This window comes from Rhizobium hidalgonense, from assembly GCF_002914525.1.
In the GTDB taxonomy this organism is placed as follows: domain Bacteria; phylum Pseudomonadota; class Alphaproteobacteria; order Rhizobiales; family Rhizobiaceae; genus Rhizobium; species Rhizobium hidalgonense.
In genome coordinates this window covers 225,174-269,803 of the sequence record NZ_LODW01000127.1, presented here as the reverse complement: position 1 = coordinate 269,803, position 44,630 = coordinate 225,174, and the positions used below count along the sequence as shown (strand labels likewise).

Sequence of the window (44,630 nt, the reverse complement as noted above, 5' to 3'; positions counted from 1 at the left end):
ACCAGAAAGCATGGCAAAACGCTTGACTTCCAAGACAGTCGCTCTGCCCTGCCGGGCATCTCCCCCACAGGTGGGGAGATTGGCTGGGCGCAATGGCTTGCCCTGCAACTAGCGCACGTCTACCTCGATAGGTTAGAGAGGGCGCGATGATTTAGCCTCCTGCCGATCTCCCTCCTTGTGGGGGAGATGGCCGGCAGGCCAGAGGGGGGGTGCCACACGGCACGACGAAAAAGGCTTACACCGGTGGGAAGTTTTCTGGCAGTTGTACGTTGTGTCGCGGTCGTATGTGTCATCGGGCCGGTCATGTCCTTGATTGGCGGCTGCGCTTTTCCGTATCCCGCAGTTTGGTCGAAATGTCCTCACTCTCAACATCTCGTCATTGACGGAGAGTTCCGATGCGGAGGCCCGGAGCTTCCTCCCACTCCATCGCAAGTGGCGACTCCTAAGCGGCTTCCGCGCGTGGATCCCTGAACGAGTTTCAGATCGGCGCACCGCTTTCCATGACCCGATTGCAATTCGCGCTCAAGCGCCTCGCGATCGTGAGGAAGTAGCGGCGAAGGCGCGCGAGATGCGGTTCGCGTAAGAAATCCCGTCCTCGCAGGAGATCTCGGTCAGATCTGCAGATACATTCGCTTACAAAAATGACGGTTTCCCGACACATCCCAGGTTCAATCATCGACTGAAATGGCGATGCGGCCAACGAGCCGGAACGATCAATTCAGGAAGGATGACATAATGAAAATGATCCAGGCGATAGTGCTCGCCCTTGCTCTCGGCGGCGCGGCGACGGCGCAGGCGGAACAGCCGTTGCAGCGCACCGATCTCATCAAGAATGATATCGATGTGCCCGGCCACGAGGCCGTTCAGGTGCGGGTCGATTTCGCCCCCGGTGTTCTCGCTCCCCGGCATTCTCACCCTGGCGAAGAGATCGCCTTCGTCATCGAGGGAACGCTGGAATACCAGCTCGAAGGCAGACAGCCCGTGACCCTTCAAGCCGGCCAATCCCTTTTCATCCCCTCCGGCGTCGTCCACTCGGCCAAGAATATCGGCAGCGGCAAAGCTTCGGAACTGGCAACCTACATCGTCCGCAAGGGCGAAGCGCTGGTCGTGCCCGCCAAGTAGAGCCAACTCGGATCGGGGCGCGCGGCAAGCGCCCGCCCCTTCGTTCGATTCAGGATGACGCAGAAGCGCGCAGCCTGTTACTGCTGAGGCTGTGCCGGCGGCGGGGTGCCGATCTTTTCCAGAACCTTCTTGGCGAGCGCCGGGTCGCTCTGGGCGGCCGTCAGGATCGAAGAATATTCCTCGACCGAGATGTCGTTGGAGGCTTGGACGGTGTCGACCATCTGCTTCTTGGCTTCTTCCTGCAGCCTCTGCTTCGCAGCCTGGTCCTTAGTTGCGTCGATCTTGGCCGAATATTGCTGGCGGACCTTGTCGACCTGCAGATAGGCAACGGCAAAGGCTTCCAGTTTCTGATCGCTGACCGGGGCGGCCGCACCGGTGCCGCCGCTCTGTCCCTGCATCGGCGCCTGGCCCTGAGCAGGCGGCTGGGCTTGCGCCTGGGCAAGCTCGGTCGCGGATGCCGAACTGAAGGCAAGCAGGCTGAACACCGCGGCGGTCATCGTTGCGAGGGATGTGTAACGAGTGATCATTTTCATTCCTTTTCCGGTGATTTGGACGGCAGCAAGGCCGCCTCGGTCGATCGCTCAGCCGCTAGAAAAGGCTGGCGAGGCCGCGACGATGAAGCCGGAAAAGGGCTCGGTGCGGCGGTAATGGGGCCATTTTCTGACAATTGAGCGGCGACTTTGTGACCAAAACTCAACCCTACCGCGCAAACCTGCGCGCCCCAGCCACGCAGAGAATAACGGCAATCGTGACGGCAAGCATGATCCACGTGACCGGTTCGTGCAGCAGGGTTGCGGCAAGCGCCAGGCCGAAAAACGGCTGCAGCAGCTGCAGCTGGCCGACGGCGGCGATGCCGCCTTGCGACAGGCCGCGATACCAGAAGATGAAGCCGATCAGCATCGAGAACAGCGAGACATAGGCAAGACCGATGAGCGCCGGCGGTTCGATTTCCGCCAAGCTCGCCGGCCGGTAAAGAAATGCCACCACGGCCATCACCGGCAGTGACAGCACCAGCGCCCAGGAAATCACCTGCCAGCCGCCGAGCGTGCGCGACAACCGGCCGCCTTCGGCATAACCGAGGCCGCAGACGACGATCGCCGCCAGCATCAAGATGTCACCGACCGGTGATGCCGTCAGGCCCTGCGTCAAGGCGAAGCCCGCCACCAGCGCACTACCGAGGCCGGAGAACAGCCAGAAGGCCGGCTTTGGCCGTTCTCCGCCGCGGATCACCCCGAAGATCGCCGTCGAGAGCGGCAGCAGGCCGATGAAGACGATGGAATGGGCCGACGTGACATGCTGTAGCGCCAGCGCCGTCAGCAGCGGGAAGCCGACCACGACGCCGAGTGCGACGACGACAAGGGAGATGAGATCGCGTCGGCTCGGCCGCTTCTCGCGGAAGGCGATCAGCAGGCCGAGCGCCAGAATGCCGGCGATTGCTGCCCGCGCGACGGTCAGGAAGACCGGATCGAACTGCATCACCGCCACACGCGTGGCCGGCAGCGATCCGCTGAAGATCAGCACGCCGATAAAACCATTGATCCATCCCGATGCCATGCGGTCCATGATGCGCTGCACTCCTTATTTGCTGCCCCCTTATCGGCCGATAGGACTGTTTATGACAGTGACAGTCTGATACAGTTTTGCAAAACTGTTATGGTTCAGGAAGCAGTACGGATGGATGAAAACGCCGCGGGGCGCACCCGCATCGACATGGTCGTCGCGACGATCCGCCAGCGCATCGCCGGACGCAGCCTGACGCCGGGCGCCAAGCTGCCTTCGGTCCGGGGACTGGCGGCGGCGCTGAAGCTGTCGACCTCGACCGTCGTCGACGCCTATGAGCGTCTCGTCGCCGAGGGCGCGATCCTGGCAAGGCCAGGTTCGGGATTCTACGTCGCCAACCAGGCAGCCCCCTTTGCGCTTGCCGAGACCGGGCCGAAGCTCGATCGCGCCGTCGATCCCTTCTGGATATCGCGGCAATCGCTGGAGGCAGACGAAAGCGACCTGAAGCCCGGCTGCGGCTGGCTGCCGCCCGCCTGGCTGCCCGGCGAAGGCATGCGCCGCGGGCTGAGAACGCTTGCCCGCGCCGACGCGGCAGCCCTTGCCGACTACGGTTCGACGCTCGGCCTGCCGCAACTGCGCCAGCTGATTTCCAGGCGCATGGGCGAACGCGGGATCGAAGCCTCCCCCGATCAGATCATGCTGGCCGATTCCGGCACCCAGGCAATCGATCTGCTCTGCCGTTTCCTGCTGGAACCCGGCGACACAGTGCTGGTCGACGATCCCTGCTATTTCAATTTCCACGCTTTGCTGCGTGCCCACCGAGCAAAGATCGTCAGCGTCCCCTATACGCCCTCCGGTCCCGATATCGCGCTGTTTGCTGAAGTCGTCGCCGAGCATCGGCCGCGGCTCTACATCACCAACTCAGCCATCCACAATCCGACAGGCGCAACGCTGTCCCCGGTGACGGCCCATCGGCTTCTGAAACTCGCCGAGCAGTTCGACCTCACCATCATCGAGGACGATATCTTCGCCGATTTCGAATATACGCCGGCGCCGCGCCTGGCGGCCTTCGACGGGCTCGAGCGGGTCATCCATATCGGCAGCTTTTCGAAGACGCTTTCGGCCTCGGCCCGCTGCGGCTTCGTTGCCGCAAAACCGGAATGGATCGACGGCCTGACCGACCTCAAGATCGCCACCTCCTTCGGCAGCAGTCGGCTGACGGCGGAGCTGGTGCTCAACGTCTTGAGCGACGGCGGCTACCGCAAACATGTGGAGACGCTCCGACAGCGGCTCTCCCGGGCGATGAGCGAGGTCTCGACGAGGCTGAAGGGCTTGGGGATAGTGCCGTGGCTTGAGCCGCAGGCCGGAATGTTCCTGTGGTGCCGCCTGCCCGATGGCATCGATGCGGCCGACGTGGCGCGGGCCGCGCTGGAAAAGCGGATCGTGCTGGCGCCCGGCAATGCCTTCAGCCTGTCGCAATCGGCGACCAATTTCATGCGATTCAATGTGTCGCAGACGCTGGATACGCGGGTATTCGAGGTGCTGGGGGATGTGTTGAAGGTCGCACGATAAGGCTTGCAGCACCACCACCCATCAAAACGACCGATTGACCGCCTTGTCGTTTTCGAGGCGGGTCACGCAGCCTTCGAGCTTGGCGAGCAGCAGATCGAAATCGAGCGGCTTGGTCAGATAGTCCGCCGCGCCGCCACGCAGGCCGGCGAGCGTATTTTCCCGATCGGTCAGCGCCGTCAGCAGGATGAAGGGGATGTTGGAGAACTCGGGGTGGTTGATCTGAATTTCGGCCAGCAGCTGGTGGCCATCCATAACAGGCATGGAAACATCGCTGATGACGATGTCGGGCCATTTCGAAAGGATCATTTCCAGCCCTTCGGCACCGTTCGAGGCCTCGAGCGTCTTGTAGCCGGCTTCGCCCAACTCTTCGACGAGGAGGTTCCGGATCTCGACTTCATCTTCTATGCACAGGACTGTAACCATAAGCTTTTCCCTAAGCTGCGACGTGTTGATCCGACAATAGAGAGCCTATTGGCAGACGAATGGTGAATGTTGTGCCCTTGCCGAGCGCGCTCGTCACCTCGACGGTGCCGCCATGCAGTTCGATGACCTGCTTGACGACATTGAGGCCGATGCCGGTTCCGGCAATGCCCGTCGCGCTGCGGGCGCGATAATAGGGCTGGAACAGTTTCGGCAGATCCTCCGCATCCATGCCGATGCCGCTGTCGGAGATGGCGATCTCCAGCGACTTCTCGTCGGCCCGGGCGCGAACGTGAATGTCGGGCGCGTTGGGCGAATATTTGACGGCGTTCGACATCAGGTTGGTGAACACCTGTTCCATCGCGCTGCGGTCGAACGTCAAGCTCTCGGGTATGGGCTCGAGATCGAGGTGGAACAGATGCGCACGACTGAGCTGGCGCTGTCTGTCGCAGCAGGTGACGAGCAAGGCTTTCAGATCGCCTTCGCTGCGCTTCAGGGTAATCCCGGTTTCGAGCCTGCCGCTGGCGAGGATGCTTTCCATCAGGTCGACCATGCGCACCACCGCGCTGCGGATCACGCCGGCTTTTTCGTGAACGTAATCGCCGCTGACATTGGTGGTCGAGCGGCAGAGCCGCTGGGCGGCGGCGTCGATGATGGCGAGCGGCGTGCGAAACTCGTGCGAGGCCATGGCAACGAACTGGCGCTGGAGCGCATTCACCTGGCGTTCGTGCACCAGCAGCCGATCCAGCTCCTCTCTCTGCCGTTCGATCTCGGCCGTTCGATCGGCCACCATTTCTTCCAGGTGGTTGCGGTGGTGGGTGAGTTCGGTCTGGCTGTCCAGCAGGGTCAGCGAGGTGCGATGCAGACCGCGTCCGAGCCAGAAGACGACAGCGATCAGCAGCGCCAGGCAGCCAAGCCCAGCCGGCGCGATTTGTTGAAGCAGCATGAATCCGGGCAGGATCGGCGGCCAGACGAGATAGCCGATCGTGCCGCCGTCATGGGACGAGACCGGCACTTCGGCCCGCTCGCCGTTACTTTTCAGCGCGAAATGCAAGCCTTCGAGGCGCGCATAATGGGCGATGCTTTCGACGGCTTTTCCATCGATGAACTTGACCGAGACGGCAATGAACTCCTGGCCTGCGTCGATCTGCATTCTGGCCGAGCTCGGCAGAATGGGCCGCGCGCTTGCGATCGCCGGCCGATTGCCGATCATGATCGTGCGAACCGTCGCCAGTTGACCAAGCGGTTTGGTGCCGGGCTTTGCAGCCTGCTCGACAAGAACTGCGCGCATCGCTCCGGCGAGCGCGGTCATTTCCTGGCTGTCGTCGCTGCCAAGCCGCGGCGGCACGGCGTCCGCGCCGTCGCGGAACGCAAACATCAGGCGATTGGTATCGTCAAAGATATAGGTCCTGTCGTGCCCGAAATACCGGCTCGTCCACAGGCCGACATTGTCGAGCAGCCATTCATGGTTCCGCTGCTTGGCATAAAGAAAGGCGTCGTCCCATTTGGCAATGCTCTCCTGTTCGCGGGGAAGCGCCGCGATCTGCTCTTCCAATCCTTGGCCGACAAAATCGGCCTGCCGGCGCAGCGAGAGATCATCGACCTTTATGGCGGCGAGCCACGCAAATCCGCAGAGCAATACAGCCGCCGCGCAGGTGAGTGTCACCAAGACGAAGGTAATGTGGGATGTTAGCCTGACCTTCAATTCTGCAACCTTTTGATGGCGCCCGCTGCCGAGAAATTGACACGCAAAGGTTGACGGAGCGTGAATTATACGCTCCCCTGAAGTCCGCGGCAGGCCTTCGAAGGCAGTCGCGACTCGTCGAAGGAGAAGCGCATGGACGCCGCCGCATCGTCAGATACGTCAGGCATCAGGATCGAACCAATCGCTGCTGCCCATATCGACAGCTTTCATCGTGCGCTCGACGTCGTTGCGCGGGAGAAAAAATACCTGTCCATGCTGGAAGCAACGCCGCTGCCGGAGACACGCGCATTCGTGATGGGCATGATTGCAAAAGGCAATCCGCAATTCGTGGCTATCGCGCAAGACGAGGTCGTCGGCTGGTGCGACATCGACCGGCATTTCTTCCCGTCGCACGCCCATCGCGGCAAGCTCGGAATGGGGATCCTTCCCGCCTATCGCGGCCAGGGTCTTGGACGAAAGCTCATCGAGACGACGTTGAGAGCCGCGCAGGAGGCCGGCTTTATCAGGGTCGAACTCGATGTTTACCAGGACAATCTCCGGGCGCTCGCCCTCTATGAAAAAACGGGGTTCGTGCGCGAGGGCATAATCCGCCGCGCCGCGCGTATCGACGGCCGGTTCATCGATGCGATCGGGATGGCGCTTTTGTTCGAAGAGGATGGGCCGGCATAAATCGGAGTATCGTCAGCGTTTTTGGACAATAGCGCGGCAATCAATTGGATCGGCGCAGCGCTCATAACCTATCCTTAGGGGTCAGCGAACGGGCTTCTGATCGAGTGAATCGCGAACCTGGCAGCAGGCACGAACACTTTCGTCGTTTTAACGATCGGGCATTTGGCCGGTCCCACGGCATCCTCGGTGAGCTCCGCTCGGCGGAGCCGAGATGTGCGCAATCGGTTAAAGGGATTTCGAGCAAGCCGTGGGCACCGTTTAGGACGCCCCGCTCACGAAGTGATCATCGCGCTTCTTAGGAAACACGTCATGCCGTCAGGCTTCTTTCACCCGGCCTGCTCCTATCGGGCGAAAGCCTCGAACGGATTGTCGTGGGTCAGGCGCATCAGGGTCCCGTCGTCCACGCCTCGCCGTCTTAACTCGGGCAGCAGGACCGTGGAAAGATGGGTGTAGGGCTTGGGTGTCCCGCCCATCGGCAGCGCCGGATCGTACCAGCCCCGGTCATGGCTCAACAACAGGCGGTCGCCGCAACCAGCCTCCAGCGCCCTGATCACCAGCTCGGCCACCTCGTCGTCCCCGGCCCGGCCGACATGGTCATACTCGATCCAGGCACCTCGCTGGGCAACGGCAAGATTATAGGCGAAGTCTTTTTCTTCCTGCGTGTGAATGGAGATGAACCTGTCGGCCCGATAGCCTTCCGCCTCGATGACATCGAGCTGATCCATGACGACCCGTCCCCTGATCGTATGACTGCCGATGACGGCGTCCGTCTGCGCCGCGGCGCGCGCCGCTGCCCGCAGGATTTTCGTCTCGAGCGCCGTCATGCCGTCATCACCGGCGCTGAGCTTGATCCAGCCTGCCTGGAACCCGATCTCGTCGATCTGCTCCGTCAGCTCGCGCAGCATCCACGCCTCCAGCTCCCGCTCGGACGCATGGCGGACCCATTCGGGAATCCAGGGTTCACGGTAATTGCCGGTGGGAACGACGATCGGAAAATCCGTCGCCAGTGATACGGCAAGATCGATATCCGCACGGCGTCCGACGCCGCCCGTCGAACATTCGACCAGTGCCGTGACCCCGAGCTTCTTGATGCGCTCGATTTCAGGCGCCATCAACCGAACCACGTCTTCGGTTTCTGCTTCCGCATAACCGGGCTGGTCGGGTGTCCTGAGGTCGACGAAGACGTGCTCGTGCGGCAGGATCATTCCAAGTTCGGGTTTGCTCTTGGGCCCGAGCGTCGTGCGCAGATATTTCAAAGTCTTCCCCCGGTCACGCCAGCTTTGCGTCCAGGCCGACACCGAAGCCTCGACACTGCCGCCAAACTAGATTGTCAGGTCAGGAAATCAATCGCTCACCCGATCGAAATTCTGACAACTGGGACATAGATGCCAACGATTTGGGAGCCGGTTTCTTGGCGCGCTGACTATCGCATGGGAGAGTTATGCCGCATCGGCCGCATCTACTTCGGCCGGCTGATGGCGCGGATCTTGCCGCTGCCGCCGCCACCGCAGAAGAAGCAGTCGCCGCCGTCGGATTCGAGGCCCGAGACGCCGGTGCCTTCGGGCATGTCGAGCCGCTCCAGCACTTCTCCGGTTTCGGGGTCGATGCGCCTGACGTCGCTGTCGTCGCCCTCCCAGGTGCCGTGCCAGAGCTGGCCGTCGACCCAGGTGACGCCCGTCACGACGCGGTTGGATTCGATGGTGCGCAGGATCTTGCCGGTCTCCGGATCGATCTGATGGATCCTGCGGCCGCGGTGCTGGCCGACCCAGAGCGTGCCTTCGGCCCAGGCAAGGCCGGAATCGCCGCCATTGCCGGGCGCCGGGATCGTGGCCAGGATGCGGCCGGTCTTCGGGTCGACCTTGTGAATGACATCCTCGGCGATCTGGTAGAGAAACTCGCCGTCGAAGGCAGTTCCGGCATGAGACGCGACCTCAACCGAGCGCACCACCTCACCGCTTTCGGGATCAAGCGCGTTCAGCCTGTCACCCGAGGCAAACCAAATGTGCTCGCCGTCGAAGGTAACGCCATTGACGCGGTCAGTGCCAGGAAAAGGCCCATATTCACGCAGGATATTCGCAGCTGATTTTTTCATCTTTTCCTTCCCTATTACAATTCGGGCCATCCTAATCGCTCGGTAGCGGTCCGGGGAGTAACAAGATCGTCGGGAAACCCGACAGCGGCGGGCTCATCCAACGCCGTGCCCGCCCACGCCCCAGCGATTGCACCTTGCCGGCACCGGCCAGCGAATCCAGCGCGCGCTGCACGGTGCGGGAGCTGGCCCCGAGCGCGATCGCCAAAGCCGAACTCGACCATGCCTCTCCGTCGGCCAGAAACGCCAGCACCGCTCCATGAGACCCCTCGACGAGTGGCGCCAGAACGGCAATTTCCCCGGCGCCGCACGGCGAAAGCGCAAAACCGCGCTTCGTCGCCGAAACCTCCGCCAGTCCCCGCAGTTCAGCGCGCAGCCGGCCGATCTCGACCCGCAGCCGCGCGCGATGCGATTCATCGGCATGTTTGCCGCGGAAGGCGCGCGTTATTAGCGTGCCTCTTGCCGCATCCCCGGGCCAGGCTTCGGCCAGCGTGCGGGCAAGTGCAAACAGCACTGGCCGCGTCGCCAGCGAAACGGCGGCGCCCGCACTCCACATCACATGGCGGCAGGCATCGACGACAAGCGTGCCGGAGGAAAGCAGCGCCTCCACCTCGGCGAGCAGCAGCGGGTGTTCCTCTCCGTGCGACATCAGCCGTGCCGCCGGGGTGTCGAGCACCAGCGCGGCAGTTTCGACCTCCGCCGTCAAAGCGGGGATAGCGGCCGCGCGCGCCGCGAGCCTTGCCCGATCGAGGGCGCTGCGAGCTGCCTGCGTCTGCAGGCGCCGGACGGCGATGCCGGCCGTCACCAGCTCGTGGGCGGCCCGCAGCGCCGGCGGCAACGGTGTCGGATCGAGGGCTGCGAGCGCGCGCTCGGCCTCGTCGAGGCGGCCGATCAGCACCAGCCTGCGAATGGCGACGTTGCCCGCATGGGCGGCATTGATCCTGTCGCCATGCGCTTCCAGCACCCTGCGCGCCGCTTCCAACGCCTTCGGCGGCCAGATGAGATCACGCGAGACGAGTGCGATCTCGGCCTCGGCGACCACGCAACGCGCCCGCGCCACCGCCTCCCGCGGCCCGAAGGCGCGCGCCGCACTCTTCAACAGGGCCTTGGCGCGCGCGAGGTCGCCAAGCTGCGCCATCGCAATACCGCGCAGCGCAAGCGCCGGCGCATCGTCGCGCAGCGCCACCCGCTTCAGCGCGCCGAGCGCGTCACCCGTTGCCAGCGCCCGCGCCGCTGCTGTGATCAGCGAGTCCATTCAAATCCCGTCACACTTGTCACTCCCGCCATTTCGCTACCCGGCCGTAGTCTTCGTTCAACGGCCGCAACCGAGCCGGATGCTACGACGAGAGACAGGCAAAGGAGAAGACCCATGACGGCAATACCGAATGCGACGCGCCAGCCGTGGCTGGCAGCAAGGCTCGATCTGCTTAAGGAAGAAAAGGAACTGACACGGCGGAGCGACGCGCTGGCGGTCAAACGCCAGCAACTGCCCCGCGTCAGGATCGACAAGCAATACCGTTTCGACACCGAAGGCGGCGGTGCCTCGCTGAAGGATCTCTTCGGCGGGCGCTCGCAGCTTCTGATCTATCACTTCATGTTCGGGCCGGATTACAGTGCGGGATGCCCCTCCTGCTCCTCGATCGCCGACGGCTTCAACGGCGTCTTCGTCCATCTGGAAAACCACGACGTCGCCTTCTGGGCGGTCTCGCGGGCGCCGCTTGAAAAACTTGAGGCCTTCAAGCGGCGCATGGACTGGAGCTTTCCCTGGGCCTCCTCGGACGGCAGCGATTTCAACGCCGATTTCAGCGTCTGGTTCAGCGCCGAAGACCAGCGTCAGGGCGGTATAGAATATAACTATCGCCGCGAACCGCCCGCCCCCGAACCGGTCGCCGGCCAAATCGTGCAGCAATGGCAGCAGCCTGAGGGAGAAGGCCCGGTCGCCCAAATCGCCGCCATGACCGGCACCGATATCATGACCTACACCCGCGACCGCCCGGGCGTCAGCGCCTTCGAACTCATCGACGGCGCCGTCTACCACAGTTATTCCAGCTATGCGCGCGGGTTGGACGGCCTCTGGGGCATGTACCAATGGCTCGACCGCGCACCGAAGGGCCGCAACGAAACCGGAATCTGGTGGCGCCATCACGACCGGTACGGCAAGGAGTGATGCCGATGTTGCTTCAAACCCCTGAGAGAGGCGACGGCAAGGCTGCCCTCAACGCCGCCGAATGGCTGTCGCTGGCCGCCGCCGACGACGGATCCGCCGGTAGATCGAGCGGGAGCATGGCTAGCCCGACCGGCCGGATCGCCGCCCGCGCTGCCGACCGGCTGGCGCTCGCCGCCGCCCCGACGTTCGCGCTCATGGCGCTGCTGACGGTTGCGACCGGCAGCGCTGACATGATCTGCACCACGACGCCGGATAACTTCCCGATCGGCGGAATGGTGCCGATGTATCTGCTGATGAGCGGCTTCCATCTGACGCCCTGGCTGCGGCTCGCCGCCGGCTGGCGGGCCTGAGTCTTCGATAATGACGCCGCCACATCTCTCCGTCATTCCGGTGGCCTCAGGGCTTTGCCCGAGGGATGTCACAGGAATGACGGAGATTGGGATGGCGTTCTCGCCGAACTTTCTGCTGAAGAGTCATGGCGGGGCGATAGGCTTGCCCGCTCAGCAGCACCGCCCCTCAGCCGTCTCCGGCATTATCTCCCTGCAGGCGGACCCAAGTTCACGCCCTCACCTCGATAAACCCGATCGGCCCGCCGGCAACATCATCATCGAAGACCGCGCACGAGAGCTTGCCGCCGAAGACGCAGGCGCTGTCGATGTTGGTGCGGTTTCCTGTCGTCACCGGGTTGGACAGTGACGGTGTATGGCCGTGGACGAGGTGTTTGCCCCAATAGTCTTCAGACAAACCGGGAGGAAACCGGATCCAAAGAAGATCGCCCGCACTCTGCTGTTCCAATGGAAATGCCGGGTCGACACCGGCATGGACGAAGATGCGATGCTGATCGACATGCAGCAACGGACGATCGGCCGCCCATCGCAGATGCTCGTGCGGAACCCTGCCGCCATAGGATATTTCGGTTTCCAGCCCGCCATTGCCGAGCCATTGGGCTCTGTTGTCGCTGTCGGCATAGGCAGCGGCCATCATATCTTCATGATTGCCTTTGAGGCAGATCCACGACCACTGGCCCCAGGGGCCGGCAATGATCCGGTCGAGGACACTTTTGCTGTCAGGCCCGCGATCGACATAGTCGCCAAGGAAGACGACCGTGCCTTCAGACGCATAAGCCTCGATCTGATCGATCATCCTGTTCAGCGGATCGACGCAGCCGTGAATATCGCCTATGGCGAATGTGTAGCGCATATCTCCCTTTTAGCGCCTGTCGTAAGCAAGGTGAAGTCAGGACCACCGCGGCGGATCTGAGAGAAATCTGACTCATTTCCCGGCACTTACAGCGATTGCCTCGCCTTTGGCTTGAGTTCGCATATGGACCGTCGCGAACGTCCGCCCGCCCACCCTCTCCTGTGACTGTCACAGAAAATGGCGTTGGGATGTTCACGCGATACGTTCACGGCTGGGCGGCAAGATAGCGCCTAAATGCCGGATAAGTGATACGCTACACCCACCCGCTTCCGATTGTCTTCCTGCCCAAAACTATGCCATGACCCATCCACCATAAGATGCAACGGAAAAGGCGCGACATGAAGAAGATCGGTTTCCTCTCGTTCGGGCACTGGACGCCCTCGCCTCAGTCGCAGACGCGCTCGGCGGCCGATGCGCTGCTGCAATCGATCGACCTTGCGGTCGCGGCCGAGGAGCTCGGAGCCGACGGGGCGTATTTCCGGGTGCATCATTTCGCCCGTCAGCTGGCCGCACCCTTCCCGCTGCTATCGGCCGTCGGCGCAAGAACCAGCCGGATCGAGATCGGCACCGCGGTCATCGACATGCGCTACGAGAACCCGCTTTATATGGCCGAGGATGCCGGTGCCGCCGATCTTATCGCCGGCGGCCGGTTGCAGCTCGGCATCAGCCGCGGCTCGCCGGAACAGGTGATCGATGGCTGGCGCCATTTCGGCTACGCTCCGCCCGAAGGCCAGAGCGAGGCAGACATGGCCCGCCACCACGCCGAAGTCTTTCTCGAGATCCTGCGCGGCGACGGTTTTGCCAAGCCAAACCCGCGGCCGATGTTTCCGAACCCGCCCGGCCTGCTGCGTCTCGAGCCGCATTCGGAGGGGCTGCGCGAGCGGATCTGGTGGGGCGCAAGCTCCAATGCCACCGCTGTCTGGGCGGCCAAGCTCGGCATGAACCTGCAGAGTTCGACGCTGAAGGACGACGAGACGGGAGAGCCGTTCCACGTCCAGCAGGCCGAGCAGATCCGCGCTTATCGCGAGGCGTGGAAGGCAGCCGGTCACACGCGACAGCCGCGCGTTTCGGTCAGCCGCAGCATCTTCGCACTGGTCGACGACCGCGATCGCGCCTATTTCGGCTATGGCAACGACGAGGACGACAAGATCGGTTTCATCGACGAGAAGACCCGGGCAATCTTCGGCCGCAGCTATGCCGCCGAACCCGACGTTCTGATCCGGCAGCTTGCCGAAGACGAGGCGATCGCCGAGGCCGACACGCTGCTGCTCACCGTCCCCAACCAGCTCGGCGTCGCCTACAACGCCCATGTCATCGAGGCAATTCTGACCCACGTCGCCCCGGCGCTTGGCTGGCGCTGACGCGCCGGCCGGTGGCACCGGGCGCTCACATCCGCCTGTATCGAGCGCGGAATTCGCGAGGACTGCAGCCCTCACGCTCGTGGAAGGCCCGTGAAAAATAGAATGGGTCATCCAGACCGATCATGGCGGCAACCGTTTCGATTTTTTCGTCGGTGGTTGCCAACAGCTGTTTGGCATGGTCCATGCGCGCCCGAAGCTGAAATGCCTTGGGCGGCAGCCCCGTTTCAAGCGTGAACCGCCGGCGCAATGTTGCCGGAGACATCCCGTGCTCGGCGGCAAAGGCGGAAAGGTCGAGCGGTTGCATCGCCCGCCGCCGTAGCGTTTCCACGATGCCGGCCATGTCGGGCCTTTCCCGGCGTTGATCCGCCACTCCAATTGCCTGTCTGGCGGCTGATATGACGATGCGATGCAGCATTAAAGCGGCCGACGCCTGCCCCAGGTGGGTATCGTCAAGCAGATCGGCGTGGAGCGTCCCGAAGAGCCGCGCCACCTCATCGAGGCGATGCAAGGCGACGACCGGATGTCGCTCGGCAATCATCCTCAGCCTGACGAAATCCCGCGTGAATGATCCTTCGAAAAGCGCCCAGCGCTCGTCCCAGCCGCCTTGGTCGGGAGCGTAGGAATGCGCGCGGTTGGGAAACAGCCAGAACAGGGCAGGCCCGGTCAGGCTGAGGCGACCGCTGGCGGCGGTTTCCAGCCAGCCCTGCCCGCGCTCCACCAACACGACGGCGAAACTCGGAAGTTTTCGGTCGGTCACCGCATGGCGGGCATGCTGCCTGCCGCTTCCGGTGACCGCCAGTCCGCCGGCTGCGCCAAGCGGCGTTCTGTAGATGGCTTCGGCGTCTCTCATGATGAGCGAAAAGTCCAGAGAGCTATTTCCTCTATGTCGGTTATCCCTGCAGATCAGCTATTTCTTGGCAAATCAATTCAAGCTGGAGAAGGCTGAAATGTCGATTACCGCCAAAGCCATGCAGAGCCGAACGCCGGAATTTCCCCTTGCCGCCCACGGCAAGACCTTGGCTGCGCAGCGGATGGGCTGGCTCACACCGACCGATCCCGCCATCGGCGTCGACGCCATCCGCCACCGCTACCAGAATGACGGCTATGTCTGGCTGAAAGGTCTTCTGCGGCGAGCCGATGTCATCGATTTCCGTGGCTGGGTCTTCGAACGCCTCGCGGTGACGGGACTGGTCGAGCCCGGCAGCGATTTTTCGCAAGGCATTGCGTCGGCCGCCAGCTTCGACTGGAGCTTGGCGGACCGGCGCCTGATGTCGCTTGTCCGCTCCGCCGCCTATGAAGGTTTTTGCGCGCAGCCACCGCTCACCCGCTTCATGGATGATTTCCTGCAAGGCATCTCCTATCTGCACAAGCGCAAGCTCATGCGTTTCACCCAGCCGGGATCGCCGACCGCCACACCCGCTCACTACGATCTCGTCTATCTCCGCGGCGGCACCAGCCGCCTGGTGACGGCCTGGATCCCGATCGGCGATATCCCTGCCGAGATGGGCGGCCTCGTCTACCTCGAAGGTTCGCACGCGCTGGGCGTCAAGATGGAGGCGGAGTTTCAGGCCGCAAGCGGCGATCTTTCCCCTGAGGAGCGGATCAGTGCCTATAACAGCCACATGAAGGAAGGCGGCTGGGTCTCGAAGGACCTCCCCGATATGGCGGAGCGCTTCGACACCCGCTGGCTCGCCGCCGATTATGAGGCCGGCGACGTTGTGCTCCACTCGCCCTACATGATCCACGCCTCAACCACCAACCAGGACAGCAGCCGGCGGCTGCGCCTCTCCACCGACATAAGATATCAGAATGTCGACGACGAGATCGACGCCCGATGGAACAACCATTGGAGCCTCGGCGATATGCTGTAGCCTGGTTCCAGCGCCCCGATCGGCCGAATTCCGCCGCAGTGAATGCCAGCGCCGGCTGCGCATCAGGCTCGCTCTCCGGAGATCGGACCGGCTGCTGCCAACAGAACAGCGAAGCATCGGGACCTTACTGCCGCCGTGAGCGTTGATGGTCCGAGCCTTGAATCGGTTGCATGACTGACCGACTTATGGCTGGGACCGAACCGCTCGAGTTGCCTGATGCCGCGCACGAACCTGAACGACATCCTGATCTTCATGGCCGTCGTCGATGCCGGAAGTTTTATTGCCGGCGGCCAGGCCATGGGCCTGTCCCGCTCGGCGGCGGGAAAGGCCGTCATCCGCTTGGAAGACCGGCTCGGCACACGTCTGCTCAACCGCACGACGAGAACGCTGAGCCTGACCGATGAAGGGCGGGTATTCTACGAACGCGGCTTGCAGATCCTCGCCGCGGTCGACGAGGCGGAAGTGAGTGTGGGAGGCCGGAGCGACATGCCGCGCGGCGTTCTCAGACTAACGGTACCCGATGCCTTCGGGCGGCTCGTCGTGCTGCCCCTGTTGGAAAAATATCTTCAGGCCTGGCCCGACATCCAGGTCGAAGTGAGCTTTACCAATCACCTCGCCGACATCATCGAGGAAGGCTTCGATCTGGCGATCCGGATCGGCGCCGCTGCGTCGGACTCCCGGCTGGCCTCGCGGGTGATCGCCACCTACGGTACGCGCCTCTGCGCCTCGCCGTCTTATCTCGCCGAGCGCGGCGAGCCGCGCGCAATCGACGATCTCGCAACCCACGACTGCCTGATTTTCGCCAGCCGCAATCAAAGGCAAGGCTGGCGTTTTCGCGGCAAGGGCAGTTCCTGGATCAAGGCGCAGGGACGCAGCCGCCTGAGGCTCGACAGCGCAGAGGCGATCCGCGACGCTGCCCTGGCTGGATTGGGCATCGCGCTCCTGCCCGATTTTCTCATCGCCGGCGATCTCGCCGCCGGGCGTCTTCGGCAAGTCCTGCCCGACCTTGAAGCCGATGATGCTAAGATCGTCACGCTCTATCCCGACAAGCGCCTGCTGGAACCGCGCATCAACCGGTTTATCGATCTGATGGTCGAGGCTTTGGGGCACGAGAGGTCGGGCGCGCGCTCATCGCCTTGATACGGAAGCACCGGCATCGGCAACCGCCCGGTCGAAACCGCGGAAACTTTTCAAGGCAAGGGGAAGCAGCGTTGCGACGAGATAGGCAAACCCGGTGAGCAGCAGCGCCGCGGCAAGACCGATCGTGCTGATCAGCGCGCCGCCGAGGAGACCGCCGAAGGGAATGAGGGCGAAACAGAGGGCGGTGTTCATGGCGATGACGCGGCCCGTCAGCGGCTTGGGGATGCGCTCGAAGATCACCGCCGCCAGGATCGGGTTGAGGAAGCCCGAGGCAAATCCCGCTATGGCCAGGGTTGTAAAGACAAGGCCGAGCGGCGCATCGAGCGCAGTCACGAGAAAACGCGGAAAGCCGGTCAACAGGAATGCCACGGTATAGACGATCAGGCGCGGCATCCGTTCGCCGATTACTGCGGTAATCGCCGCACCTGCGATCGATGCGCCGGCGAATGCCGCAAACATCGCTCCCAGCAGTTCCGGACCATGGCTGGATTCGCGTGTCCAGACAGGCAACAGCACGGCATGATAGGCTTGGTCCAGCAGATTGGTGATCGCCACCATGGCGACGATGCTGACGAGCACGGCATCGCCGCGCAGAAAGCGCCAGCCTTCGCCGAGATCATCGAGATAAGAAGCCCTTTCGGCCGGTCGGGCGCCGGATGCACCGGACGGCTGGGGTTTGCGCTGCATACTGGGGATGCCGACTGCAACGATCAGCGCGGCGGCAGCGAAGGTGGCGGCATTGACAAGGAGCGCCTGACCCGGGCCGACGATCAGGCCGATCAGCGCGCCGGCGCCGGCAGCGCCCGCCGTCGAGGCCAGCCGCTCGATGGCGCTGGCGACGCCGGTCACCCGTTCGAGCGGCACATTGGCGAGCCGGGCGATGTCGGGAACCATCGCCTGCTTGGCGGCGTCGGAAGGCCCACGCAGCACGCCCATGGCAAAAACAATAGGCAGCAGCGCCGGCATGCCCAGCAGGCCGAAAAAATCGAGCAGCGGCACCAGCCCTACAACGGCCACCGAGGCGGTGTCGCAGGCAATGGCGATGCGCTTGGCGCCGACACGGTCGATCAGCGGCCCGCCGAGCGCCTTTGCAACGACATAGGGCAGCATCTCCAGCATAGCCGTCAGCCCTGTCAGGACAGGGCTGCCCGTCGTGCTCAACACCAGCCAGGGAATGGCGATGGTCGACAGCCGTGTGCCGGAAAGCGAACACGTCTCGGCAGCGGCGAGCGCCAGGAACGGCCCGCCCTTCCTCACGGCTCATCCTCCTCGTTTCGATGCGGAAGTCGGCCCGGATAGGGGAAGGCGTGCAGCATGACAAAGAAGGGCACCATGTCAGATTTCCGAGACGCCGCATCGCCGAGCGGCGGGGCAGCCCGCATCGCTTCCAGGATGATGTCGCGCAGCCGTTTCGTCAGCGCCTCGGCCTGGTCAGAGGTCATCGGAATAATGACGTCATCGGCAGCAGTCGCCTTGCGCCATTCGGCCGGCAGTTCGGCATATTCCTCCAGCGCCTGCTGCATCTGGCCGACCTGCAGCGAGAGAGCCGCCTGGTTGAAGGCGATGTCGAGATCCAGCGCCTCCCCCGCCGCTTGGTTCGCCGGCACCGAGGTCAGCTCGTGGCTGGCGCGCCACCAACGGTCGCGCCGGGAAGCATGCGGCGCCTCCTCGATGAAGCCGTATTGGGCGAGCTGGCGCAGGTGATAGCTCGTCGCGCCGCTGTTCAGGCCGAGCCGACCGGCCAACTGCGTCGCCGTGGCGGGTCCGTCGATCCTCAGCATGCCGAGCATCCGCAGCCGAACGGGATGCGCCAGGGCCTTCAGCGCGGTCGGTTCGGGCACGACCCGACTGACGGTGCGGGAGGCGGCGGCGTCTGCCGGAGACTTGGAGTGTGGATCTTTCATGGCTGAAGTGTACAATCGCAAACATATCTTTGCAAAGTTTTCTTTGCAATAATATCTGAAGCTTTCGAATGCCGCTTGAAATCCGGCTACCGCCCTAGTCAAGCACCGTGACGCACCCTAAGACCGTCACCACGATCCGCATGAAATGAGGGGCAAGGATGGTTGAGGAAGCGCAAAAAAACATCGGCACGTGGTACATCGACCCCGACGCCGAAGACAGGATGGCCGATGGACATGCGCCGATCTGGCGCCACCTGATCGACCTCATGCTCGAGCGGGACCTGACCGACAAAAGCGTGCTCGATTTCGGCTGCAATCAAGGCGGCCTGCTGCGGCATCTCTATGCGATCCGCCCCTTCCGCAAGGCGCTCGGCATCGACATCGCCGACACCTCGATCGCCAAGGCCGAGAGGCTGAAGGGCAATCTGCCGATCCAGCATCAGGTCGGCAGCAGGCTGGAAGGCTGGAGCGAAGAATTCGATCTCGCCGTCAGCCACGAAGTCATCTATCTCGTCCCCGATATCGACGCCCACTCTGCCGATATAAGGCAGGCGCTGAAGCCCGGCGGCGTCTATTATGCGGTCACCGGATGCCATACCGACAACCCGCTCTGGCCGAAATGGCGCGAGCTCGTCGCCAACCGTACCAACACAGTCGTGCAGGATCGGTCGATCACCGATTACGGTCGCGCCTTCGAAAAGGCGGGCTTCGACGTCTCCGCCCGCAAACTCGAATATGACGGCTTCATCCCCTTCGTGGCGGACGGCTGGACGCCCGACTTTGCCGATGCGCTGGATTATTACACCCAGACGAAAATCGTCTTCAGGCTGGTGAAGCGCTAGATACCACCGGCTGAAGCCGCATCAGCTCGACATCGAAATGCGGCGGATTGTTCGGAGCGACCTGGACGAAGCGGCCTCTGACGCGGAAGATTTCCTGGATGAGATTGCGCTCGGCCAGCTCGCGCGGCGCGCCGTCGAACCTCAGCTGCCCCTTTTCGAGCAGCGAGATTCGATCACTGACGGCGATCGCCTGGTTGATGTCATGGATCGCCATGACGATGGTCACGCTTTTTTCGCGGCTCAGCCGATGCACGAGATCGAGCACCTCGACCTGATAGCCGATATCCAGGAAGGAGGTCGGCTCGTCGAGCAGCAGGATCTCCGCTTCCTGGGCGAGAGCGGCCGAAATCCAGGCTCTCTGCCGTTCGCCGCCGGACAGTTCGCGAAGGCTGCGGTCAGCCAAATCAGACAGCCCGGTGCTTTCGAGCGCCCATTCGATCGCCTCTTCGTCGCGGCTGTCATAAGAGCGAAACAGGCCGACATGCGGGTAGCGGCCCTGCCGCACGAGCTGGGCGACGGTCATCTCGTCGGGTGCGGTCGGCTGCTGCGGCAGGAAGGCGAGCCTTTTGGCCAGCATCCGACGCGACATGGAGGCGACGGCAACGCCGTCGAGCGATGCCCTGCCTTCGGCTGGCCGGATCAGACCCGCCAGCGCATGCAGCGCCGTGCTCTTGCCTGAGCCATTCGGGCCGATCAGCGCCCGGATCTCGCCCTTTTCGAGCGACAGGCTGAAGCTCTCGAGGGCCTTTCGCTTGTTGTACATCACCGAGAGATCGGAACAGGACAATGGCATTTCGGCCTCACATAGTTTTGCGCAGCAGCGCGAGCAGAAGCGGCACGCCGAAAACGGCCGTAACCACGCCGATCGGGATTTCCTCGGCTTGGCCGAGCAGCCGGCCGATGAGATCGCCGAGCGTGACGATGACGGCGCCGAGCACGATTGTCAGCACAATCGACAGCATGAAATTCCGCCCCGCCAGGAACCGGGCGAGATGCGGCACGATGAGACCGACGAAGACGATCGGCCCAACTGCGCCGACGGCACTCGCCGCAAGCGCGCAGGAGACGACCAGCACGATCGAGAATTGCCTGCGATAGCCGAGCCCGAAGGAGCGCGCGACAGGCGCATCGAACTGCAGCAGCATCAGCGGCCGGGAGATGACCGGCAGCATGGCGAGCCCGACGATGGTGAAGGGCAGCAGGAAGAGCGCGTGCTCCCAAGTGCGGGCGTAAAGGCTGCCCGACAGCCATTCGAGAATGATCTCGATGCGGGCCGATCCCCATCCGGCGATGAGGCCGATCGCCACCGCATGCAGCACCGCACCGACCGCCACGCCGCAGAGCGTGATGCGCAGCGCGCTGAGCCCGAGACGGAAGGCGAGCAGATAGATGACGCCGCCGGCAAGCAGGCCGCCGGCAAGGCCTGCCGCCGGCAGCCACGCGACCGGCAGTTCGGCCAGCGTGTTCGAGCCCGGCTCGAAGATATAGACGGTAAAGAGCAGGAAGACCGTCACCGACAGCGTCGCCCCCTGCGACACGCCCATCAGCGACGGGTCGGCCAGCGGATTGCGGGTGATGGTCTGCAACAGATATCCCGCCAGCGAAAAGTGGATGCCGGCGAGAATGCCGGTGACGATGCGCGGCAGCCTGATATCGAGAATGATCAGTCGCGCTTCCGGCGAGCCGCCGCCGGTCAAGACGGCCGCGACGTCAGCCATAGGGACATCGGCGACGCCGAGGAAGATCGCGGCCGCAAGCGACAGCACCGCCAAGATGGTGAGCACGGCCGCCATGCCAAGGCTTGCCGAACCGGCCGATGTCGATGCCGGCGCGCTCATCGCGGCCCACCCGCAAGGCTCAACCGCCCGCGCTGGACGAGATAGATGAAGATCGGGCCACCAAGCAATGCGGTGACGATGCCGACCGGCAACTCGCGCGGAATGGCGATGCTGCGCGCGAAAACATCGGCGGCGGTCACGATCAGCGCGCCGAGGGCAGCGCTCAATCCGATTTCCCATCCCGTGCCGCGGGGTTTCAGCAGCCGGGCGATGTGGGGAGCGGCAAGACCGACGAAGGCGACCGGCCCCGCGATCGGCGCGACGCCCGCGACCGGAATGACGGCCAGAATGAGGATCAGCGGCTTCCACAGGCCGAGCTGCAGACCCATGCCGGCCGCAGCATGGTCACTCAGCATGAACATGCCGATGACGCGCCGGAGCAGGAGCGCACCGACGACGCCGGTAATCGTCCAAGGCAGCATGTAGAGGAGATGCGACCAGGTGCGCCCCTGGAAACCGCCGGCAAGCCAGAAGAGCAGCGATGCCGATTGCGGGCCGGTCAGCAGCAGCACATAGGTGGTGATCGCGCCCAAAAACAGCGAGACGCTGACGCCGCCAAGCGCAAGCTGCAACGGCCGCCCCTGCCCGCCGCGCGACACCCAGAACGTCACCGAAGCTGCCGCAAGTCCGCCGGCAAGGCCGATGAAAGGATAATAGGCAGGCGAAAGCCAGGGCAGGAAGACGAAACAGCAGACGATCGGTGCGACCGCCCCCGACGTGACACCGGTAATGCCGGGATCGGTCAGCGGATTGCGCGTCAGCGTCTGCAGCACATAGCCGGAAACGGCAAGGCCCGCACCGCCGGCAGCCGCCGCCAGGCTCCGCGGCAGGCGCAGCGTCCAGACGAGAATGGATTCGATCTTGCCGTCGGGCGCCAGCAGCACGCGAAGTGCGGTCTCGACCGAAAGCGTCTTGGCGCCGACCAGCAAGCCGAGCATCGCCGCCAGCATGGCGGCGACGACGATGAGCCCTATGGCCAGGAATGATTGCCGGGGGCTCATCGCAGGCCTTGTCGTTGGGCTTAGTTCTGCAGCTCGGCCGGGATCAGCTTGGCGGCTTCCGCCTTGACGTCGACCGCCGGGAACGTATCGGGATAGAGGTAGTGCGCGGCCTCGCGCAGCACGATTTCGCGAGCGATCGGGCCGTTGGTCTCGACCCACTGGTCGCCGACATAGAAGACCCGGTTGTTCTTGACCGCTGACAGCTGCGACCAGATCGGATTGCTCTCATGCGGGCGATCCGGGCCGGAATCATAAACGAAAATGACCTCGGGATCCTTTTCCAGCATGGTTTCCAGGCTGAGGTCGATGCCGAACTCGCCGCCCGGGCTCTTCGGCCCCGGAATATTGTCGCCGCCGATCGCAGCGACGATCGAGGCCGAGGTGTTTTCCGTGTGGAAGGCGAAAGGCGTCGCGCCGCCCCACATGATCAGGAAACGCGGGTGGCCCTTCGGCGCCTTGGCGGCGAACTCCGACAGATGCTTGCGAAAATCGGCGTTTAGCCGCTCGCCGCGCGCGGGCTTGCCGAGCAGCTTGGAAAGGGCAGCGGTCTCGCTGTAGCTCTCTTCGAGCAGCTCCATATTGTAGGCGACATAGGGTGCGATGTTTTGAAGCTGCGCGGCATTGCCGACCGTATAGCGGCGGATCGCGATGATCAGATCCGGCTTGGCTTCGGAGAGAAGTTCGAGATTGGGCTTGGCGCGCTGGCCGATCTGCTTCATCCCAGAGGTGAGGCCGAGCAGGAAATCGGGCTCGCGGCCTGACGTCATATAGGTGCTGGCGACCGGCTTGATGCCGAGTGCCAACGCAACATCGTCGGCGAAATAGGAAATCGAGGCAATGCGCTTCGGCAGCGCCGGGACTTCGACGGCTACGCCGCGATCATCTACGATGACGCCGCGGTCGTCGACGATCGAGATTTTACCGCCATCATCCGCTTGTGCAGCGCCGGCCGCCAACATTGCGGACAAGCCCAGGGCCGAGAAAAATCTGCGCGCGTATCGAGTCATGTCTGAAAACTCCCCTCTGATGCGCACAGGCTTTAGCCAAAAAAGCGGAGTTTCACAATCATGATTCTTTTGTGCGATTTCGGAGAAGCACCGGCTCCTGGGCTCAATCCTCCCGCAGGGTGAACACTGCGCAAGGATCGGCGATGCCGCGGAGGCTGTGCTCTCCGAGCGGCATCAAGGAAGCCGTCGTATTCGCGGCAAGCGCGCCGGAGATCAGCACGGTCCGGCCGAGCGGCTTGCAGAGCCCTTCAAGCCGACTGACCAGATTGACCGCGGGGCCGATAGCGGTAAAGTCCAGCCGGTCGGCCGCGCCGATATTACCCCAGAGGATCTCGCCGAAATGCAGCGATGCGCCGAATGGCAACGGCGCCAGCCCCTGCGCGTGGCGCACTTGGTCGAGATGGGCCATGCCGGCACGGCTGGCAGCGACGGCCCGGAGCGCCGCCTCGCACGCTTCCCGATCAGCCCGAACCTCGTCGCCGGAAACGGCCGTGACCGGAAAGATCGCCAGCACGCCGTCGCCCATGAATTTCAGCACCTCGCCGCCGAAAGCGTGCACGGCGCCGGCGACGCGGTCGAAATAGGCGTCGAGCGCTGATATCATTGCCTGCGGCTCTGTCACTTGCGAAAGCGCGGTGAAATCCCGCAAATCGGCGCAGAGAAGAGCCGCACGAATGGTTTCGCCGGTGCCGCGGGCAAGCGCGCCCGACTGAACACGGGCCGCGCTGCGCCGGCCAAGATAGGCTTCCAGCAGCGCCGCGCGCGCCTCCCGCGCCGCAAGGGCTGCAAGCGGTGCGGCGGCAAAACGCGCAACCTCCTTCAGCCGGACGGCTTCACCGGGAGCGAATTCGCCCGCCCCTGCCCCCTTGCCGATGCCCGCCCAGCCGAGCATGGCGCCGTCCTGTGAAGGCCCGATCTTTTCCTCCCAAACCGGCCCGAGCCCGGCCAGCCATTCACGCCCGGCATCGCTTTGAGGTGCGGCGGCAAAAGTGAGCGCCTCGATGACCGCGCCGGTCTCGGCCCGCCACAGCCAGGTGCGCCGCGCAATGATCGGATGCGGCACCGAAAGCGTCAGCGCGCCACCGGAAAGCGCCAAGCCATCGGCCAGCAGCCGGCGCCCGAGTTCGGCCAGAAACCGATCGGGCCCAGGCGAAGCCGCAGCCTCGTCAACCAGCCAGGCAAGGGAGGAAGGCAGATCCATGGGTTAACATCGCATCGCCCGGAAACGTTCGCAAGCCCGGGGCATCCGCCCGCTGATGCTCCCGCAGCCCGTCTCGGCTCTTGCGCCCGCCGCTTCTCCCCAAAACCCCTGTCAACCCCACCACCGAAACACCTGTGGAAAACCATTCACCACGGTGGAAAACAACCAGATGAACACTTTAAAATTGCGCGACATTGATTCGATTATGTGCCAGCTTGTCATAAGCGATTGAGGGGTTGCTATGAGCACGACATACTGGCCGAAAGACCCGCTGGACGGGAATGATATGACGCTGCTGACATCGATCCTTCGCCGGTGGTGCGCCCGTTACGGAATCGATTTTACCGCGGAAGAGAGCAAGCGGAAGGCGAAGGAACTCGTCGAGTGGTTCGAGTTCGGCGTCAAGGATCCGGCCGAGCTCGAAGAGCTGATCGACGGGAAATACTGGCTCGTCAGCAATATCTGAGCGCAGTGCTGATTTCCAAGAGAAAAGGCCGGGCGAAACATCGCACCGGCCTTCGTTTGTCTGCCCCTGTCCGAGGCTTTTAGTAGTCGTCCCGCCAGCGGCGCTCGCGATCCCAGCGCCGCTCATGGCGCCAGCGCGGGCCGTCCCAGTCGCCGTGACGCCGCTCCCAGCCCCAGCGGGGCGGGCCGCCGTAGAATGCCACCGGCGGCGGGCGTCGCCAATTGCGCCGGCATTCGCCCCAGCGGGTCAGGTGCCAGCCGCGGCCACAGGCGTAGTCGACCTTTGTGACAGTGCTCTCAACCTTGATTGTCCCCATCGGCATCGCCTCAGCTGTGCCGATCGAGAGGCTGCCAGCGAGCAAGGCAGCCGCGATAGAAAGTGCCTTCATCGAAAAACTCCAATTCATCCAGCCGCAACCACCCTAGGTTCGCCAAATTGAACTGGAGATGAACTGCGCATTCATGTTTACGGGAGAAATAGCAGCGCTTTCCGACGAATGAAGGGAGCACCGGCCGGCCGTTTTTCCCGCAACGGCAAGCGCTTGAGCAGCGCCCCGCCGCCGGCGGAAAATCGTTCATGTCCTGCCGTAAAAAGGATCCGGACCGGGATCGCGACCGGCTGCAACCTCGGTGAGCCGCCCGAGGTAATGGGCCCAGCCTTCCGCATGACCAGCGCATTGATCGGCGCTCGGCAGGCCGGTATGGGTGAGCCGCAGCAGCGTTCCGCCCCCCTGTTCGATCAGGTCGATCTCGACCAGGCTGGAGCCCGGCGGCACCACCTCGCTGCCGTCCCAGCCGAAGCTGTAGGCAAGCCGATGAACCGGCACCACCTCGCGAAACGAGCCGCGCGCAAATCGGGCGCCGGTGACGTTGACGAGATAGAGCCCGCCCGGCTCCGGCTCGACCTCGGCCTCCGTCCCCATCCAGCGCAGGATCTTCTCCGGATCGGTCATCAGCGCGAACACCGCCGCCGGAGGTGCTGCGATATGCGCCTCGCGGTGAACGACGAGGGGGTCTTGCATGTCTCTCTCCCATGGTTGTCATGGCCTGCCCTCGCCTCAGGCGGGATCAGCGGGTCATGCTGTTTTGACGTGGGTGTCCTCACCCGGAGCATGTAGGCAAACGTGTACGTTCAGCAAGGGCCACGGAGACATTCCTCACTAACGCTGACTCGTCACTGTACCCTCCGCTTACTCAGTGCACTCGCTCCTATCGTCGCTGGCCCCCTCATCTGCGTGCCGGCATAGGCATCTGACCTGGGTATGCCGGCACAACCGCCTTGCCGTTCGGGCCACTCACGCCTCGACCATCCCGCATCCGCGATGAAAGCATTTCGCCCTATTGCCAGCCCGCCGCCTTGCCCCTATTGTCCCCGCCGTTCTCAGGGCGGGGTGAAAGTCCCTACCGGCGGTATGCAGTTTCGATTGCGAGCCCGCGAGCGCCTTCTTCGGAAGGGTCAGCAGATCAGGTGAGATGCCTGAGCCGACGGTCATAGTCCGGATGAAAGAGAACGCGCGTTCCTGCCGCCCTTGCGGGCTGTCGGGGACGTTCGTGATCGCCTTGGGTGACGTGTCTGTACGCCAAAGGAGATTACCATGACACCCACCCGTTACGCCTTTATCAAAGCCGGCTGGCACGCCGATATCGTCGACCGTGCGCTCGAAGGTTTCCAACAGCTTGTTCCCGCCGAGCAAATCGACGTGTTCGATGTTCCTGGCGCCTTCGAAATGCCGCTGCTGTCGCGCGATCTTGCCGCGAGCGGGCGCTATGCCGCCGTCATCGCCGCCGCCTTCGTCGTCGATGGCGGGATCTACCGCCACGAATTCGTCGCCCAAGCCGTGGTCGATGGCCTGATGCGCGCCGGCATGGATACAGGCGTACCGGTGCTGTCGGTCTCTCTGACACCGCATCATTATCAGGAAACCGAGCATCATACCCAGATCTACCGCGCCCATTTCGTCGAGAAAGGGCGTGAAGCTGCAAAGGCGGCTCTAGTGATCGGCAAAACCCGCGCCGCTCTCGCCGCATAAGGGCATTCATCTTCCGCCGCCGGCTCGACGAGCCGCAGAATGACAACGAAGACGGCGGGAACCGGTCCCGCCGCCTCATCGGATCGACAGACCTTGCGTCATCCCGAGCGACGCCTTGCGTTACAGCGGAATCCGCAAAGCTAGCCAAGAATAATTGATTCGACGCCCCGCCCGCGCTGTGGTCCACTGACCGCCGACATGTATCGCCATTCTTAACGCATCCAAAACCTCAAGGAGCTGAAGATGAGCAATGCAATGCGCAATGAATCCCCTATCGAAAATTCGCAAACACGGCCCGTCGACACCAAGCTCGAAGTGGTCGTCATCCCCGTTGCCGACGTCGACCGCGCCAAACGTTTTTACCAGAGTCTGGGCTGGCGGCTCGACGCCGACTTCGACAATGATCCCGATTTCCGGGTGATCCAGTTTACCCCGCCCGGCTCCGGCTGTGCGATCATCTTCGGCAAGAACGTCACCGCCGCAGCCCCCGGCTCCGCCCAGGGGCTCTACCTCGTGGTCTCCGACATCGAGGGAGCTCGCCGTGATCTCATCGCCCGCGGCATCGAAGTGAGCGACGTGTTCCATGATGCTGCCGGCGTCTATGCCGGCAAAGACGAACCGTACCTCTTCGGACGGCTGCGCGTCGCCGGCCGCGATCCCGAGCACCGCAGCTATCGCTCCTTCGCCTCGTTCAAGGATCCCGACGGCAACGGTTGGCTGTTCCAGGAAGTCACCGCCCGCCTGCCTGGCCGCATCGACGCCGACGAGACGGCCTTCTCCACATCGAGCGACCTGGCGTCCGCCCTGCGCCGCGCGGCAATCGCCCACGGCGAACACGAGAAGCGCAACGGCGGCAAGCACGACGAGGGCTGGCCGGACTGGTACGCCGAATATATGGTCAGCGAACAGGCCGGCCGGGAGCTGCCATTGTAGGAGACGGCAGACGCTGGGAGCACCTACCTCGCTCTTGGAGTCCGACAGGGCGAGGCTTCTTTCCTTTACCGGGGTGCCGCGCGGCGCCCCCTCTGTCCTGCCGGACATCTCCCCCACAAGGAGGGGGATCGGCTGGGCGTGACGGCTTCCCAAAACAACTGAGTATTGTGATTGTCGATGCCGTTCGAGAGGGAGCGATGGTCAAGCCTCTTGCCAATCTCCACCCTTGTGGGGGAGGTGGCGGCAGGCCAGAGGGGGGTGCCACACGGCATGCCCTCTCCTCTCTCATCCCAAGACACCCTCGGCTCACCAACTCACCTGTAGAACATATCCCGCCACTGCTTCTCACCGATCAGGCAATCCGTCAGCGGCCCAGCTCCGGCGACCGTCTCCATCGTCGGCGGCGGGGACAGGCCGCTGATCTCCAGCACCAGCTTGCGGCGCACGGCGATGGCGAAATCCTCGATCTTGTGGACCGGCAGCACGAAGGCGCCGGGACCGCCGATGACGCAATCGGCGTAATATTTGTCGAGCCCGCCGGGCGCATCGGAAGGACGCAGCATGATGGCCAGCCCATTGATGATCATGCCTGATGCCACCGCCTTGTCGCGGACAGGCGTGACAGGATCACCTGAGTTGTTCGGGCCGTCGCCGGAAACGTCGATCACCTCGCGCCTGCCCTGGAAGGGACCGGTGCTGATCATGTTGGCGCCCTGGTCGATGGCGGTGGAGATCGAGGTTCGCCGCTGCGTGGCGATCGGCCGGGCGTCGAGCTTGTCGGCGAAAGCGATCGCATCCGCTTCCGTCTCGATCACCTGCCAGTCGATCATCGAATCCTGGACGACATAGCCCGCCCATTCGAAATAGCTGATGGCAATCCGGCCGGTCAGACCGCCCTTCACCGCATCGATAAATTCCTTGTGCTTGAGCGCCGCGACATAGCCCTCGCGCTGAATGCCGATCTCTTCGAAATCCATCGACCGCGAGGTGTCGACGGCAAGTACGATACTGACGTCGACCTCGTTTGCCCCTGCCTGCGCTGCCGGGACGAGGCCGGAAAGACCCATGAGCACCGCAACTGTCGTCAGCATCGGCAAATCCCCGCGCCATTCAAGCCAGCGAACTCTAACACAGCTGGATTGTCTCGGGACGCCCGCCCGCGCGCGCGGCTTCAATTTTAGGTGATGGCATCGGGAGCCTCAATGCAGGGGCAGCCACAAGGGGGTCTTCCACGCCTTCAGCGCCTCGAGAAAAACCTGCAGGCGCAAGGGCAGGAAGCGGCGTGTGGGATAGACCGCATGCACGAATATTTCCTCCGATGACCAGTCCGGCAGCAGGCGGATCAGTTCGCCTCTTCTAATCTCATCTTCGCAATAGGTGGAAGGTAGGAGCCCGATGCCGTGTCCGCGATAGGTGAAGGCGCTCACCGCCGCGAAATCCCGGCTCGAGACCGGCCCCGACACCTGCTGGCGGACCGATTTGCGGCCGCTGACGAGATGCCACTCCGCTTCGCCGTTGCGGCCGTTCAACAGCACGCACCGGTGGTCCTTCAGGTCTTCGGGCGTTGAGGGAAGCGCCCTGCCCTTCATATAGTCCGGCGTGGCGACCAGATAGCGCACGCTCTTTCCGAGCCGCTGTGCGACGATCGAGGAGTCCTTGAGCTCGCCGAAGCGGATGCCGAGATCGATATTTTCGGCGATCAGATCGAGAAACAGGTTGGTGACGAAGAGATCGATCCGGATTTCGGGATAGGTCTGCAAGAAAGCCGAAACGAATTCGTAGAAGACCTCCTGTCCGAAGATGACGGGAACGGAGATCTTCAGCAAGCCTTCCGGCTTTCTATGCGTTTCCGTCAATACCTGCTCGGCGTCCATAAGATGGGCGAGCGGCTCGCTGCACTGATCAAAATAGGCGCGGCCCTGCGCGGTCAGGCTGAGCTTGCGGGTCGTCCGCTGCAGCAGCGTCACGCCGAGTTGCTCCTCCAGCGACGTCACCTTCCGGCTGACGGTGGAGACCGGCATGCCGAGAGAATGGGCAGCGCGGCTGAAGCTGGCGTAGCGCGCCACCGTCACGAAAACCGCGATGTCGTTGAGGTCTGCCATGCCGAGATTTTTGCATTAATGCAAAAGAGAATCCAGATATTTCCACCTAATCGAGGAATGGAGTTTTCGCCATATTCACCCTGCGAAAACAACCACAAATCCGATGGAGGCGCATTCGCAGCCGCCCCATCTCGAGCGACCCGGCCTTCGCAAGCGCAAGACCTCCGTTGCCCGACCAAATTATGGAGTTCAACATGACTACCGGAAAGACTGTCATCGTTACGGGCGCCTCCCAGGGTATCGGAGCCGGGCTCGTCAACGCCTTCATCGAGCGCGGCTACAATGTTGTCGCCACCTCACGCCAGGTCAGCACCTCGGATGCCTTGCTGGCTTCGGAAAGACTGGCGCTTGTCGACGGCGACATCGGCAATGCCGAAACCGCAGCGCAGGTGGCAAAAACCGCTATCGACCGGTTCGGCTCGATCGACGGCCTCGTCAACAATGCCGGTATCTTCCTGGCCAAGCCATTCGTCGATTTCACGATGGCCGACTTCAGGACATTGTCCTCGACCAATCTCGAAGGCTTCATCCACCTGACGCAACTGGTCGTCGGGCAGATGCTCACACAGAAAACCGGCGGCAGCGTTGTCAGCATCACCACGCCATTGACCGATCATCCGATTGCCGGCTTCTCCGCCTCGGTATCGATGATGACGAAGGGCGGCATCAACGCCATCTCCAAGAACCTGGCGATGGAATATGCCAGCGAGAGAATTCGCTTCAATATCGTCGCTCCCGGCGTGGTGGACACGCCGCTGCATAAGGACAATCCGAAAGACTTCCTCAGCACGCTGTCGCCGATGGCTGGCATTTCCAACGTCGAGGAAATCGTCGATGCGGTCGTCTTCCTGACCGAAGCTCCGCGCGTAACCGGGGAGGTGCTGCACGTCGACGGCGGCGCACATCTGGGCAAATGGTAAACCAAGTGAAAGCGTTGGCAGCCGGCGCGGAACGACGGCTGCAGGAACAAGGCATTGCGCTTCCCCCGCCGCCGACACCCCTGGGTGCCTATGTCGAGGCGGTCACATCAGGCAAGCTGGTCTTCTTCAGCGGCATGTTACCGGTGATCAACCGCGAGCCGCGCTATATCGGCCGCGTCGGTGGCGCACTGACGGTTGAAGATGGCAAGAAAGCGGCCGAAACGGCGGCGCTCAGCGCACTTGCAGCCGCCAAGGACTATCTCGGCTCGCTGGACAGGATCGCAAAAGTCGTCAAGCTCGGCGTCTATATCGCCACCGAAGGCGATTTCCGCGACCATCCGAAGGTTGCCGACGGAGCGTCGGAAATGCTGCTCCAGGTCTTCGGCGAAGAAAAGCTCTCCGGCCGCGTCGTGCTCGGCGTCGCCAGCCTGCCGCTTGGCGTGCCTGTTGAACTTGAGCTCGTTCTCGAGGTTGAGGATTGAAAAAGGGCCGCCCCTCATCCGCCTGCCGGCACCTTCTCCCCGCAAACGGGGCGAAGGGGATACAACCTCTCCGTTCCCCTCCCACCTCTCGTATGGGGCACGTCCCCTCTCCCCGTCAGAGCGGGGAGAGGGTTAGGGTGAGGGGCTGACGCCGCGGCACCCTCCGGCAAAACCTCACACCGCCACCAACAGCAGCACGTAAGCAATGACACTCACCATCAAGCCTCGAAACGCAAAGGTGACGCAGCGGTATTTGTTGCGGGCGATGGTGGAGAGGATGTTGGCGTTTTCGAGATATTGGTCGAAGAGATAACGCTCGTCGCGCCGGAGTGCCGCCTCGAAGAACATGTCGCGATGACCGGGCCAGGCGCCCCAGAACAGCGAGGTCGAGCTGTTCAAGCGACGCGGCAGCACAACGAGGATGGCCGACAGGATGGAAAAGACCGAGGCTGCGGCAAGCAGGCCCGAGAACAGCATGCCGCCCGGCGTCCCGCCGATATAACGTGCCGGGCTGAAAACCGCCCTCACCTCGCTTGAACTCACCAGAAAGGCGAGCATGAAAGTAAAGATATAGGCGGCCTTCTGATCGGAAATCTTGATCTGATCGTAGAAGATGTCATTGATTTTCTTGATATGGTCAAAATATTCGACGCCGATATCCGCGCTCGACGGCTGGCTCAGCATAACCTCAGTTGCAGTTTCGAATTCGCTCACGTGAATACTCCGCCATCAAGTGTTTCCCTGATATTACACTTGGCTGCGAAAGCAAGAACACGTGTGCAACACGCTTGACTTTTCCACTCTACACAGACAAACGGGATATGGGGTATGGGGTTGAGGTCATGCGGGGGCATTCCAAACACATCTTTCGCGCAGGGGTGGCGCTAGCGCTTGCTCTGCCTGCTTTCGGGCCGCCTGCAATGGCCGATCCCGTGCAGCGCGCAACGCCGGTCGCCGGTTCCGTCATCGCCCGCAAAACCGGCGAAGAGGTCCGCTTCATCGACGTGTCGGACTGGCGTGTCGTCGACATCAATCAGGATCTCCTGACCGGCGACGTGCTGCGCACCAATGCCAACGGCCAGCTCGCCATCGTCTTTTCCGATCACACCCAGGTTCGCCTCGGCCGCAATTCCTCGCTGCAGGTCAAGAAAATGGCCGCGACCGGCGACACGACACTGGAGCTGCAATCGGGAACGATCTGGGCGCGCGCCGAGCGCGGCGGCCAGGGCCTGACGGTCGAGACCCCTGCCGCCGCAGCCGCCATTCGCGGCACGGACTGGACCATGACCGTCGAGGGCAGCAAAACCTCGATGATCGTGCTCGAAGGCCGCGTGGCACTCAGCAACCCGCAGGGCAGCGTCGAAGTGAGCGAAGGCGAAGGAGCGGTCGCCACCATTGGCCAGGCGCCGCGCAAGCTCGTCATCGTCACGCCTGACGACCGCGAGCAGATGCTGTTTTACCTGAACCTGCGCGATGGCTTCGGCCTGATGCCGACCTCGCCGCTGCCGGCAGGCCGCATGGCCGACGAACGCCGCCGGCTGCTTGCTTTACCGCCCGAGCGCCGCACTACCGAGGACTGGCTTGCGCTCGCCGAGGTGCAGAGCGCCTTCGACGGAAGGCAGGTGGCGGCAGCAACCCTTCAGGAGGTTCGCCGCCGCAAGCTGACAGTGGTCCAGAAGGCGCGCGCCGACCTGATCGACGCCACCATTGCCGGGTCCGAAAAGCGTTATGACGATGCCGCAAGGCTGTTTGCATCGGCCATGCCGCATCTCGACCCGGCCCGCCGCAGCATGGCGCAATATGGCGGCTATTTCGCCCGCTCGCTTGCCGATCCAGCCCACGTCGAGAAACCGCCGTCGGCCGCTGTCGGACCCTATGGCGCGATCATGCAAGCTTATACGGCAGGCTTCCTTGAAAATCCCCGCGCCGCCATCGACATCATCAGGCAAGCCGAGAAGCGCTTTCCCGACGATCCCACCCTGCCCGCCATCCGCGCCCAACTCGCGCAGTTGGTCGACGATCGCGAACAAATGCGGGAGGCGGTTGACCGTGCTTTGGCGCTCGACCCGAACCATCCGATCGCCCTTGCCGCGCGCGCCGCCTACAAGGCCGGATACAAGAGCGATATCGACGGCGCCCTTGCCGACCTGAACCGCGCCATCGAGCTTGCGCCTGGCGCATCCGGGTCACTGAACTCGATGGGCCTGCTGCAGGGCGCCCGCGATGCCAATGGTGAGGCAGAAGCCGCTTTCCTCAAGGCAATCGCGCTCGATCCGCAAGATCCCGTCCCCCACGCCAATCTCGCCATCCTCTATCTCGACCAATCAAGGATGAAGGATGCCAAGCGCGAGATCGATGCGGCGCTCGCCGCCGATCCGGGCTTCGACATCGCCCTTCTCGCCCGCGGCCGCTACTACCTGCAGACCGGCGAGCGCGATAAGGCACTGGACGACCTGCTGGCCGCCAGCACCGCCAATCCGGCGCATTCTCAGTCGCAGCTGATGCTCGCCGCCGCCCATTATGAAAAGGGCGACCGCATCCCTTCCGAGCAGGCGGTCGACAATGCCGACAGACTCGACAAGAACGATCCCGTCATTCCGGCCTTCCGCACCGCCGTCGACATCGACGACTATGACGCCGAGGGCGCGATCCGCAACGCGCAGGAATTTCTCCGCCGCTCCAGGGCGCGCGGCGGCGATTACAGCGCGCTCGGCGCCAACGAGGATGCCGGCTCGACGCTCAACAACGCCTTCCGCCTACAGGGCCTGGATGCCTGGGGCCGCTATTACGGCGATGCCGTCTTCAGCCCCTTCGAAGGCACCGGCTATACCGACCAGTCGATCAAGGGCAGCATCTTCCCCTTCAGCAACGCGACTGATTTCGGCGACGACAATATCAGCCAGTACCGCGCCAACACGTCGAGCTTCTCCTCGCTGTTCCAGGGCCTGCTGCTCGATCCGCACATGCTGTCGGGCCGTTCACGCTCGGCAACGCTTCTGCGCACGCCCTTCATCGAAGGCTCGCTCGGCGGCGGCATCACCAGCGTCGACGGCCATACACGCCGCGTCGGCGAGGCCGAGATACAGGGCTTCTCCAACGAGACGATCCCACTCAGCTTCTTCGGCAACCTGACCTGGGAAGAGCTTGCGCGCGACGGCGACTATACTGATTTCGGCGGGTTCTCCACCGATAACAAGATCCTCGGCGGCAACGGCTACCTGACGGCGACGATCACGCCGGACGATAGGGTCGTTGCCTATTTCAACGGCGCGAAACGCGATTATAACCTCGATACGCTGAGCGAGAATTCCCAGCTTTCGACCATTCTGAACGACGGGTTGTTCTTTCCCATATTCGGCGCCGCCGGCCCGCTGGTGCCCGACGAATTGCCGCTCTATCTGAACCGGCGCGACATCATCACGACAACCAATGCCGGCATCGGCTGGAGCCATACGTTCGGCTACGAAAACGTATTGAATGCCGCACTCCTCTATTCCGGCACGCGAACGAAGACGACTGCCGACCTGGCATTCGACTGGGAGATGGTGCCATTCCTCGGCGGTCCCGGCGCCGATATTCGTCCCTTCGGACAAACCGCCCAGGACCAGAGCTCGAAGACCTATGTCGCGGCCCTCAACCACGATATCGGGGTAGGACCGCTGACCTTCCGCTACGGCATAGAGGGCGGCTGGATCGATGCCCATAACAGCGACTTCCTTAACATCGAGGATATCATTCCGCGCCTTCTGCCCGGTGTGACGCTTGGACCCACGGAGACCGATGGCCGTGTCGACATCGGCCGCGCTTATGTCGACGTGCTGCACGAGATCACGCCAGATCTGAAGGGTGAATATGCGCTGTTCGGTACGCGCATGTCTGGCGGCAGCGTCGATGTCAGCCGGCTGGAGCCGCGATTCGGCCTTGCCTGGGCGCCTGTCCAGAACCATTGGCTACGGGCGGCCTTCATGCGCCAGAGCGTTGATACCGGCGTTCCCACCCTCGCCCCGGTCGGCATTCTCGGCCTGCAGCCGAACCAGTTCTCGGTGGGTGTCGAAGGTTATACCGATACGGCGGCGCTGCAATGGGATGCCGAATGGACCGACCGCTTCTTCACCTCGGTCGAATACCAGCACCAGGAACTGCATGATTTCTCGATCGATCTGCCGCTGATTGCGCTTCCGGCGGCCGACAGCCTGCCGCTGTCGCGCGGCAGCATCGACCGCGCCGCCGTCACTGCCAATATTGCGCTCGGCTATGGTTTCGGGCTTTCGGCCACCTATGCCTATATGGAATCGGAGAACAAGGACCCGCTGGAGCCGAATTACGGCGGCTCTCTGCCGTTCATTCCGAAGAATTCCGGCCAGATCGCGCTGACCTGGGTCAACGAGGCCAAGGTCAAGGCGACGGTGGCGGCCAACTATGTCGGCGAGCGCGACGGCGACGATCTCGGCACCAAACTCGACGACTACTGGAGCCTTGACGCTCACCTGATTTGGGAACCGCTCGACAAGCGCATGGCGCTCGAAGCGTCCGCCTACAACCTGCTCGACGAAGACTTCGAAATAACGCCCGGCGTTTCCGGCTGGGGCCGCGCCTTCAAGGGCACGCTCAAAGTCCGATTCTGATGCGGGACAAACCTCGGCGGGCCAGGCATATCACGAGCCGCCATCTCCGGCTGCTCGTGCTGTCGCTGACCACGCTGATCGCCATCTCGCTTCTGTCGCGCCTGCCCGCCTGGTCGCTGCTGGAACTCAGAAGCTTCGACTATCTCTCGACCGTCGACGACCCACGCCCGCCGCAGGGTGGGCCTGTGATCGTGGCGATCGACGAGCCCTCACTGGCCGATATCAACGCGCAATGGCCCTGGCCGCGCAGCCTGCATGCCGAGCTCATCAGCCAGCTGCGCGCAGCCGGCGCCCGTGCCATCGGCCTCGACATCATCATGGCCGAACCCTCCAATCCCGACAATGACGCGGCGATCGCCAAGGCGGTCGGCGCCGATATCGTGCTCGCCGGCGACGAAACGCTGATCGAGACGCCGCAGGCCTCGCAGCTGATCCGTGCCACACCGCTGCCGCAGTTGATCGAAGCGGGCGCGGTGACCGGCATCGCCTCGATCGATCTCAGCGGCGACGGCATCTTCCGGCGCATTCCAGGTTACGAGGACGGCTTTGCCGCGATGCTGGCGAAAACGTCGGGAGCGACACACGCATCCGTGCCGGCCGGTCAGCTCATCCAATCCTTGGGCCCGGCCCGCAGCTATCCCACCGTCTCCTATTACCAGGCGCTCGACCCTGAAAATCTGCTGCCGCCGGATTATTTCAAGGACCGCGTCGTGCTGGTCGGCCTCAGCCTGCAGAATGCGCCCGAGATCGACAAGCGCGGTGTCGATGCCTTTGCGACACCCTATACGGTCCACACCGGCAAACTCGTCTCCGGCGTCGAGATCCAGGCAACGATCTACGACAATATCCGCGATGGCCTGTCGATCGCGGAAGCCCGCCTGCCGACGGTTGCCGCCTGCATCCTATTAGCGGTGCTGCTGGCCGCCGCAACCGTCTGGCGCTCGACAGGATGGCTGACGATCGTGACCAGTGCGGCGGCCCTCCTCGCCTTCGCGGCCGTCAGCTTTGCCGGCATCCGGCTTGCCCATGTCTTCGTCTCGCCACTCGGCCCGACCGTCGCTTATATCTCTGTCGTCTTCGGCCAGGCCGCCTTCGACTATGCCGAGGAGCGCCGCAACAAGCGCCAAATCATCCGCGCCTTCGCCCAATATATCTCGCCCGATCTCGTCAAACGCCTGTCCAACGACCCCTCGCAGCTGAAGCTCGGCGGCGAGCGGCGCACGCTCTCGGTGCTATTTTCCGATGTGCGGGGATTTACCACCATTGCCGAAACGCTGAAGGACGATCCGGAGCAACTGACCGGCCTGATCAACCGGCTGCTGACGCCGCTCTCCGACGTGGTGATGGATCATGGCGGCACGATCGACAAATATATGGGCGACTGCATCATGGCCTTCTGGAATGCACCGCTCGACGATCCCGATCATGCGCTTCACGCCGTGCGCGCATCGCTCGCTATGCAGGCGGCGATTTCGAGGCTGAATAGCCAACTGGAGCGGGAGGCGGCCATATTTGGCCGTAAGCCGCACGTCTTGAAGATGGGCGTCGGCATCAACACCGGCGAATGCATCGTCGGCAACATGGGCTCGACCCGCCGCTTCGACTATTCCTGCCTCGGCGACAGCGTCAACCTCGCCTCCCGCCTCGAAGGCGCCTCGAAGAATTACGGCGTGGCGCTGCTGCTCGGCGAAGAAACCGCAAGGCTGGTCACTGAGACTTACATCGTCGTCGAACTCGACCGCATCATCGTCAAAGGCCGCACCCTGCCCTCGCCCGTTTTCACCGTCGTGCACAAGGCCGATGCCGAAGCGCTCGCCGCCCACCAGGCTTTCATCGAGACGAAATACGCCGGGACGTTGGCGCCGTCTGATCCCGTCTTCGACACGCTGGCTGCCGATATTCCCGAACTTGCCGCCTATTATGCGATCGTTCGGGATGCGCTGACAGAAGGCGGGGAATGACGGATCGGAAGGGCGGGTCAGCATTCGGTGCGAGCAGTTGCTATTTCCTTCTACGTTTATCGATCGCATAGAGGTTGGTCGGCGCGCTGTGCAGCATGACCTCGCGTTCGAAACGGAAGCCGCATTTCTCAAGAACCTGTTTTGACGCTGCGTTGGCCGAGCGAACCAACCCGATCACCCGGTCCGCATCCAAGTCGTCAAAGGCAAAGGCCAGAGTTTCTCTGACCAGTTCTGTGGCATAGCCCCGCCCCCAGCTTTCGGGCTGCAGATGATAGGAAAGATTGAGGCCATCGAAATCTCTGGAAATGGTCACGCCGCCGAAACCGATCAACGCATCCGCCGTCTCGACCGCCCAGCGCCCGAAGCCGTTCTCTTTCCAATGCTTGATATCGCGCGCAAGCCGCTCCGCACTTTCTTCCGGCGAGTCCGGCCGGGGCACGGGCCGATGCGCGACCAATTCCAGCCTTGAAAAAAGTTCGGTCAGGAAATGAATATCCGCCGGCTCAGGAATTCTGAGCCTCAACCTCGTCGTCTGCCTCGTTACCGGCGCCACATCGCCATTGAATTCTCTTTCGCGCATCTCTCATCCAGTTTCGATCAGGATTCGGCCAGAGAATTCCTCTAGCGCGCCGGGACCCGCAGCCTCGAGATCTCAGGAGCGACGACCGCAATGAACAGCCCGGGATCGCCGAGTGCCCTCGCCGAGAGCATCGCCCCATGAACCGAGGCCATCAGCATTTGCGCCTGCTCTTCCGGCCGCTTGTCCAGCCGGAACTGGCCCTGCTCGACGCCTGCCTGCAGCACCAAGGTCAGCCATGCCGCGAGGCCCTGGAAATGGGCGCGGACGCGGGAGGCGACCTCGTCGGGCAGCATCTGCATTTCGCCGGCGAGCATCGCGCAGACGCAGAAGGGCTGCGAGGCGTCGCGAATGCATGTGTGCCAATAATTGACGTAGAAATGCAGCTGATCGGCGGGGCTTGCGGCCTGCTCGCGCAGCGACTGCAGACCCGCCTGCGCCTGCTTGAAGTAGCGCTCCACCAGCACCGCCACCAGTTCGGCCTTTGTCGGAAAATGATGGTGGATGCTGGCTTTCCTGATGCCGATCGCAGCCGAGATGTCGGCATAGCTGAAGCCGTTGTAGCCTCCCGCCACGATAAGCGACTGCGCGATATCCAGGATCTTGTCGGAAGTGGAAGCTATTGATTTCATAGCGTCCCCTACCTTCTGGTAGGCGAATTGTCAAGACTCTCACTGCATCGGTGCTATCACAACAAGGTGTGCGGCCGGCGCGTTGACTCCATTTTGCTATCTACCTACTAGTAGGCAGGCAATCACAAAGGAATCTGCCGATGCAAACTCCATCTTCCCTTCAGTCCAACTGGCTGAGATCCTATTATTTTACCCGTGCCGCCTTCTCGATGGTCTGGATTTCCGCCGCCATCCTCTTTGCCGGACAGTCACGCGCCGTTGCCTTTCTGCTGGTGGTCTATCCCTTGTGGGATGCGCTCGCCAATCTGATCGACGCCAAGGTCAATGGCGGCCTGCAAGCCAACCCGTCCCAAACGCTGAATGTCGCGGTCAGCACGGTCACGGCGCTCGCCGTCATCATCGCGGTCAGCAATAGCACCTACGCCGTCCTCGCCGTGTTCGGAGCCTGGGCGATCCTCTCCGGCCTGTTGCAGCTCTATACTGGCGTGAGGCGCTGGCGTACCGACGGCGCCCAATGGGTCATGATCCTGAGCGGCGCACAGTCGGCCCTTGCCGGCGGCTTCATGATCAGCCAGTCGTTTGGCATCGACGCACCGACTATCCTTGATATCGTGCCCTATGCCGGGTTCGGCGCCTTCTATTTCCTGCTGTCCTCGATCTGGCTTGTCGTCGCAGCCCGTCGCAAGGCGCATGCATAGGCTGCCCGGTCGGCGCGGCGGCGATCAGAGGTTATCGCCGCCGCCGCTCGTTCCCCATGCTCTCGGCGGAGATTTGCGGGAGACGACCACCTTCTTTCACGCTATGAAGGGTGATCGCAGTTCCCGCCCCTAGACCCCGAGGTCACTCCCATGGCTTTGAAAGTTCTCTTCATTGGCGGCACCGGCCAGATCTCCCATCCATGCGTCGAACGCGCCGTTGCCGAGGGTCACCATGTCAGCGTCTTCAATCGCGGCCTGAGAAGCGCCGCCTTGCCTGCCGGGACGACCTCGATCGTCGGGGAGCTTGGATCGGATGCCTACGCCGATCTCGCCAGGGCCAATTATGATGTCGTCTGCCAGTTCATCGCCTTTACCAGGGATGAGGTGGCGCGCGACATCGAGCTGTTCTCCGGCAATTGCGGCCAGTACATCTTCATCTCCTCGGCCTCGGTCTACGAAAAACCGCCGCGTCATTACGTGATCACCGAGGAAACGCCGGCGATCAATCCCTACTGGCCCTACAGCCAGGCCAAAATCGCCTGCGAGGAACTGCTCCAGAAATCCAGTAATCTCGCCTGGACGATCATCCGCCCCAGCCACACCGTCCGCACCGGCCTGCCGATGATGATGGGCGACGCCGACATTATGGCGAGGCGCATGCTGGACGGCGAGCCTATCATCGTGGCGGGCGACGGCCACACGCCCTGGACGCTCACCCGCTCGGTCGATTTCGCCGTGCCTTTCGTCGGCCTTTTCGGCAAGCAAGCGGCGCTGCGCGAAATTTTTCACATCACCTCCGACCGTGCGCATATCTGGGACGATATCCAGAAGACCATCGCGAGATTGCTGGGCGTCGAGGCAAAGATCGTGCACGTGCCGACCGACACGCTGGTCAGATACAATCCGGAATGGATCGGCCCGCTCCTCGGCGACAAGGCCTGGACCGCAATCTTCGACAATTCGAAGGTCAAGCGCGTGGCGGGCGAATTCACCTGCGCCGAGAGCCTGGAGGAAATCCTGGCAGACTCGATCGTACACCTCAAGCAGCGCCTGGCGAAGAGCCGTCCGCCACGGGGTGAACTGGACGCGCTGATCGACAGGATTTGCACGGAGCAAGGTGCTCTCGGCTAGGCATATCTTCCACGGCAGCGCACCCGCAGATGCGCCACCGCTTCGCTTGAACGACCGATTTGAAAATTACCGGCGACTTACGTCAGTTCTTTATCACGTTGATATTGACGGTTACGTCCTTGATGGTTCCTTCGCCGTAGGACACTCTGACCTTATACATATCCTTTCCAGAGTATCCGCTGTTGGAAGTATAATATTCGGACACGCCAGGAGATTTCCTGGAATTGCACCTGATCTGCGGGGCACCTGTCGGGTAATGTGAAAAAATCTTTTCGTTAACAAATTCAACCGAACCGTGCGCCGGGGCTTGCACCAACTTTATCTTCGCCATCGTCGCAGCGGTGCAGTCTGCATTCAAATTGTAAGACTGGCCCATTTTTGTCCGCTCGCCACTCACGGCGCGACTATGATCCGCAGAAATCTGGACACCATCCTTGGTCGTGACACATCCGGAAAGACCTAAAGTTACGGAAAGTATGGGCGTGAGAATATGGTTTGCTCTGAAAAATCGCAACCCCGGCATTCTTCTTTCATCCTCTGGTTTTGATAATATTACAGTTCAGCTCTATCCAACTGGCACCGTATTGCAATGGCTTGAGCCGTTCACTCGATGTTTATCGGCCTTGCGGTGACGATGGTGGGAGTCTGGATGATCTCGCGGGGGTGAATGCCCTGTATCTTGCCGCAATGGAGATCTCGCGGGTGAAGGTAAAGCGGCATCCTCCAACCCTTCTCATTCTGAGGCGGGCAGGCCAAAGGCCGAAGCCTCGAAGGACACGCCGCAACGTTGCTCCTTGCCCCATCTCCCCCTGAGCACCCGCCTCGTCCTTCGAGGCCCCTTACGGGGGACCTCGGGATAAGGCTCTCTTGGGCCTTGCATTCTCCGATTGCACCTCTATTCCAGCCGCCGCGCCGCCAGCGGAGCGTCCTGCCTGTATCCATCAAAATAACGGCCACCGTGCAAGGCGAGCGTCCGGTCCGCCAGATCGAGAAACCGGGCTGCCTCACCTTGCGTCGCCAGGCGGAACGCCGTGTCGAATTCGCTCGCCAATTGCGGGTCGAATGCCCTGAGCAGGCGCGGCGCCCATTTTCCCCGGCCGGCCCATTGGCCATGCCCGAGCAGAATGAGATCGGCGAGTTTCTGGTAGAGATGCGCGGCGATGGCGGCGACCTCTTCGGGCGGGCGCTTGCCGCGCAGATCGTCGGCAAGGTCGGTCACATGATAGCGCAACGCGTCATAGGCCGGCCCGGCCAGCGGTTTCGGTCCTGCCGCCAGCATGCCTGCAGCCTTTTCCTGGATAGCGCGGGCACGCTCGAATTCCGGTCCCAATATGCTGCCCGTCGCAACCATATTGCCCATGATAGGATAACCGCTCTCGGCATCCTGATGAATATAATGCGCCAGCGTCTGCGGATCATGGACGAAAGCCTCGACCGGAAACTCATCCTCCGTGAACGATTCCCGCCAAGCTCTTTCCAGCGCCGGGAACACGATGACCAGATCGATATCCGAAAACTCGGTGCCTTCGCCGCGTATGATGGAGCCGGAGACATAGGCGAAGGCGGCCCCGGCATAGCGGCAGGCGACAGAGCGGCGGGCGGCGGCGAGCGCCCGCTCGGCAAGAATCTGTTTCGCGATATCGTCCATGTTCTCGTCCTCGAATGCCGGAGACGAGCGGCAACAAAAAACCCGCTCGTTTCCGGCGGGTTGGTGTCTTCTGCAATGAACGGAATTCGGTTCACGCGTCTGCCACCCACCGCCAAACGGTGGTCGTAGACATCGTAGAAACTGTGAAAATCCTGCTCATGAATGTAAGTTATCGATCGTGGGCAACAGCGTCAATCTGTCAAGCACGCTTCCCCGCCGCATTGTTTTCCGTTTAAGATCAACGAAAGACTCGTTGAACAGGAAGACCCGCCATGCCCCATCCCGCCACCGTCATTCCGCGTCCCGCACCGGTTCTGCTGCCGGTCGACGGCACCGATGAGCGCTTTCCGGTGCGACGCGTCTATTGCGTCGGACGCAACTATGCCGACCATGCGATCGAGATGGGCCATGATCCCTCCCGCGAGCCGCCCTTCTTCTTCCAGAAGAACGCCGACAATCTGCTGCCGGCGGGAAATGCTTTTCCCTATCCGCCGCTGTCGAACGACGTCCATTACGAGGTCGAATGCGTGCTGGCGCTGAAATCGGGCGGCGCTGACATTGAGGCCGCAGACGCGCTCGACTGCATCTACGGCTACGCCGTCGGCATCGATTTCACCCGCCGCGATCTGCAGGGCGAAGCCAAGAAGCTCGGCCGCCCCTGGGAGCTCGCCAAGGCCTTCGAACATTCCGCCCCCGTCTCGGCGATCGTGCCGGCAAGCCGGCTCGGCCATCCCGCCGATGGCCGGATCTGGCTGGAGCAGAACGGCAGGCGCGTCCAGGACGGCGACCTCAACCAGATGATCTGGAAGGCGCCCGAGATCATCGCCGAGCTCTCGAAGCTCTTCGTGCTGGCGCCGGGCGATGTGATCATGACCGGCACACCGGCCGGCGTCGGCGCGGTTGCGAGGGGCGACCGCATCACCTGCGGCATCGACGGCGTGGCGACGCTGTCGGTCGAAGTCGTCTGAGCGGAGGATGCCATGCCGATCTACGCCCTTGGCGGACTGACCCCGAAGCTACCGCCCGCCGGCCTTCACTGGATCGCGCCGGATGCGCATGTGATCGGCGACATCGAGGTCGGTGAGAACGTCGGCATCTGGTTCGGCTCGGTGTTGCGCGGCGACAATGAGCGGATCACCATTGGCGCCGGCACCAACATCCAGGAAGGCGTGATGGCCCATACCGACATGGGCTTCCCGCTGACCACCGGCGAAGGCTGCACCATCGGCCACCACGCCATCCTCCACGGCTGCACGCTCGGCGACAACGTGCTAATCGGCATGGGCGCCACCATTCTGAATGGCGCGAAGATCGGCAGCAACTGCCTGGTCGGGGCCAATGCGCTGGTGACCGAGGGCAAGGAATTCCCCGATAACTCTCTGATCGTCGGGGCCCCCGCCCGCGTCGTGCGCCTGCTCGACGACGCCGCAATCGAAGCCATCCGCCGCTCGGCGAAAAACTACGTCGCCAACTGGCAACGCTTCGCCCGCGATCTGAAGGTCATTGGGTGAATTGCGGCCGCCCTCGCCCTTCGAGGCCCTTTGCGGGGTACTTCAGGATGAGGCCGGAGAGAGGTGATGGGTGTGCCGTGGGACACCTGTAAAGGAAGGGGTAAAGTCTCACGCTCACCAAACACCCGGAATCCAGCGCCAGCGCACCCGCCCCATATACTCGACATATCCCTCGAGCCCCTTGCGCAATTCCGCCTCCTCCCCCAGCGTCCGGCCGAAAAGCACGACGACAAGCAGGCCGGCGGGGATCAGCGCGTAAAGCGAGCCAAGCGACAGCGCCATTCCGATGCCCAGCACGATGGCGAA

General features: G+C 62.8%; 46 protein-coding genes and 1 riboswitch (1 of these 47 only partly in view). Of the genes, 20 read left to right on the top strand and 26 right to left on the bottom strand.

Annotated features, from left to right (window positions below; all coding sequences use genetic code 11):
- Positions 1 to 735: 735 nt before the first annotated feature.
- Positions 736 to 1,122, top strand: a complete 387-nt coding sequence (locus tag ATY29_RS34800) for a cupin domain-containing protein (RefSeq protein WP_097534213.1) — start codon at positions 736 to 738, stop codon at positions 1,120 to 1,122.
- Positions 1,123 to 1,199: 77 nt separating this feature from the next.
- Here the strand turns inward: ATY29_RS34800 and ATY29_RS34795 are convergent, their stop codons facing one another.
- A complete protein-coding gene (locus ATY29_RS34795; protein ID WP_097534240.1) occupies positions 1,200 to 1,649 on the bottom strand; it encodes a DUF4168 domain-containing protein in 450 nt (149 codons plus the stop codon).
- A gap of 172 nt (positions 1,650 to 1,821) precedes the next feature.
- A complete protein-coding gene (locus tag ATY29_RS34790; RefSeq protein WP_097534238.1) occupies positions 1,822 to 2,685 on the bottom strand; it encodes a DMT family transporter in 864 nt (287 codons plus the stop codon).
- Between the two features lie 90 nt (positions 2,686 to 2,775).
- Here ATY29_RS34790 and ATY29_RS34785 point away from each other — a divergent pair, with 90 nt between their 5' ends.
- Complete coding sequence (locus ATY29_RS34785) at positions 2,776 to 4,194, top strand: aminotransferase-like domain-containing protein (protein ID WP_097534211.1); 1,419 nt, start codon at positions 2,776 to 2,778, stop codon at positions 4,192 to 4,194.
- 21 nt (positions 4,195 to 4,215) lie between these two features.
- Here the strand turns inward: ATY29_RS34785 and ATY29_RS34780 are convergent, their stop codons facing one another.
- Together ATY29_RS34780 and ATY29_RS34775 are read right to left on the bottom strand one after the other, a co-directional pair.
- Positions 4,216 to 4,617, bottom strand: a complete 402-nt coding sequence (locus ATY29_RS34780) for a response regulator (protein WP_003564594.1) — start codon at positions 4,615 to 4,617, stop codon at positions 4,216 to 4,218.
- A gap of 10 nt (positions 4,618 to 4,627) precedes the next feature.
- Positions 4,628 to 6,319, bottom strand: coding sequence for a sensor histidine kinase (locus ATY29_RS34775; RefSeq protein WP_097534209.1), 1,692 nt, complete (start codon positions 6,317 to 6,319; stop codon positions 4,628 to 4,630).
- A gap of 132 nt (positions 6,320 to 6,451) precedes the next feature.
- On the opposite strand from ATY29_RS34775, the gene ATY29_RS34770 reads away from it, so the two are divergent.
- Entirely contained in the window at positions 6,452 to 6,988 is a 537-nt protein-coding gene (locus ATY29_RS34770; RefSeq protein WP_003564598.1) for a GNAT family N-acetyltransferase, read from the top strand.
- 341 nt (positions 6,989 to 7,329) lie between these two features.
- On the opposite strand, the gene ATY29_RS34765 is transcribed toward ATY29_RS34770, so the two are convergent.
- The 3 genes from ATY29_RS34765 to ATY29_RS34755 all read right to left on the bottom strand — a co-directional run bounded on the left by ATY29_RS34765 (position 7,330) and on the right by ATY29_RS34755 (position 10,332).
- On the bottom strand, positions 7,330 to 8,244 hold the full coding sequence (locus ATY29_RS34765; protein ID WP_025416528.1) for a phosphotriesterase family protein: 915 nt from the start codon (positions 8,242 to 8,244) through the stop codon (positions 7,330 to 7,332).
- Positions 8,245 to 8,447: 203 nt separating this feature from the next.
- Entirely contained in the window at positions 8,448 to 9,080 is a 633-nt protein-coding gene (locus ATY29_RS34760) for a Vgb family protein (RefSeq protein ID WP_003564603.1), read from the bottom strand.
- A 31-nt stretch (positions 9,081 to 9,111) separates the two neighbouring features.
- Positions 9,112 to 10,332 (bottom strand): hypothetical protein, encoded by a 1,221-nt coding sequence (locus ATY29_RS34755; protein ID WP_003564605.1) that lies wholly within the window; start codon positions 10,330 to 10,332, stop codon positions 9,112 to 9,114.
- Positions 10,333 to 10,446: 114 nt separating this feature from the next.
- Between ATY29_RS34755 and ATY29_RS34750 the strand changes: the two genes are divergently transcribed.
- Positions 10,447 to 11,244 carry a DUF899 domain-containing protein gene (locus tag ATY29_RS34750; RefSeq protein ID WP_097534207.1) on the top strand — a complete coding sequence of 266 codons (798 nt, stop codon included), beginning with the start codon at positions 10,447 to 10,449 and terminating at the stop codon, positions 11,242 to 11,244.
- A gap of 5 nt (positions 11,245 to 11,249) precedes the next feature.
- On the top strand, positions 11,250 to 11,594 hold the full coding sequence (locus tag ATY29_RS34745) for a hypothetical protein (protein ID WP_097534236.1): 345 nt from the start codon (positions 11,250 to 11,252) through the stop codon (positions 11,592 to 11,594).
- A 208-nt stretch (positions 11,595 to 11,802) separates the two neighbouring features.
- On the opposite strand, the gene ATY29_RS34740 is transcribed toward ATY29_RS34745, so the two are convergent.
- A complete protein-coding gene (locus ATY29_RS34740) occupies positions 11,803 to 12,444 on the bottom strand; it encodes a metallophosphoesterase family protein (protein ID WP_025416531.1) in 642 nt (213 codons plus the stop codon).
- 338 nt (positions 12,445 to 12,782) lie between these two features.
- Here ATY29_RS34740 and ATY29_RS34735 point away from each other — a divergent pair, with 338 nt between their 5' ends.
- Entirely contained in the window at positions 12,783 to 13,805 is a 1,023-nt protein-coding gene (locus ATY29_RS34735) for an LLM class flavin-dependent oxidoreductase (RefSeq protein ID WP_003564612.1), read from the top strand.
- Positions 13,806 to 13,830: 25 nt separating this feature from the next.
- Here the strand turns inward: ATY29_RS34735 and ATY29_RS34730 are convergent, their stop codons facing one another.
- Positions 13,831 to 14,655, bottom strand: a complete 825-nt coding sequence (locus tag ATY29_RS34730; protein WP_025416533.1) for a helix-turn-helix transcriptional regulator — start codon at positions 14,653 to 14,655, stop codon at positions 13,831 to 13,833.
- A gap of 97 nt (positions 14,656 to 14,752) precedes the next feature.
- On the opposite strand from ATY29_RS34730, the gene ATY29_RS34725 reads away from it, so the two are divergent.
- Together ATY29_RS34725 and ATY29_RS34720 are read left to right on the top strand one after the other, a co-directional pair.
- Positions 14,753 to 15,676 carry a phytanoyl-CoA dioxygenase family protein gene (locus tag ATY29_RS34725; RefSeq protein WP_097534205.1) on the top strand — a complete coding sequence of 308 codons (924 nt, stop codon included), beginning with the start codon at positions 14,753 to 14,755 and terminating at the stop codon, positions 15,674 to 15,676.
- A 216-nt stretch (positions 15,677 to 15,892) separates the two neighbouring features.
- Positions 15,893 to 16,816, top strand: coding sequence for a LysR family transcriptional regulator (locus ATY29_RS34720; RefSeq protein ID WP_025416534.1), 924 nt, complete (start codon positions 15,893 to 15,895; stop codon positions 16,814 to 16,816).
- Here ATY29_RS34720 and ATY29_RS34715 read toward each other — a convergent pair.
- Together ATY29_RS34715 and ATY29_RS34710 are read right to left on the bottom strand one after the other, a co-directional pair.
- The gene (locus tag ATY29_RS34715) at positions 16,805 to 18,073 is read right to left on the bottom strand and encodes an MFS transporter (RefSeq protein WP_097534203.1); all 1,269 of its coding nucleotides are present in this window, start codon (positions 18,071 to 18,073) and stop codon (positions 16,805 to 16,807) included. The genes ATY29_RS34720 and ATY29_RS34715 overlap by 12 nt on opposite strands.
- Entirely contained in the window at positions 18,070 to 18,720 is a 651-nt protein-coding gene (locus ATY29_RS34710) for an ArsR/SmtB family transcription factor (protein ID WP_097534201.1), read from the bottom strand. Before ATY29_RS34710 ends, ATY29_RS34715 begins: the two co-directional genes overlap by 4 nt.
- 158 nt (positions 18,721 to 18,878) lie before the next feature.
- Between ATY29_RS34710 and ATY29_RS34705 the strand changes: the two genes are divergently transcribed.
- Positions 18,879 to 19,562 (top strand): class I SAM-dependent methyltransferase, encoded by a 684-nt coding sequence (locus tag ATY29_RS34705; protein ID WP_003564624.1) that lies wholly within the window; start codon positions 18,879 to 18,881, stop codon positions 19,560 to 19,562.
- Here ATY29_RS34705 and ATY29_RS34700 read toward each other — a convergent pair.
- The 5 genes from ATY29_RS34700 to ATY29_RS34680 form a co-directional block, all read right to left on the bottom strand.
- On the bottom strand, positions 19,543 to 20,355 hold the full coding sequence (locus ATY29_RS34700) for an ABC transporter ATP-binding protein (protein WP_097534199.1): 813 nt from the start codon (positions 20,353 to 20,355) through the stop codon (positions 19,543 to 19,545). The genes ATY29_RS34705 and ATY29_RS34700 overlap by 20 nt on opposite strands.
- Positions 20,356 to 20,362: 7 nt before the next feature.
- Complete coding sequence (locus ATY29_RS34695; RefSeq protein ID WP_025416537.1) at positions 20,363 to 21,400, bottom strand: FecCD family ABC transporter permease; 1,038 nt, start codon at positions 21,398 to 21,400, stop codon at positions 20,363 to 20,365.
- Entirely contained in the window at positions 21,397 to 22,401 is a 1,005-nt protein-coding gene (locus ATY29_RS34690) for a FecCD family ABC transporter permease (protein ID WP_097534197.1), read from the bottom strand. The genes ATY29_RS34695 and ATY29_RS34690 overlap by 4 nt, the downstream gene beginning before the upstream one ends.
- Positions 22,402 to 22,421: 20 nt before the next feature.
- Positions 22,422 to 23,408, bottom strand: a complete 987-nt coding sequence (locus tag ATY29_RS34685; protein WP_097534195.1) for an ABC transporter substrate-binding protein — start codon at positions 23,406 to 23,408, stop codon at positions 22,422 to 22,424.
- A gap of 103 nt (positions 23,409 to 23,511) precedes the next feature.
- Positions 23,512 to 24,609: an adenylate/guanylate cyclase domain-containing protein gene (locus ATY29_RS34680; RefSeq protein ID WP_097534192.1), complete on the bottom strand. Its 1,098-nt coding sequence runs from the start codon at positions 24,607 to 24,609 to the stop codon at positions 23,512 to 23,514.
- A 241-nt stretch (positions 24,610 to 24,850) separates the two neighbouring features.
- Between ATY29_RS34680 and ATY29_RS34675 the strand changes: the two genes are divergently transcribed.
- Positions 24,851 to 25,075, top strand: coding sequence for a hypothetical protein (locus ATY29_RS34675; protein WP_003564635.1), 225 nt, complete (start codon positions 24,851 to 24,853; stop codon positions 25,073 to 25,075).
- A gap of 79 nt (positions 25,076 to 25,154) precedes the next feature.
- Here the strand turns inward: ATY29_RS34675 and ATY29_RS34670 are convergent, their stop codons facing one another.
- Positions 25,155 to 25,463 (bottom strand): GCG_CRPN prefix-to-repeats domain-containing protein, encoded by a 309-nt coding sequence (locus ATY29_RS34670; protein WP_003564637.1) that lies wholly within the window; start codon positions 25,461 to 25,463, stop codon positions 25,155 to 25,157.
- Between the two features lie 186 nt (positions 25,464 to 25,649).
- The gene (locus ATY29_RS34665) at positions 25,650 to 26,096 is read right to left on the bottom strand and encodes an SRPBCC family protein (RefSeq protein ID WP_003564639.1); all 447 of its coding nucleotides are present in this window, start codon (positions 26,094 to 26,096) and stop codon (positions 25,650 to 25,652) included.
- Between the two features lie 351 nt (positions 26,097 to 26,447).
- Positions 26,448 to 26,590: riboswitch (FMN riboswitch) on the top strand.
- 79 nt (positions 26,591 to 26,669) lie between these two features.
- Between ATY29_RS34665 and ATY29_RS34660 the strand changes: the two genes are divergently transcribed.
- Positions 26,670 to 27,104 carry a 6,7-dimethyl-8-ribityllumazine synthase gene (locus ATY29_RS34660; protein ID WP_003564641.1) on the top strand — a complete coding sequence of 145 codons (435 nt, stop codon included), beginning with the start codon at positions 26,670 to 26,672 and terminating at the stop codon, positions 27,102 to 27,104.
- A 243-nt stretch (positions 27,105 to 27,347) separates the two neighbouring features.
- Positions 27,348 to 28,037, top strand: coding sequence for a VOC family protein (locus ATY29_RS34655; protein ID WP_097534191.1), 690 nt, complete (start codon positions 27,348 to 27,350; stop codon positions 28,035 to 28,037).
- Positions 28,038 to 28,351: 314 nt separating this feature from the next.
- On the opposite strand, the gene ATY29_RS34650 is transcribed toward ATY29_RS34655, so the two are convergent.
- Positions 28,352 to 29,128: a DUF1194 domain-containing protein gene (locus tag ATY29_RS34650; protein WP_003564646.1), complete on the bottom strand. Its 777-nt coding sequence runs from the start codon at positions 29,126 to 29,128 to the stop codon at positions 28,352 to 28,354.
- Positions 29,129 to 29,236: 108 nt separating this feature from the next.
- Positions 29,237 to 30,139 carry a LysR family transcriptional regulator gene (locus ATY29_RS34645; protein WP_097534189.1) on the bottom strand — a complete coding sequence of 301 codons (903 nt, stop codon included), beginning with the start codon at positions 30,137 to 30,139 and terminating at the stop codon, positions 29,237 to 29,239.
- Between the two features lie 194 nt (positions 30,140 to 30,333).
- On the opposite strand from ATY29_RS34645, the gene ATY29_RS34640 reads away from it, so the two are divergent.
- Together ATY29_RS34640 and ATY29_RS34635 are read left to right on the top strand one after the other, a co-directional pair.
- A complete protein-coding gene (locus tag ATY29_RS34640) occupies positions 30,334 to 31,059 on the top strand; it encodes an SDR family NAD(P)-dependent oxidoreductase (RefSeq protein WP_025416541.1) in 726 nt (241 codons plus the stop codon).
- Entirely contained in the window at positions 31,053 to 31,541 is a 489-nt protein-coding gene (locus ATY29_RS34635) for a RidA family protein (RefSeq protein ID WP_097534186.1), read from the top strand. The genes ATY29_RS34640 and ATY29_RS34635 overlap by 7 nt, the downstream gene beginning before the upstream one ends.
- A gap of 174 nt (positions 31,542 to 31,715) precedes the next feature.
- Here the strand turns inward: ATY29_RS34635 and ATY29_RS34630 are convergent, their stop codons facing one another.
- Positions 31,716 to 32,255 (bottom strand): Pycsar system effector family protein, encoded by a 540-nt coding sequence (locus ATY29_RS34630; RefSeq protein ID WP_025416543.1) that lies wholly within the window; start codon positions 32,253 to 32,255, stop codon positions 31,716 to 31,718.
- Between the two features lie 128 nt (positions 32,256 to 32,383).
- Here ATY29_RS34630 and ATY29_RS34625 point away from each other — a divergent pair, with 128 nt between their 5' ends.
- Together ATY29_RS34625 and ATY29_RS34620 are read left to right on the top strand one after the other, a co-directional pair.
- Positions 32,384 to 36,166, top strand: coding sequence for a FecR domain-containing protein (locus ATY29_RS34625; RefSeq protein WP_097534184.1), 3,783 nt, complete (start codon positions 32,384 to 32,386; stop codon positions 36,164 to 36,166).
- Entirely contained in the window at positions 36,160 to 38,127 is a 1,968-nt protein-coding gene (locus tag ATY29_RS34620; protein WP_025416545.1) for an adenylate/guanylate cyclase domain-containing protein, read from the top strand. The genes ATY29_RS34625 and ATY29_RS34620 overlap by 7 nt, the downstream gene beginning before the upstream one ends.
- Before the next feature lie 40 nt (positions 38,128 to 38,167).
- Here ATY29_RS34620 and ATY29_RS34615 read toward each other — a convergent pair whose 3' ends face one another.
- A complete protein-coding gene (locus ATY29_RS34615; RefSeq protein WP_097534182.1) occupies positions 38,168 to 38,707 on the bottom strand; it encodes a GNAT family N-acetyltransferase in 540 nt (179 codons plus the stop codon).
- Between the two features lie 41 nt (positions 38,708 to 38,748).
- Positions 38,749 to 39,336 (bottom strand): TetR/AcrR family transcriptional regulator, encoded by a 588-nt coding sequence (locus ATY29_RS34610; protein ID WP_097534180.1) that lies wholly within the window; start codon positions 39,334 to 39,336, stop codon positions 38,749 to 38,751.
- Positions 39,337 to 39,476: 140 nt separating this feature from the next.
- On the opposite strand from ATY29_RS34610, the gene ATY29_RS34605 reads away from it, so the two are divergent.
- Both ATY29_RS34605 and ATY29_RS34600 read left to right on the top strand, forming a co-directional pair.
- Positions 39,477 to 40,034 (top strand): DUF308 domain-containing protein, encoded by a 558-nt coding sequence (locus ATY29_RS34605; RefSeq protein WP_097534178.1) that lies wholly within the window; start codon positions 39,477 to 39,479, stop codon positions 40,032 to 40,034.
- 150 nt (positions 40,035 to 40,184) lie between these two features.
- Positions 40,185 to 41,165 (top strand): SDR family oxidoreductase, encoded by a 981-nt coding sequence (locus ATY29_RS34600; RefSeq protein WP_097534176.1) that lies wholly within the window; start codon positions 40,185 to 40,187, stop codon positions 41,163 to 41,165.
- A gap of 82 nt (positions 41,166 to 41,247) precedes the next feature.
- Here the strand turns inward: ATY29_RS34600 and ATY29_RS34595 are convergent, their stop codons facing one another.
- Positions 41,248 to 41,688 carry a hypothetical protein gene (locus ATY29_RS34595; protein ID WP_025416550.1) on the bottom strand — a complete coding sequence of 147 codons (441 nt, stop codon included), beginning with the start codon at positions 41,686 to 41,688 and terminating at the stop codon, positions 41,248 to 41,250.
- Positions 41,689 to 42,060: 372 nt separating this feature from the next.
- Positions 42,061 to 42,813, bottom strand: coding sequence for a nucleotidyltransferase domain-containing protein (locus ATY29_RS34590; RefSeq protein WP_097534174.1), 753 nt, complete (start codon positions 42,811 to 42,813; stop codon positions 42,061 to 42,063).
- A gap of 272 nt (positions 42,814 to 43,085) precedes the next feature.
- Between ATY29_RS34590 and ATY29_RS34585 the strand changes: the two genes are divergently transcribed.
- On the top strand, positions 43,086 to 43,781 hold the full coding sequence (locus ATY29_RS34585; protein ID WP_097534172.1) for a fumarylacetoacetate hydrolase family protein: 696 nt from the start codon (positions 43,086 to 43,088) through the stop codon (positions 43,779 to 43,781).
- Positions 43,782 to 43,793: 12 nt separating this feature from the next.
- Positions 43,794 to 44,324, top strand: a complete 531-nt coding sequence (locus ATY29_RS34580; protein WP_003564668.1) for a gamma carbonic anhydrase family protein — start codon at positions 43,794 to 43,796, stop codon at positions 44,322 to 44,324.
- Between the two features lie 114 nt (positions 44,325 to 44,438).
- Here ATY29_RS34580 and ATY29_RS34575 read toward each other — a convergent pair whose 3' ends face one another.
- Positions 44,439 to 44,630, bottom strand: the 3' end of a protein-coding gene (locus ATY29_RS34575) for a methyltransferase family protein (protein WP_097534170.1). It continues 519 nt past the right edge of the window; the window shows 192 of its 711 coding nt (coding positions 520–711); its start codon lies off the right edge, out of view; it ends in the stop codon at positions 44,439 to 44,441.

What these genes read in the sequence shown, in the direction of transcription:
- ATY29_RS34800 (WP_097534213.1), top strand. Translation starts at nt 736, where the DNA reads ATGAAAATGATCCAGGCGATAGTGCTCGCCCTTGCTCTCGGCGGCGCG.
- ATY29_RS34795 (WP_097534240.1), bottom strand. Translation starts at nt 1,649, where the DNA reads ATGATCACTCGTTACACATCCCTCGCAACGATGACCGCCGCGGTGTTC.
- ATY29_RS34790 (WP_097534238.1), bottom strand. Translation starts at nt 2,685, where the DNA reads ATGGACCGCATGGCATCGGGATGGATCAATGGTTTTATCGGCGTGCTG.
- ATY29_RS34785 (WP_097534211.1), top strand. Translation starts at nt 2,776, where the DNA reads ATGGTTCAGGAAGCAGTACGGATGGATGAAAACGCCGCGGGGCGCACC.
- ATY29_RS34780 (WP_003564594.1), bottom strand. Translation starts at nt 4,617, where the DNA reads ATGGTTACAGTCCTGTGCATAGAAGATGAAGTCGAGATCCGGAACCTC.
- ATY29_RS34770 (WP_003564598.1), top strand. Translation starts at nt 6,452, where the DNA reads ATGGACGCCGCCGCATCGTCAGATACGTCAGGCATCAGGATCGAACCA.
- ATY29_RS34760 (WP_003564603.1), bottom strand. Translation starts at nt 9,080, where the DNA reads ATGAAAAAATCAGCTGCGAATATCCTGCGTGAATATGGGCCTTTTCCT.
- ATY29_RS34755 (WP_003564605.1), bottom strand. Translation starts at nt 10,332, where the DNA reads ATGGACTCGCTGATCACAGCAGCGGCGCGGGCGCTGGCAACGGGTGAC.
- ATY29_RS34750 (WP_097534207.1), top strand. Translation starts at nt 10,447, where the DNA reads ATGACGGCAATACCGAATGCGACGCGCCAGCCGTGGCTGGCAGCAAGG.
- ATY29_RS34745 (WP_097534236.1), top strand. Translation starts at nt 11,250, where the DNA reads ATGTTGCTTCAAACCCCTGAGAGAGGCGACGGCAAGGCTGCCCTCAAC.
- ATY29_RS34740 (WP_025416531.1), bottom strand. Translation starts at nt 12,444, where the DNA reads ATGCGCTACACATTCGCCATAGGCGATATTCACGGCTGCGTCGATCCG.
- ATY29_RS34735 (WP_003564612.1), top strand. Translation starts at nt 12,783, where the DNA reads ATGAAGAAGATCGGTTTCCTCTCGTTCGGGCACTGGACGCCCTCGCCT.
- ATY29_RS34730 (WP_025416533.1), bottom strand. Translation starts at nt 14,655, where the DNA reads ATGAGAGACGCCGAAGCCATCTACAGAACGCCGCTTGGCGCAGCCGGC.
- ATY29_RS34725 (WP_097534205.1), top strand. Translation starts at nt 14,753, where the DNA reads ATGTCGATTACCGCCAAAGCCATGCAGAGCCGAACGCCGGAATTTCCC.
- ATY29_RS34720 (WP_025416534.1), top strand. Translation starts at nt 15,893, where the DNA reads ATGCCGCGCACGAACCTGAACGACATCCTGATCTTCATGGCCGTCGTC.
- ATY29_RS34710 (WP_097534201.1), bottom strand. Translation starts at nt 18,720, where the DNA reads ATGAAAGATCCACACTCCAAGTCTCCGGCAGACGCCGCCGCCTCCCGC.
- ATY29_RS34705 (WP_003564624.1), top strand. Translation starts at nt 18,879, where the DNA reads ATGGTTGAGGAAGCGCAAAAAAACATCGGCACGTGGTACATCGACCCC.
- ATY29_RS34700 (WP_097534199.1), bottom strand. Translation starts at nt 20,355, where the DNA reads ATGCCATTGTCCTGTTCCGATCTCTCGGTGATGTACAACAAGCGAAAG.
- ATY29_RS34695 (WP_025416537.1), bottom strand. Translation starts at nt 21,400, where the DNA reads ATGAGCGCGCCGGCATCGACATCGGCCGGTTCGGCAAGCCTTGGCATG.
- ATY29_RS34690 (WP_097534197.1), bottom strand. Translation starts at nt 22,401, where the DNA reads ATGAGCCCCCGGCAATCATTCCTGGCCATAGGGCTCATCGTCGTCGCC.
- ATY29_RS34685 (WP_097534195.1), bottom strand. Translation starts at nt 23,408, where the DNA reads ATGACTCGATACGCGCGCAGATTTTTCTCGGCCCTGGGCTTGTCCGCA.
- ATY29_RS34680 (WP_097534192.1), bottom strand. Translation starts at nt 24,609, where the DNA reads ATGGATCTGCCTTCCTCCCTTGCCTGGCTGGTTGACGAGGCTGCGGCT.
- ATY29_RS34675 (WP_003564635.1), top strand. Translation starts at nt 24,851, where the DNA reads ATGAGCACGACATACTGGCCGAAAGACCCGCTGGACGGGAATGATATG.
- ATY29_RS34670 (WP_003564637.1), bottom strand. Translation starts at nt 25,463, where the DNA reads ATGAAGGCACTTTCTATCGCGGCTGCCTTGCTCGCTGGCAGCCTCTCG.
- ATY29_RS34665 (WP_003564639.1), bottom strand. Translation starts at nt 26,096, where the DNA reads ATGCAAGACCCCCTCGTCGTTCACCGCGAGGCGCATATCGCAGCACCT.
- ATY29_RS34660 (WP_003564641.1), top strand. Translation starts at nt 26,670, where the DNA reads ATGACACCCACCCGTTACGCCTTTATCAAAGCCGGCTGGCACGCCGAT.
- ATY29_RS34655 (WP_097534191.1), top strand. Translation starts at nt 27,348, where the DNA reads ATGAGCAATGCAATGCGCAATGAATCCCCTATCGAAAATTCGCAAACA.
- ATY29_RS34650 (WP_003564646.1), bottom strand. Translation starts at nt 29,128, where the DNA reads ATGCTGACGACAGTTGCGGTGCTCATGGGTCTTTCCGGCCTCGTCCCG.
- ATY29_RS34645 (WP_097534189.1), bottom strand. Translation starts at nt 30,139, where the DNA reads ATGGCAGACCTCAACGACATCGCGGTTTTCGTGACGGTGGCGCGCTAC.
- ATY29_RS34640 (WP_025416541.1), top strand. Translation starts at nt 30,334, where the DNA reads ATGACTACCGGAAAGACTGTCATCGTTACGGGCGCCTCCCAGGGTATC.
- ATY29_RS34635 (WP_097534186.1), top strand. Translation starts at nt 31,053, where the DNA reads ATGGTAAACCAAGTGAAAGCGTTGGCAGCCGGCGCGGAACGACGGCTG.
- ATY29_RS34625 (WP_097534184.1), top strand. Translation starts at nt 32,384, where the DNA reads ATGCGGGGGCATTCCAAACACATCTTTCGCGCAGGGGTGGCGCTAGCG.
- ATY29_RS34615 (WP_097534182.1), bottom strand. Translation starts at nt 38,707, where the DNA reads ATGCGCGAAAGAGAATTCAATGGCGATGTGGCGCCGGTAACGAGGCAG.
- ATY29_RS34610 (WP_097534180.1), bottom strand. Translation starts at nt 39,336, where the DNA reads ATGAAATCAATAGCTTCCACTTCCGACAAGATCCTGGATATCGCGCAG.
- ATY29_RS34605 (WP_097534178.1), top strand. Translation starts at nt 39,477, where the DNA reads ATGCAAACTCCATCTTCCCTTCAGTCCAACTGGCTGAGATCCTATTAT.
- ATY29_RS34600 (WP_097534176.1), top strand. Translation starts at nt 40,185, where the DNA reads ATGGCTTTGAAAGTTCTCTTCATTGGCGGCACCGGCCAGATCTCCCAT.
- ATY29_RS34595 (WP_025416550.1), bottom strand. Translation starts at nt 41,688, where the DNA reads ATGCCGGGGTTGCGATTTTTCAGAGCAAACCATATTCTCACGCCCATA.
- ATY29_RS34590 (WP_097534174.1), bottom strand. Translation starts at nt 42,813, where the DNA reads ATGGACGATATCGCGAAACAGATTCTTGCCGAGCGGGCGCTCGCCGCC.
- ATY29_RS34585 (WP_097534172.1), top strand. Translation starts at nt 43,086, where the DNA reads ATGCCCCATCCCGCCACCGTCATTCCGCGTCCCGCACCGGTTCTGCTG.
- ATY29_RS34580 (WP_003564668.1), top strand. Translation starts at nt 43,794, where the DNA reads ATGCCGATCTACGCCCTTGGCGGACTGACCCCGAAGCTACCGCCCGCC.